The sequence below is a fragment of the Bradyrhizobium sp. Pha-3 genome, from assembly GCF_042258325.1.
In the GTDB taxonomy this organism is placed as follows: domain Bacteria; phylum Pseudomonadota; class Alphaproteobacteria; order Rhizobiales; family Xanthobacteraceae; genus Bradyrhizobium; species Bradyrhizobium elkanii.
Window position 1 is genome coordinate 3,639,525 of record NZ_CP170151.1, and the last position, 57,671, is coordinate 3,697,195.

At 64.4% G+C, this 57,671-nt stretch carries 34 protein-coding genes (2 of these 34 cut by a window edge); 21 read left to right on the forward strand and 13 right to left on the reverse strand.

Annotated elements, in window-relative coordinates; translation table 11 throughout:
• Nucleotides 1-31, forward strand: the 3' portion of a protein-coding gene (locus ACE10X_RS16850) for a LuxR C-terminal-related transcriptional regulator (protein ID WP_038382041.1). The gene continues 644 nt to the left of window position 1, outside the view; 31 of the gene's 675 nt are visible here — the last part of the coding sequence; the start codon falls outside the window, past its left edge; its stop codon occupies nt 29-31.
• A gap of 1,300 nt (nt 32-1,331) precedes the next feature.
• Here the strand turns inward: ACE10X_RS16850 and ACE10X_RS16855 are convergent.
• A complete protein-coding gene (locus tag ACE10X_RS16855) occupies nt 1,332-2,258 on the reverse strand; it encodes a D-alanyl-D-alanine carboxypeptidase family protein (RefSeq protein ID WP_244435648.1) in 927 nt (308 codons plus the stop codon).
• A 500-nt stretch (nt 2,259-2,758) separates the two neighbouring features.
• Here ACE10X_RS16855 and ACE10X_RS16860 point away from each other — a divergent pair, with 500 nt between their 5' ends.
• The 10 genes from ACE10X_RS16860 (at nt 2,759) to ACE10X_RS16905 (ending at nt 14,592) form a co-directional block, all read left to right on the forward strand.
• Nucleotides 2,759-4,336 carry a gamma-glutamyltransferase family protein gene (locus ACE10X_RS16860; protein WP_304556386.1) on the forward strand — a complete coding sequence of 526 codons (1,578 nt, stop codon included), beginning with the start codon at nt 2,759-2,761 and terminating at the stop codon, nt 4,334-4,336.
• A 417-nt stretch (nt 4,337-4,753) separates the two neighbouring features.
• Nucleotides 4,754-6,421, forward strand: a complete 1,668-nt coding sequence (locus ACE10X_RS16865) for an amidohydrolase (RefSeq protein WP_038382034.1) — start codon at nt 4,754-4,756, stop codon at nt 6,419-6,421.
• Nucleotides 6,421-7,509: a GTP-binding protein gene (locus tag ACE10X_RS16870; RefSeq protein WP_038382033.1), complete on the forward strand. Its 1,089-nt coding sequence runs from the start codon at nt 6,421-6,423 to the stop codon at nt 7,507-7,509. The genes ACE10X_RS16865 and ACE10X_RS16870 overlap by 1 nt, the downstream gene beginning before the upstream one ends.
• 45 nt (nt 7,510-7,554) lie before the next feature.
• Nucleotides 7,555-8,868, forward strand: coding sequence for an ABC transporter substrate-binding protein (locus ACE10X_RS16875; protein ID WP_375764313.1), 1,314 nt, complete (start codon nt 7,555-7,557; stop codon nt 8,866-8,868).
• A 1-nt stretch (nt 8,869) separates the two neighbouring features.
• Nucleotides 8,870-9,601 (forward strand): ABC transporter ATP-binding protein, encoded by a 732-nt coding sequence (locus ACE10X_RS16880; RefSeq protein WP_038382031.1) that lies wholly within the window; start codon nt 8,870-8,872, stop codon nt 9,599-9,601.
• Complete coding sequence (locus ACE10X_RS16885; protein ID WP_028331396.1) at nt 9,588-10,286, forward strand: ABC transporter ATP-binding protein; 699 nt, start codon at nt 9,588-9,590, stop codon at nt 10,284-10,286. The genes ACE10X_RS16880 and ACE10X_RS16885 overlap by 14 nt, the downstream gene beginning before the upstream one ends.
• Nucleotides 10,287-10,302: 16 nt before the next feature.
• Nucleotides 10,303-11,169, forward strand: coding sequence for a branched-chain amino acid ABC transporter permease (locus ACE10X_RS16890; RefSeq protein ID WP_038382030.1), 867 nt, complete (start codon nt 10,303-10,305; stop codon nt 11,167-11,169).
• Nucleotides 11,169-12,200 (forward strand): branched-chain amino acid ABC transporter permease, encoded by a 1,032-nt coding sequence (locus ACE10X_RS16895; protein ID WP_244435647.1) that lies wholly within the window; start codon nt 11,169-11,171, stop codon nt 12,198-12,200. The genes ACE10X_RS16890 and ACE10X_RS16895 overlap by 1 nt, the downstream gene beginning before the upstream one ends.
• Before the next feature lie 65 nt (nt 12,201-12,265).
• Nucleotides 12,266-14,278, forward strand: a complete 2,013-nt coding sequence (locus ACE10X_RS16900) for a hypothetical protein (RefSeq protein WP_080583190.1) — start codon at nt 12,266-12,268, stop codon at nt 14,276-14,278.
• Entirely contained in the window at nt 14,275-14,592 is a 318-nt protein-coding gene (locus ACE10X_RS16905) for a hypothetical protein (RefSeq protein ID WP_038382029.1), read from the forward strand. The genes ACE10X_RS16900 and ACE10X_RS16905 overlap by 4 nt, the downstream gene beginning before the upstream one ends.
• Here the strand turns inward: ACE10X_RS16905 and ACE10X_RS16910 are convergent.
• The 3 genes from ACE10X_RS16910 to ACE10X_RS16920 all read right to left on the reverse strand — a co-directional run bounded on the left by ACE10X_RS16910 (nt 14,578) and on the right by ACE10X_RS16920 (nt 17,974).
• Nucleotides 14,578-15,930: an aminotransferase class III-fold pyridoxal phosphate-dependent enzyme gene (locus ACE10X_RS16910; RefSeq protein WP_038382028.1), complete on the reverse strand. Its 1,353-nt coding sequence runs from the start codon at nt 15,928-15,930 to the stop codon at nt 14,578-14,580. The two genes, ACE10X_RS16905 and ACE10X_RS16910, sit on opposite strands and share 15 nt — an antisense overlap.
• Before the next feature lie 119 nt (nt 15,931-16,049).
• Nucleotides 16,050-16,715 (reverse strand): HAD family hydrolase, encoded by a 666-nt coding sequence (locus tag ACE10X_RS16915; RefSeq protein ID WP_375764314.1) that lies wholly within the window; start codon nt 16,713-16,715, stop codon nt 16,050-16,052.
• The gene (locus ACE10X_RS16920) at nt 16,712-17,974 is read right to left on the reverse strand and encodes a Tm-1-like ATP-binding domain-containing protein (protein ID WP_375764315.1); all 1,263 of its coding nucleotides are present in this window, start codon (nt 17,972-17,974) and stop codon (nt 16,712-16,714) included. Before ACE10X_RS16920 ends, ACE10X_RS16915 begins: the two co-directional genes overlap by 4 nt.
• A gap of 217 nt (nt 17,975-18,191) precedes the next feature.
• Between ACE10X_RS16920 and ACE10X_RS16925 the strand changes: the two genes are divergently transcribed.
• From ACE10X_RS16925 to ACE10X_RS16945, 5 genes are all read left to right on the forward strand, one after another.
• Nucleotides 18,192-19,676, forward strand: a complete 1,485-nt coding sequence (locus ACE10X_RS16925) for an aldehyde dehydrogenase (protein ID WP_375764316.1) — start codon at nt 18,192-18,194, stop codon at nt 19,674-19,676.
• Nucleotides 19,673-21,061: a transaminase gene (locus ACE10X_RS16930; RefSeq protein ID WP_375764317.1), complete on the forward strand. Its 1,389-nt coding sequence runs from the start codon at nt 19,673-19,675 to the stop codon at nt 21,059-21,061. Before ACE10X_RS16925 ends, ACE10X_RS16930 begins: the two co-directional genes overlap by 4 nt.
• Nucleotides 21,061-21,858 carry an SDR family NAD(P)-dependent oxidoreductase gene (locus ACE10X_RS16935; RefSeq protein ID WP_038382024.1) on the forward strand — a complete coding sequence of 266 codons (798 nt, stop codon included), beginning with the start codon at nt 21,061-21,063 and terminating at the stop codon, nt 21,856-21,858. Before ACE10X_RS16930 ends, ACE10X_RS16935 begins: the two co-directional genes overlap by 1 nt.
• 53 nt (nt 21,859-21,911) lie before the next feature.
• Entirely contained in the window at nt 21,912-22,682 is a 771-nt protein-coding gene (locus ACE10X_RS16940) for an SDR family NAD(P)-dependent oxidoreductase (RefSeq protein WP_375764318.1), read from the forward strand.
• A 97-nt stretch (nt 22,683-22,779) separates the two neighbouring features.
• Nucleotides 22,780-23,043 carry a hypothetical protein gene (locus ACE10X_RS16945; protein WP_038382022.1) on the forward strand — a complete coding sequence of 88 codons (264 nt, stop codon included), beginning with the start codon at nt 22,780-22,782 and terminating at the stop codon, nt 23,041-23,043.
• Between the two features lie 62 nt (nt 23,044-23,105).
• On the opposite strand, the gene ACE10X_RS16950 is transcribed toward ACE10X_RS16945, so the two are convergent.
• The gene (locus ACE10X_RS16950) at nt 23,106-23,480 is read right to left on the reverse strand and encodes a hypothetical protein (RefSeq protein ID WP_028345103.1); all 375 of its coding nucleotides are present in this window, start codon (nt 23,478-23,480) and stop codon (nt 23,106-23,108) included.
• A 326-nt stretch (nt 23,481-23,806) separates the two neighbouring features.
• Here ACE10X_RS16950 and ACE10X_RS16955 point away from each other — a divergent pair, with 326 nt between their 5' ends.
• The gene (locus ACE10X_RS16955; RefSeq protein ID WP_375764319.1) at nt 23,807-24,388 is read left to right on the forward strand and encodes a hypothetical protein; all 582 of its coding nucleotides are present in this window, start codon (nt 23,807-23,809) and stop codon (nt 24,386-24,388) included.
• 268 nt (nt 24,389-24,656) lie between these two features.
• Nucleotides 24,657-25,211, forward strand: a complete 555-nt coding sequence (locus ACE10X_RS16960) for a DUF3617 domain-containing protein (protein ID WP_375764320.1) — start codon at nt 24,657-24,659, stop codon at nt 25,209-25,211.
• A 51-nt stretch (nt 25,212-25,262) separates the two neighbouring features.
• Here the strand turns inward: ACE10X_RS16960 and ACE10X_RS16965 are convergent, their stop codons facing one another.
• A complete protein-coding gene (locus ACE10X_RS16965; protein WP_244435646.1) occupies nt 25,263-25,766 on the reverse strand; it encodes a hypothetical protein in 504 nt (167 codons plus the stop codon).
• A 174-nt stretch (nt 25,767-25,940) separates the two neighbouring features.
• On the opposite strand from ACE10X_RS16965, the gene ACE10X_RS16970 reads away from it, so the two are divergent.
• Nucleotides 25,941-35,636, forward strand: coding sequence for a beta strand repeat-containing protein (locus tag ACE10X_RS16970; RefSeq protein ID WP_375764321.1), 9,696 nt, complete (start codon nt 25,941-25,943; stop codon nt 35,634-35,636).
• A gap of 82 nt (nt 35,637-35,718) precedes the next feature.
• Here the strand turns inward: ACE10X_RS16970 and ACE10X_RS16975 are convergent, their stop codons facing one another.
• The 7 genes from ACE10X_RS16975 to ACE10X_RS17005 form a co-directional block, all read right to left on the reverse strand.
• Entirely contained in the window at nt 35,719-36,732 is a 1,014-nt protein-coding gene (locus ACE10X_RS16975; protein ID WP_375764322.1) for a transglutaminase-like cysteine peptidase, read from the reverse strand.
• 219 nt (nt 36,733-36,951) lie between these two features.
• The gene (locus ACE10X_RS16980; RefSeq protein ID WP_375764323.1) at nt 36,952-38,202 is read right to left on the reverse strand and encodes an HlyD family type I secretion periplasmic adaptor subunit; all 1,251 of its coding nucleotides are present in this window, start codon (nt 38,200-38,202) and stop codon (nt 36,952-36,954) included.
• A 14-nt stretch (nt 38,203-38,216) separates the two neighbouring features.
• Nucleotides 38,217-40,388 (reverse strand): type I secretion system permease/ATPase, encoded by a 2,172-nt coding sequence (locus ACE10X_RS16985; protein WP_375764585.1) that lies wholly within the window; start codon nt 40,386-40,388, stop codon nt 38,217-38,219.
• Nucleotides 40,389-40,637: 249 nt separating this feature from the next.
• A complete protein-coding gene (locus ACE10X_RS16990; RefSeq protein ID WP_375764324.1) occupies nt 40,638-42,338 on the reverse strand; it encodes a TolC family outer membrane protein in 1,701 nt (566 codons plus the stop codon).
• A gap of 266 nt (nt 42,339-42,604) precedes the next feature.
• Nucleotides 42,605-43,060, reverse strand: a complete 456-nt coding sequence (locus ACE10X_RS16995; protein ID WP_375764325.1) for a hypothetical protein — start codon at nt 43,058-43,060, stop codon at nt 42,605-42,607.
• A 125-nt stretch (nt 43,061-43,185) separates the two neighbouring features.
• Nucleotides 43,186-43,722: an NYN domain-containing protein gene (locus tag ACE10X_RS17000; protein ID WP_375764326.1), complete on the reverse strand. Its 537-nt coding sequence runs from the start codon at nt 43,720-43,722 to the stop codon at nt 43,186-43,188.
• Nucleotides 43,723-44,120: 398 nt separating this feature from the next.
• Entirely contained in the window at nt 44,121-44,372 is a 252-nt protein-coding gene (locus ACE10X_RS17005) for a hypothetical protein (protein ID WP_375764327.1), read from the reverse strand.
• Between the two features lie 361 nt (nt 44,373-44,733).
• Between ACE10X_RS17005 and ACE10X_RS17010 the strand changes: the two genes are divergently transcribed.
• The gene (locus tag ACE10X_RS17010; RefSeq protein ID WP_375764328.1) at nt 44,734-45,144 is read left to right on the forward strand and encodes a hypothetical protein; all 411 of its coding nucleotides are present in this window, start codon (nt 44,734-44,736) and stop codon (nt 45,142-45,144) included.
• A gap of 1,005 nt (nt 45,145-46,149) precedes the next feature.
• A protein-coding gene (locus ACE10X_RS17015; protein WP_375764329.1) for a VCBS domain-containing protein crosses the window boundary here: on the forward strand, nt 46,150-57,671 show its 5' portion. The gene runs 1,657 nt beyond the window's last position; 11,522 of the gene's 13,179 nt are visible here — the first part of the coding sequence; it begins with the start codon at nt 46,150-46,152; its stop codon lies beyond the right edge, outside the window.

The following is a 57,671-nucleotide window of genomic DNA, read 5'->3' on the forward strand; positions in this document are numbered from 1 at the left end:
TGTGGTGGCGATGATGTCGCGGCCGCATTGAGGCGCGGGCTGTCGATTACGAGTCCGCAGCACTTTCAGCACGTCGTCCCTGCGAAAGCAGGGACCGATACGCCGCGGCGGATGTTGTGAATGGGATTCGTCGCTCGGGCGTCACTCAACAATGACTGCCTGTGGTTATGGGTCCCTGCTTTCGCAGGGACGACGGTGAGGATGGTTCTACGCCAAGGCTTCGACGGGGTTTTTGGTCTTGGGCACGCCAGAGCTTCAGCGGAGGCGGCGAGCCGGGCGATGACACCGAAGAATATGCCAGCACACCCTCCTTCCGCGCGTCGTCCCGGCGAAGGCCGGGACCCATAACCACAGGATTGGGTTGGTGAGGAAAGCCGTGGCCCCAGCGTCGCGCAACAATTGAGATTTGGGGTAATGGGTCCTGGCTTTCGCCAGGACGACACTGAGTTTGTGGCGCCGCTTGAGTCACACATCCGCGTTCTCGCGACATGATTTGCCCGAGTCTTGCGCTTCGTTCCGCCCTCTCACTTGAAGAGGGCGCAGGGAAAGCCGGGTGCCGATCGCACCCATGGGCCCCGTGCAAAAGGTAGAAAGCACGGGGGTAGGACCACAGGTGTAACCGGAAACAACCTGGCTTTCCCTGCGCGATGGGTTACGGCTTATACGTGCTCTCCCCGGTGAGACTGGGCTTTTTTGTCACCGTCTTCGCAAAACGCGTTTGCGTCTTGCGAAGAGACACCTGCCGCTAGGGCGTCAGGCCTGCACGATTTCGCCGTCCGCTTCACGCGCATTCGTCGACTGCGCAATCGGCGTCCACCGCATCTCGACCCGCGTTCGTGACGACCGCGAAGCGCCCCTCGATCGGGTGAGACGGGTGATCTATAGCACTGAGTGGCGCTTCGGATAAAGCGAAATATTTTCACGCGCGGGGATTGACAGGTTTTTGCTGAGTTGCCCGTCGGGTTAATTTGTCGCATCCGGAATTGGGCGGGACCGTCGCTTCGTGGGCCCGAAGCGGCGATCCCTGATCGCGCGAGGTGCATGGTCGGGTGTGGGTAAATGTCGGCCAATCCGCACGACTAGGGACATAGTAAATCGACGAATGCACGCGGCAATTGCCATTCTGAGCTAGCCCCTGAGTAACAGATTTAGTGGCTACTGAATCCAGCGACGCAAAAGTGGTAGCGCGGCGCAGCAATTGCGGCTCCTGGTGGATGAGATTCAGGAGAGAGGCGTAACGCCATGGGTGGCCTCTGAAGCCGCCGTTATCTCAATTCACCCCCTGAGCTGGGGCGCGGCGGAGCGCACGAAGCGCAGGAGGGGTGTGCCAATCAGAGGCGCGAGCTGACTCTCGTCGTCGCGCCCTTCGACGCTGCCTTTGACTTTGCGCGCGTCGTCACGCCATGTCTGGAAGAAGCTGCAACTCGGGTATGTCGCTTGCCGGCCAGCCTTGTGTGCCTTGATACCGTACGATGAGCAGCATACTCCCGACCATCGACCGGTGCGAGATGCGCGGGGTCTCCATTCAAATATGGACGTCCAACTCCGAACTGCTTTTCGTGCTCATCGATCCATTTCCATAATCTCTTGGTCTCGCTTGCACGCTCCTCTTTGCTCCCGCCGTTCATGCTGACGACGTCTGCGGCGAGCCCGTGACCATAGCCTCCACGCGAGCTGCCACCGTGATAAGACTTGTCACTTGCAGCCTTCAGCCCGTTTGCAATCGATTGGCGGTAGTCATCGCGGAATCCGCTTGTGATCCCGGGTGCCAGTCCGGCCTGTTCCGCTGCATGGAGCAAATAGAACAGCTTTAGCCTGAAGGCTCGATCCATCCCTCCGATCACGTAATCCATCAGAGGCATGCGGGCTCTTTCTGCCGCCTTGGGGTCCTTCCATCCGAAGTCATTTTCGACCCGCTTCGGGAAGCTGCGTGTGACGGTGATCAGCTTGCGCTTCCGTTTGATGATCACGTCCTTTTTTTCGTACACGACGATCCAGTCGGTCTTCGGCGCGCGCATGTAAAGCGCGCCAAGGAACCGGTCGATGCACGCCTCGGCAACAAAGCATTCGTCCAGGACCAAGACTGTATCGACATTGTCCGGAGCGGCCTTGAGCGGGTCGACAATGTTGGCCGTGGATACCTGCTCAGTTTGCTTCTCGGTTGGCGTCGTCGGGAGAGCCTCGGGCGACGCTCGGTCCGCATCCGGCAATGCACTCCCGTTGGCATCGGATTGAGCCGACGGTTCGGATGCCGTCACCTGTCGGCTCGACTCCTCATTGGGCGATGCTGCGCGCACGTCATGAACGACGGCGCAGCATGACAGTGAAACCAGAGACGAGGCAATGCGTAACCAACCAGCCCCGCAACCGAACCGACTTCGCCTGGCGCCATGACGCCCTTTGAGAGATGACATCGGCATTGGCAGTCAACATGAGCGAAATTGATCAGGTAGCGTGCCATCGCGCTCTGGGCTTGGCAACCAGTTACCCACTACGAATTGCTGCCGAGCACGCAACTACTCAGATAGGCCGAAAGAACTCCTCACGCGCAGGTTTGACAGGTCTTGCCCAGTTGCCCGCCGGATCGATTCGCCGCGTCCGGGAAGCGTCCAGCGGGACAAGTCTTGTCCGCATTCACCGATCCACCGTTAGGTGGATTGCCGCTCACGGCGCGGCCAGCCGAGAGTCCACCAAGGACCGGTGTCGTATTCGACAATGTTGGCGAGCGGCTGCCGCTCGCAACATCTGAGGATTCGACATGCGCGATTTCATGGCCATCGGCCGCTCGGTGGCGGTTGCGGAGCGTGGCATGGCCGCGACCTCGCACCCGCAGGCGACGCTGGCCGCGGTCGAGATGCTGAAGGCCGGCGGCAATGCCGTCGATGCTGCGGTGGCGGCGGTCGCGGTGCAGGGCGTGGTCGAGCCGCAGATGACCGGGATCGGCGGGGACTGTTTCGCGCTGTATTCGCCCAAGGCCAGCGAGCCGATCGCGCTGAACGGCTCGGGCCGCACGCCGGCCGCAACCGATGCCGAGAAATTTGCCGCAAGCGGCACGCGCGACATTCCGCCGACCGCGCCCGAGGCGGTGACCGTGCCGGGCGCCATCGATGCGTGGTGCCGGCTGGTCGCCGATCACGGCAGCAGGTCGCTGGAGGAGATCTTCCAGCCGGCGATCTCGGCTGCCGAGCGGGGCTTTTGCGTGACGCCGCGCGTCGCGGAGGACTGGCGCCGCTTCCGGGCCCGGATCGAGATCGACGGCAATGCTGCGGCGCAGTTCCTGCCCGGCGGCAAGGCGCCTGAGATCGGCGACATCCGTACGCAACTGGCGCTCGGCCGCACCCTTCGCCGGATCGCGCAGCACGGGCGCGACGCGTTCTACGCGGGCGAGGCTGCCGACGAGATGGTGGCCATCTTGCGCGCCCTGGGCGGCGCTCACCGCAGCGACGATTTCGCCGCCCAGACCTCCGACTATGTGCGCCCGATCTCGGCGCGCTACCACGACCACGACGTGGTCGAATGTCCGCCAAACGGGCAGGGCCTGGCCGCGCTGATGATCCTGCGGACGCTTGCAGGCTTCGATGTCGGCAAGCTCGGAGAGGCCGATCGCATCCATTTGCTGGCCGAAGCCACCAAGGCCGCCTACCGCGCGCGCGACGCGTTCTTCTGCGATCCCGCCACCGGCAAGGTCGATCCGGCCGCCTTCCTTGCCGAAGACTATATCGGAAGGATTCGCGACAAGATCGACATGCGCCGCGCATCCGCGCCCGCGACCTGGGACGATATCGAGCACCGCGACACCGTCTATGTCACGGTGGTCGACCGCGACCTCAACGCCGTATCGCTGATCAACTCGCTGTTCTATCCGTTCGGCAGCGGCATCTACGCGCCGCAATCGGGCGTGCTGCTGCACAACCGCGGCTGGAGCTTTCGCGCCAGGCCCGGACATCCGAATTCGCTCGGGCCGCGCAAACGCCCGATGCACACGATCATCCCGGGCCTGCTGCGGAAGAACGACAAGACCGTGATGTCGTTCGGCGTGATGGGCGGGCATTACCAGGCCGCGGGCCATGCCAATCTGCTGTCGAACTTCTTCGACATGCAGATGGACATCCAGGCCGCGGCCGAGGCGCCGCGCTCCTGTGCCTTCGACGGCGCGCTGTCGCTGGAGACGACCATTTCTCCAGGGATACGCGACGACCTTCGCGCCCGCGGCCACGATGCCCGGTTCTCGGAGGAGCCGATCGGCGGCTGCCAGGCGATCCGCATCGACCATGCGAGGGGCGTGCTGTTCGGTGCCTCCGACCACCGCAAGGACGGTCTGGCGCTGGGCTTCTGAAGGGCGATGGGACTATATCGACTAACGGCCGCAACGGAACTGCGCTCCCTCGCCCCGTTCTTACGGGGAGAGGGTTGGGGTGAGGGACTGTCTCCGCGTATCCGGCGATAGTGCGTTTGCGGAGGCTCCCCCTCACCCGGAACGCATCTAACGATGCGTTCCGACCTCTCCCCGCAAGCGGGGCGAGGTGAAGCGGGGCCCGCCGCACGATTTGAAATGAAGTCACCGCGCTCTGGGCGCCGCGCCGCCCGCATTTGCTGGGACGCGGCGGAGCATCCACCGGACGGTGGATTGTTCCAAATGCCGACATGCCGAACGTTTGGCCATCATGCCGGCGTCGTGCGCGGTTCGGCCTTGTGCACCGCACGGTGAGAGGCTGATCGCTCCAGGCTTTCCCAATCGAGAAGTTTGATCCGTATGAACAGGACATTCGCCGACACGGTCTTCCGCAACGGCCGGATCTACACGTCGAACCGCGGGCAACCCTGGGCGACATGCGCGGCTGTCAAGGCCGGCCGGTTCATCGCCGTGGGCGAGGAGCGCGACGTCGCGGCGCTCATCGGCGAGGGGACGGCGACCGTCGATCTCGGCGGACGCATGGCGATGCCGGGGATCGTCGACATCCACAATCACATCATGATGGGCGGGCAGGCCGATCTCTACGAGCTGCGCTTCTCCAACGCCGACAGCATTCCAAGGATCGCCGAGACCTTGCACAAGGCTGCCTCAGTGGCTGCGCCGGGCGCTTGGATCGTCGGCGGGCAGTTCGGCAACAATCTCCTGAACGAGATGAACACCGCGGAATCCTGCGCGCTGCTGGACGCGGCCTGCCTCGGGCGTCCCGTCGTATTGCGCGACGACACCTATCATAATCGCTGGGCGAGCTCGGCGGCGCTGCGGCTGGCCGGTGTTGCGGCCGACACGGCTGATCCGGCCGACGGCGAGATAGGCCGCGACCTCAAGACCGGGACGCTCACCGGGATCATGATCGAGGCCGCCTCCGGCCTGGTCGAGCGGGCGCTCGCGGCCTCCGGTCACTACACGGCCGAGATGGACCGCGCGGCGGTGGCGCGCTCGATCTCGGTGCTGAATGCCTATGGCGTCACCGCCTTCATCGACGCTGCCAGCATGCAGCCGATCATGGCGGCGCTGAAGGGGCTCGACGACCGCGGCGAGCTCACCGCCTGGGCGGTCTGCGCGATGCCGGTGGTCGAGCCGGGCTTCATGTTCGGCAAGGCCGGCGAGGAGCTGTTCGCGCTGCGCGAGGATTACCGCGGCGCGCATGTGAAACCCGACTATGTGAAGGTGTTCCTCGACGGCGTGCCGGGCGCCAAGACCGCGGCCTTCCACGAGCCCTACGTCGCCGATCCCGTGCGCGGCTGCTGCTTCCGCGGCGCGACCATGCTGACCGTGCCGGACCTGATCCGCTGGCTCGGGCGCTGCGAGAAGCTCGGCCTTGCCGCGAAGATCCATTGCGCGGGCGATGCCGCGGTGACGCAGGCGCTCGACGCCATCGACGTCGTGCGCAGCTTCAACGGCCCGACCCATCTGATCCATCAGATCGCGCATGCGAGCTATATCGCACCCGACGATATCAAGCGCTTCGCCGAGCTCGGGGTCGCGGCCGATCTGTCGCCGATCATCTGGTATCCGACCATCTTCCTCGAGGCACACAAGGCGGCGATGGGCGAGGAGCGGGCGCAGCGCTTCTGGCCGAACCGCGATCTGAAAGAGGCCGGCGCACTGATGGCCGGCGGCTCAGACTGGCCGGTGATCCCGATCCCCGATCCCTGGCAGGGCATCGAGGGCATGGTGACGCGGCAAAATCCGACCGGGGATTTTCCCGGCAAGTCGCTGTGGGCGGAGCAGGCGCTCGATCTCAAGACCGTGATCGACATCTACACCATCGATGCCGCACGCGCGGCCGGGCTCGGTCAGTCGATCGGCTCGATCGAGGTGGGCAAATCGGCCGATTTGATCGTGCTCGACCAGATGATCTTCGACATCCCGCCGGATCAATTGGCCGATACGCGGGTCGAGCTGACCTTCTTCGAGGGCCGCAAGGTCTACGAGCGGGGCGCGTGATGGCAGCGGTGGATCAGATCCCGGTCACCGTGCTGACCGGCTTCCTCGGCAGCGGCAAGACCACGGTGCTGAACCATTTGCTGCGCCAGCCGGAGCTCAATGGCGTCGTCGCCATCATCAACGAGTTCGGCGAGGTGGCGCTGGATCATCTGCTGGTCGAGAGCAGCGAGGACCGCCTGGCGCTGCTCGACAATGGCTGCATCTGCTGCTCGGTGCGCGAGGATCTGATCGAGACGCTGGCCGACCTTGCGTCGCGCCGCGCTGACGGCGCGATCCCGCCATTCCACCGGGTGCTGGTCGAGACCACCGGGCTCGCCGATCCCGTGCCCGTGCTGCACACGCTGATGACGGCGTCCGATGTCGTCAGTCGCTACCGGATCGACGGCGTGGTCGCGACCGTCGATGCGGTTAATGGTGCACACACCCTTGTGGCGCATGGCGAGGCCGTCAGGCAGATCGCGGTCGCCGACCGGCTGCTGGTGACCAAGACCGACCTCGCCGTCGGTGATGCAGTGGCGCGGCTTGATGCGCAGCTCGCGGTGATCAATCCGGTCGCGTCGCGCACAAAGGTGCGAAACGGGGTCGTCGATCCCGCGAATGTCCTCGATGCCGGGCTGTTCGATCCGGCGGCGCGCTCCGCCGATGTCGTGCGCTGGTTCGATCTGGCGTCGCAGGCGGCCAACGCATCGCACGATCACGGGGATCATCACTGCGCAGGCGAGGCGTGCGGCCATCACAGCCATCACGCGCACGATGCCGGCGTGTCATCCTACAGCCTGGTCATCGACGAGCCGATCCAGCGCGAGGCGTTTGCGCGCTGGCTCGATTATGTCGCGGCACTCAAAGGCGAGGATCTGCTGCGCTTCAAGGCGATCGTGCATGTCGCCGAGCAGCCCGACGCGCCCATGGTGGTGCACGGCGTGCAGCACGTGTTCCATCCGCCGATCACGCTTGCCGGCTGGCCGTCGGCGGACCGGCGCTCGCGGCTCGTCTTCATCGTGCGCGGCATCCCGCGCCAGATCATCGAAAACACCTTGTGCAAATTCGCCGCGGTGAGCCGTGCGGCGATCCAGCGATTGGCTGCGTGAGCAGCGGTCAGGCATTTTCATCATTGGTTGTGGAGGGAGAGGGACATGACTGAGACAAAGAACAATACGGCATCCGGCCGGCTCGATCGGCGCACGCTCTTGAAAGCGGCCGGTGCCACCGGTCTCGCATCGGCGATGAACGTGCCGCTGGTCAATGTCGCGCGGGCCGCCGGCAACACCATCAAGATCGGCTGGGTCGGCTGCCTCTCCGGCGTCCGCGCGCAGTTCGCCGAGCCCGATCCCTGGATCCATGAGCGCATCAAGGCACGGCTGAAGGATGGTCTGAAGATCGGCGGCAAGACCTATCAGGTCGAGCTGGTGTTCAAGGACAATCAATCCGATCCGAATCGATCGTCGGTGATCGCTAGTGAATTGGTGCTGCGTGAAAAGTGCGACCTGATTCTGATCGAGGATGGCGACGCGCAGCCGCCGGTGCAGGAGCTCGCCGACGCCCGCGGCGTTCCCACCATCTCGACCATGGTGCCGTGGCAGGGCTGGATGTTCCCGCGCAAGTCGACGCCGGACAAGGGTTTTCCCTACAGCTACCATTTCTTCTGGGGCGCCGACGACGTCGCGAAAAATTTCTTGGGCATGTGGCAGTCGGTCGAGACCAACAAGAAGGTCGGCACGCTCTACATCGACAACCCGCCGGGCCAGGCGTTCTCCGATCCGAAGCTCGGCCTGCCGGCGAGCATCTCGGCGGCCGGCTATCAGGAGTTCTCGGCCGGCAAATTCCAGATCGCGACCGACGACTTCACCAACCAGATCGCGCTGTTCAAGAACAACGGCGTCGACATCGCCTCCGGCTTCACATTCAGCAATCACTGGGTGACGCTGTGGAACCAGGCCGCCCAGGCCGGGTTCAAGCCGCAGATCTGCACGGTGGCGGCGGCGTTCCTGTTCCCGGCCGCGGTGAATGCGCTCGGCGATCGCGGCGACGGCATGTCGACCGAAGTGTGGTGGACGCCGGCCTATCCGTTCAAGTCCTCGCTGACCGGGCAGAACGCTGGCGAGCTCGCCGCGGAGTGGGAGAAGACGACAGGCAAGCAGTGGACGCAGCCGATCGGCTACGCCCATGCGCTGTGGGAGGTCGGGCTCGCGGCGTTGCAGAACAGCGATCCCAAGGACAAGAACTCATTGCGCGATGCGATCGCGGGCCTCGACATGGAGACCGTGGTCGGTCGGGTCAAGTTCAAGGACAGCCCGATCAAGAACGTCGCGGTGACCTCGCTGTCGGGCGGGCAATGGCGCAAGGCCAAGGGTGGCAAGTCGAAATACGAGCTCCTGATCGTGCACAACGGAACGGCGCCGTTCATCCCGAAGCAGGCCGATCTCCAGCTGCTCTCCAAGCTGGCCTGAGATGGCACCGCTTCTGCGCGTCAGCGGGCTGTCCAAGCGCTTCGGCGAGATCGTGGTCGCCGACAATGTCAGCTTCGCGCTGGCGCGCGGCGAGTGCCTCGGCGTGATCGGCCCGAACGGCGCCGGCAAGAGCTCGCTGCTCAACCTGATCGTCGGCCTGCTCACGGCCGACGGCGGCTCGATCATGCTCGACGACAGGGAGATCACGGGCCTGCCGCCGCATCGCCGGGCGCGAATGGGGCTCGGGCGCGCGTTCCAGATTCCGCAGCCGTTCCCGCATCTGTCGGTCTATGAGAACGCGCTGGTCGCGACATCCTACGGCGCGGGCCTCACCGGCGAGGCGGCATCGAGCTGGACCATGGAGGTGTTGCAGCGCACCGGGCTCGACGCCAAGGCCGACAAGCTCGCCGGCGCCTTGCCGCTGATCGACCGCAAGCGGCTGGAATTCGCCAAGGCGCTGGCCTCGAAGCCGAAGCTGATCCTGCTCGACGAGATCGCCGCCGGGCTGACCGAGCCGGAGGTCGAGCGCCTTGTTGCCATCATCCAGTCGGTGAAGGCCGATCACGCCATGATCTGGATCGAGCACATTCCGCACGCGCTGCGCGCGGTATCGGATCGCATCCTGGTGCTCGATTTCGGCCGCAAGGTGCTGGAAGGACCGCCGGCCGAGGTCATGGACAGCGCGGTGGTGCGCGAGATCTACATGGGACTGAAGGCCGATGGCATTGCTTGATGTGAACGGCCTGCAGATCTTCTACGGCGATCTGCAAGCCGTGTTCGACATGAACTTCACCGTCGCGGACGGCGAGGCGGTGGCGCTGGTCGGCGCCAACGGCGCCGGCAAGTCGACGTTCCTGAAGGCGCTGGTCGGTCTGAACGAGGAGCGGCGAGGGGCGGTGCAGTTCGACGGCATCGATATCTCGCAGATGCCGGCCGAAGAGGTGTCGCGGCTCGGCCTCATCATGGTGCCCGAGGGCCGCCTGCTGTTCGACTCGCTGACGATCGAGGAGAACCTGCTGATGGGCAGCGTCAACCGGCGCAAGGGCAGCTGGACCTTGCGGCGGGTGTTCGACCTGTTCCCGATCCTCGAGGAGCGGCGGCGGATGTTTCCCGGCCAGCTCTCCGGCGGCCAGCAGCAGATGGCGGCGATCGGCCGTGCGCTGATGTCGAACCCGCGGCTTCTGCTGTGCGACGAGATCTCGCTCGGGCTCGCGCCGGTCGTGGTCGAGCAGATCTACCGCTCCTTTGCCGACATCCGCCGCGAGGGCACCGCCGTCGTGCTGGTCGAGCAGGACGTCAAGCGCGCGCTCGCGACCTCGGAGCGGATCTATTGCCTGTTGAAGGGGCGGGTGTCGCTGACCGGCCCGGCGCAAGGCTTGCAGCCGGAGCAGCTGACGCACGCCTATTTCGGTAACTAGCCAGGATTGGCACGACATGATCTGGGTTGAGACATTGATCAACGGGGCTCTGCTCGGCGGGCTCTATGGGCTGCTCGGCATCGGGCTCGCGCTGGTGTTCGGCGTGATGCGCGTCGTAAACATCGCGCATGGCGAGTTCATGGTGCTGAGCGCGTTCTGCGCCGTGCTGCTCGCCAACGTGTTTCCGCAGGTGTCGCCGCTGTTGATGTTGATCCCGGTGATCGCGCTGTCCTTTGCGGTTGGATGGCTCTATCAGGCCGCCATCGTCAACCGCGTCGTGACGTCGCCCGATCCGCTCTCGCCGCTGCTGCTGACGTTCGGCGTTTCAGTCATTCTGCGTAACCTGATGGTCGAGGTGTTCGGCGCCGACGTGCGCAGCCTCCAGGTCGGCGAGCTGTCGCGCGCCAGCCTCGAGATTGCTGGTCTCAACATCGGCATCATGCCGCTGCTGACGCTGGTGCTCGCCGCATTGCTGTTCATGGCGCTGCAACTCGTACTGCGCCATACCGAGTTCGGCCGGATCGTGCGCGCCACCGCCGACCGCCGCGATATCGTCCGGCTGTCCGGGGTCAAGCCCGACCGGATTTATAACTACGTCATGGGCCTGTCGCTCGCGCTCGGCGCGATCGGCGGCGTGCTGCTTGCGGTGCGCTCGAGCTTCACGCCGTTCTCGGGCGCCGAGCGGCTCCTGATCGCGTTCGAGGTCGTGGTGCTCGGCGGGCTCGGCTCGTTCTGGGGCGCGCTGCTCGGCGGCATCGCGCTCGGCATGGCGCAATTGATCGGGCTGAAGATCGATCCGAATGCCGGGCTGCTTTACGCGCACCTCTTGTTCTTCATCATGCTGCTGATCCGCCCGTCGGGTCTCGTGTCGAGCAGGGTGTGATGCCGATGCCGACACGGACCATTCTTGCGGCATCTGCATCTGCCATCGTGCTCGTCGCGGTGATCGCCGGCGCGCCCTTCGTGCTGAACGAGGGTTTTCTGCGGCTCGCGACCGAATGCCTGCTCTTGCTGACGATGGCGCAGATGTGGAACCTGCTGGCGGGCTATGCCGGGCTGGTGTCGCTCGGCCACCAGGTCTTCGTTGCGTTCGGCGCCTATGCGCTGTTCCTGACCTCGGGCTGGCTCGAGGTCGCGCCGATCTGGGTGCTGCCGGTCGCGCCGCTGGTGGCGGGCGCCGTTGCGGCGATCATCGCCTTTCCGCTGTTTCGTTTGCGCGACGCCTATTTCTCGATCGCGATGTGGGTGTTCGCCGAGATCATCGGCGCGTTCACGATGAAGTCGCAGGCCGTCGGCGGTACGTCGGGCGTGCCGCTCGCGACCAGCAAGCTGATCGATTTCGACTGGTTCGAGCCGACGATGTTCTGGCTCGCCGGCGGCCTGACGCTGGTGACCATCGCGGCGCTGTACAGGATGATGACGTCGAGCTTCGGGCTCGGCCTGATGAGCGTGCGCGACAATGATCTTGCCGCGATGAGCGTCGGCGTCGACGTCCGGCACAATCGTTTCGTCGCTTTCGTGCTCTCGGCGGCGGGATGCGGGCTCGCCGGCGCGCTCAGCTTCATGGGCAATCTGTTCATCGCGCCGCTGGCGGCCTTCGACGTCAACTGGTCCGTCTACATGATGTTCATCGTGATCATCGGCGGTATCGGAACCCTGGAAGGCCCGATCCTCGGCGTCATCATCTTCTTCGGCCTGCGCGAATTGATGACCGGACCGCTCGGGCTGTCCGGCGGCTGGTATCTGGTCGGGCTCGGCATCATCGCCGTCGTGGTGATGATCGTGGCGCCGCGCGGCATCTGGCCGGCCTTGCGCGATCGCATCGGCGTACGGCTGCTCGATGTCCACCGCGCCGCGCCACGCCCGGCCGCGGCCGCGATCCTGCCGGCGGCGTCGGAACAGGTTATCGGATGAGGCGGGCCTTCACGTCGCCACCGTTGCTTGTATTCTGACAGTTCTGGCTTTGAGTGGAGGGCGGAATGGCTCTGATATCCCGGCATGGCGTATGGGCAGTCGCCGGTCTGTTTGTCGCAACATTGGCGGCGCCGCTGCCTGCGCAGGCCGAGCGACGGATGTGGCCGCAGGCGGCCGCGACGCACCCGATGGACGGGCTCACCACCGACGAAATCCGTTCGGTCTCCGATACCCTTCGCGGCGCCGGCAAGCTCGACGATTCGGCGCGGGTCGTCTCGATGTCGGTCGAGGAGGATCCCAAGGACGAGGTGCGGGCGTGGAAGCCCGGACAGCCATTCACGCGCCGGGCCAGCGCCACGTTGCTGAGCGGCCGGCATCTCTACGAGGCGCATATCGATCTCGCCGCGCGGAGCCTGCTCGGCTGGCAGGAAGTCAGGGATCATGAGGCCGCGCTGACCATCGACGAGCTGATCTCCGCCGGCGACCTGCCGAAGCAGGACCCGCGCTGGATCGCCGCGATGGCCAAGCGCGGCATCACCGACTTCCGCAACGTCATGTGTCTGCCGCTGACGGTCGGTCCGGTGAGCGACCCGGCCTTGAAAGGCCGCCGCCTGCTCAACGTTCCCTGTGTTGACACCACGGGCGCCGCCAACAATCTCTGGGGCAAGCCGATCGAGAACCTGTTCGCCCAGGTCGATCTCAAGAGCAAGACGGTGCTGTCGGTGACCGATCTCGGCGTGGTGCCGCCACCGCCGCAGACGCCGTCGCACGCCTATGCCGACTCCGGAACATATCGCAAGCCGCCGAAGCCGATCGAGATCACCGCGCCCGAGGGCAGCAATGTGAAGGTGGAGGGCGGCCAGGTCCGCTGGGACAACTGGTCGTTCCATGTTCGTCTCGAGCCGCGCGTCGGCGCCGTGCTGTCGCTGATCCGCTACGATGACCACGGCACGCTCCGCGACATCGCCTATCAGATCTCGGCGAGCGAGATGTTCGTGCCCTATATGGACCCGGCGCCGACCTGGTCGTTCCGCGCCTATATGGATATCGGCGAGTACGGCTTTGGCGTGCTCTCCAGCGAATTGCAGCGCGGCGTGGATTGTCCCGAAGGCGCGCATTATCTCGACCTGACGATCTCGGATACCAAGGGCGCACCGGTCGTGTCCAGGGGCGCGGTCTGCATCTTCGAGCGCCCGACCGGCGATCCGATCTGGCGCCACAGCGAGCTGATCAACAACACCGCCGAGGTGCGGCCGAACAACGAGCTGGTGGTGCGGATGGCGCCGGTGGTCGGCAACTACGACTATCTGGTGGACTACGTGTTCGACCGTGCCGGCAATATCGATGTGCGCCTCGGCGCCTACGGCATCGATGCGACCAAGGGCGTCGCGAGCAAGACACTGAGCGACCCGACGGCTGCGCAGGATACCGCCTTTGGGACGCTGGTCGACGAACGGCTGCTCGCGGTCAATCACGATCACTACATGACGTTCCGGATCGACATGGACGTCGACGGCACCGCGAACCGGCTGGTCGAGGATCGCTTCAATGTCCGCCGGCTGGAGCAGGGTCAGCGCAAGAGCCTCTGGCAGGTCGACACCAGGCCGGTCGCGACCGAAGGGCCGATCACGATGCCGCTGAACGCGGCGCAGTTCAGGATCGAGAGCACGGGCAAGACCAACAGCCGCGGCTATCGCACCAGCTATCAGCTGATGCCCGGCCACTCCGACGTCTCGCTGCTCGCCAAGGACGATCCGATCCAGCTGCGCGCGGGTTTCAGCGCCTACACGCTGTGGACCTCGGCCTACGCCAAGGACGAGCGCTATGCTGCGGGCATGTATCCGAACGGAAACCCCGAGGTCGACGGTCTGCCGAAATGGACCGCGGCGAAGCGGCCGATCGAGGACCGCGACCTCGTGCTGTGGTACACGGTCGGCTTCCGCCACGTGCCGCGCGCCGAGGATTGGCCGGTCATGCCGGGCCTGTGGCATGGCTTCCGGCTGCGTCCGTTCAACTTCTTCGATCGCAATCCCGCGCTCGACGTGCCGCCGATGGTGAATGCCAAGGACACGAAATGAGCGGCCGCGCGCATCGCATCGGAGCGGCTGCCGGCGCGCTGCTGGCGCTACTGGCGACCGGCCCAGCCGCGCGTGGCGCGGCGGCCGAGAGCATCGCCGACGATGCGTCCTTGCTCTATCTGAGCACCAGCGACTGGGAGAGGCAACCGGCGCCGCGCAAGATCGCGCTCGCGGCCGACTTCATGCGCATCTTCTGCACCGACCAGCGGATGTCGGCCATATCGCTGGCCGAGTGCCTCGACCGCGACAAGGCGGACGGCGCGCTGTTCGAGCGCGCCATGGTTTGTGTGAGTGCGCTATCAGGAAGCCGCTGAGAGCCCGGCGTCGATTCCTTCGGCGATCCGCCTCACGTCGGCCGACGTCAGGATCAGGGGCGGCGACAGGATCAGGTTGTTGCCGGAGACGCGGAGCATCACGCCGGCCTCGTAGGCGGCGTCGGCAACCTTCGCCATCGTCTTCTTGTCGGCGGGCTTCTTGCTGTCGCGATCGGCGACCAGTTCGAGCGCGGCCATCAAACCCTTGCCCCTGACGTCGCCGACCAGCGCATGCCTCGCCTTGAGCGCGGCCAGCGCCCGCGCAAGGTCCTCGCCGCGCGCGGCGGCATTCTCGTCAAGCTTGAGGCGGCGGGTCTCGGCGAGCGCCGCAAGGCCCGCGGCGCAGCCGACCGGATGGCCGGAATAGGTGTAGCCGTGGCCGATCGAGCCGAACGTGGTCGTGTCGGTCTCGAAGGCCTCCGCGATCCGCTCGCCGATCAGCGTCGCGCCGAGCGGGAAATAGCCTGACGTGATCGCCTTGGCCATCGTCATCATGTCGGGCTTCACGCCCCAGAGCCGCGAACCCGACCACGCGCCGGTGCGCCCGAAACCGGTGACGACCTCGTCCGCGATCATCAGGATGCCGTGACGGTCGCAGATCTCGCGCGCCAGCTTCATGAAGCTGTCCGGCGGCACGATCACGCCGCCGGCCCCTAACACCGGCTCCATGATGAAGGCGGCGAAGGTGTCGGCGCCCTGGAACGCGATCTCCTCCTCCATCGCCGCCGCGCACAGCTGCGCGAGCTTTGCGGGATCGGTCTCGTTGAAGGGATTGCGATAGGTCGATGGCGCGGGGATATGGAACACGCCGGGCAGCATCGGCTCATAGTTGCGGCGGAAATTGGCATTGCCGTTGACGGAAGCGCCGCCGAAATGCGTGCCGTGGTAGCCCTTCTTCAGCGCCAGGAACTTGGTGCGGTCAGCCTGGCCCTTGATCTTCCAGTATTGCCGGGCGAGCCGCAGCGCGGTCTCGACCGAGTCCGACCCGCCCGAGGTGAAGAAAGCGCGCACCATGCCTTCCGGTTTGAACCATTCGGTGAGCTCGTAGGCGAGCTCGATCGAGGGACCGGATGAGGTGCCACGGAAGCCCGAATAATACGGCAGCGCGCTGAGCTGGTCCGCGATCGCCTGTTTGATCGGATCGCAGCTGTAGCCGAGATTGACATTCCACAATCCGCCGACCGCATCGATCACGGTCTTGCCGTCGATATCGGTGACTTCAACGCCTTCGCCCTTCATCACGATCCGCGGCGGCTGCGCCCGCATCTCGGCGGGATGGGCCATCGGGTGCCAGATCGGCTTGGCGTTGTTCTCAACCAGGAAGTTTCTGTCGCGCATGATCGTTCCCTGTCCGGCTGGAGCCTTTTCCGTTCCGATGGAATCGGGACGGGGCTCCAGATTCTAGTCTTGATGCGCTTTCTTCACGCGAACCGGTACCCGCTTCGCTCGAAAGCGCCTTAGTCGAATTGCAGCCCGAAATGCCGCAGCGCCTCGCCGTAGGACGTGGCCGGATTGCGCACATCGAACAGCACCGTGCGCATGTTGCATGCGGCGGCGCCTGCGATGTTGCGGCGCTGGTCGTCGACGAAGACGCAATTGTCTGCCTCCAGCGCCAGTTCGTCCAGCACGCTTTGATAGGCGCGAGGGTCGGGTTTCAGGATCCCGGTATGCGTGGCATCGACGATGGTGTCGAAGCGCTTGAGGATAGAAAGACGACTGCGGAAATCGGCACCGTAGAACAGGTCGAGCTCGTTCGAGAGAATGGCGAGGCGGAACCCGGCATCGGCGGCGAGGGTGATCGCGCGCGCTGCCTCGGGGCGGATCACGGTGTCGAGATCGGCGCCGCGCGCGCGTTTCACGAAGGTCTCCATGTCGCGCCAGTCCTCGCCGACCAGGCGCCCGACCTCGCGGCTGCGGGTCAGCCAGTAGTCGCGCTCAGAAATTTCGCTACGCTGCATCGAAGTCCAGAGCGGATCGCTGTCGGGCGCGAACGGTCCGAGCCATTTCAGTGTGCACGGGGCGAGCCCGAGCGTACGCTCGGTCAGGTCGTGGGTCTCGAACAATGTCTTCGAGATCACCCCCCCGAAGTCGAGCACCAGCGCCTGGGCAAGCGGCCTCCTCATGCGGCAGCCGTGGTGCGGCCGCGAGGGACAATGCCGGCAGCGACCCATCGGTCGAAGATATCGAGCACAGTTTCGTTGAATGCGGCGCTGTTGATGTGATCCTTGATCTCGTGCAGCTCGACCGGCGCCTCGATCGCCGACCGCATGGCGTCGACGAAGGCGGCGAGGGCGTCGGGATCGTGCAAGGCTTCGCCTTCGCGATCCCATTGCTGGATGCCGCCAGCAGGCAGCACGAAAGCAACGGGAGCGTTGGCCTGGGACAGTTTCCCGGCAATCGCGCGGGCGATCCGTTGGCGATCAGTGGATCCCGACGTTGCCGACGCAAGCAGCCGGTTATGCGCGTGGAATGGACGATCCGACAGCTCGTTCGGAACCCCAAGCCATGCCGGGAAGTCGACCATGTCGATCGCCCCGGGTGCGACGATCTGTGGAATGCCGGCTCTGCCCGCATTCTCCAGCCTGTCAGCGCCGGAATTGACCACCGAGCCGGTGAGCTGGTTGGCGACCTCCTGCAGGCTGAGGTCCAGCACCGCGGCAAAGCCACCTTGCGCGGCGATCGATTCCATCGCGCGGCCGCCCATGCCGGTGGTGTGGAAGACGACCACCTCGTAGCCGCGCCGTTCGAGCTGCGGCTTGAGCTCGACCATGTAGCGCAGGCAGCTCTTGCCGAGCGAGGTGATCGCAACGACCGGCCGGTCCTTGCGCGGCCTGATTGCGCTTCTGGCGGCGCCGACGATCGCGCCGCAGGCTTGCGACAGCACGGCGGTGCAGGTGCCGTTGAGGCCGTAGAGGCCGCCGGCCCACAGGATCATCATCAGATCGGCGGCGACGCGCTCGGGCGGGATCAGATGCGAGAAGGCGACGGTCGAGACGATCAGCTTCGGCAGGCCGAGCGGCAGCACCTGCGCGACGTCGAGCGCAAGGTCGGTGCCCATCGTGCCGCCGATCGCGATCACGCCGTCGATGGCATCGCGCTCCGCGAGCGCGCGCGCCAGATTGGCGGCGCCGACCGCCATCAGCGACATCGCGGAATTCTCGTCGCCGCTCGATGCGATCGCCTCGATCGTGGTCTGTGCGGCGGCCGCCACCGCGTGCTTGTCATGTGCCGCCTGGTACGGCGGGTCGCCGAGCACGCTGATGTCCATCATGATGGTTCGGCCACCGGCGCGCGCGATGCACTCGCTCATGAACAGCAGTTCGTCGGCCTTGGTGTCTCCCGTTCCGATCAGGAGAATGCGGGGCTGCGTCATCTCAGGCATGACCTTCGGCTCGCCGGCAGGCGTAAGGGATGGTGACAACCGGTTTGCATAACGCAGGCGGAACGCTCGGCCATCGTGCAATCACGCTATGGGGACGGGCCATGCCGTGACATCCACCTATCGGTTGATTGCTGCCAAAGCCTTGATTTGGCGAAGATTGCGCCATGCCAGCGGTCTTGCTCGGAAGCCGCTTTTGTCATCGTCATAATTGTCTCGCATGCGGCAAGCCCAGATCGATCGACTAAGCGCGGCCGTCATTCCGGCCCAGCAGCTCTTCATCGGCGGCCGGCCGGCGCCGGCGATCAGCGAGGCACGGCTTGACGTCGTGTCGCCGATCGACGGCCAGGTATTGACCAGCATAGCTGACGGCGACGTGGCCGATGTCGACGCCGCGGTCAGACACGCGCGGCAGGCCTTCGAGCAGGGCAGCTGGTCGCGCGCGGCGCCGGCGCAGCGCAAGGAGGTGTTGCTGCGGTTCGCCGACCTCATCGAGCAGCACGCGCTCGAGATTGCGGTGCTCGGCGTGCGCGACAACGGCACCGAGATCGGCATGGCTTACAAAGCCGAACCGCTCTCGGCCGCCGGCACCATCCGTTACTACGCCGAGGCGATCGACAAGGTCTATGGCGAGATCGCGCCGACCTCAGGCGATGTGCTCGGGCTCGTGCATCGCGAGCCGCTTGGTGTCGTCGGCGTGATCGTGCCGTGGAATTTCCCGCTGATGATCGGAGCGTGGAAGATCGGCCCGGCGCTCGCCGCCGGAAATTCGGTCGTGGTCAAGCCGCCGGAGCTTGCATCGCTGACGCTGCTGCGGCTTGCCGAGCTCGCGACCGAGGCGGGGTTACCCGATGGCGTGTTCAACGTCGTCACCGGCCGCGGCGCATCCGCCGGCGAGGCGCTTGCGCTGCATATGGATGTCGATGTGCTCGCCTTCACCGGCTCGGGCGCGGTGGGCCGGCGTCTCCTGGAATGCTCGGCGCGATCGAACCTGAAGCGCGTCCATCTCGAGCTTGGCGGCAAGTCGCCCAACATCGTGTTCGCCGATGCGCCCGACATCAGGCATGCCGCCAAGGTCTCGGCGACTGGGATCTTCCGAAACTCCGGCCAGGTCTGCGTGGCCGGATCGCGGCTGCTGGTGCAGTCCTCGATCTATGATCGCTTCATGGCTGAGCTGCTCGACGCCACCGCCAAGCTGCGCGTCGGCGATCCCCTCGAATTGACCTCGGATATCGGCGCCATCGCGAGCAAACCGCAGTTGCGCAAGAATCTGGATGCCGTTGCCGGCGCGGAAGCGCAGGGCGCGACGCGGCTGGTTGGCGGCGAGCAAATCCACGTCGAGAGCGGCGGCAACTTCATGGCGCCTACGATCCTCACCGAGGTGACGCCGTCGATGCAGGTCTGGCGCGAGGAGGTGTTCGGCCCGGTGCTGGCAGTGACGCGGTTCGAGGGCGAGGAAGATGCCACAGCGCTCGCCAATGCGACTCCCTATGGACTTGCGTCGGCGGTGTGGACCGCAAGCCTGTCGACGGCGCATCGCATGGTGCGCGCCATCAAGGCCGGCGTCGTGCACGTCAACGCCTATGGCGGCGCCGACATCACGGTGCCGCTCGGCGGCTTCAAGCAATCCGGCTTCGGACGCGACAAGTCGCTGCACGCCCTCGATGCCTATACCGACCTCAAGACCGCCTGGATCGCGCTATGACAGCTGCAACCGCCGAACGCACGGGCGTTCTGAACCGACTGCTCGATGCCGAGCAGGAGCGTTTTCGCGCGCTGCACCCGCGATCGGCCGCGGCCTGGCAGGAGGGACGGCAGCACTACCTGTACGGCGGCCCGTCGCACTGGATGCGGCGCTGGGCCGGCGGCTTCCCTGTTTATGCCGAGGAGGCGCATGGCGCGCATATCAGGGACATCGACGGACGCGACTACATCGATTTCTGCCTTGGCGACACCGGCGGCATGTGCGGCCACGCGCCCGAGGCGGTGACCGAGGCTGCGCTCGCTCAGCTCAAGCGTGGCGCGACCATGATGCTGCCGACGGAAGACAGCCTTTGGGTCGGCGCCGAACTGTCCCGCCGCTTCGGCCCGAAATACTGGTCGCTGACGACGTCGGCGACCGATGCCAACCGCGCGGCGATCCGCATCTCGCGCATGATCACCGGCCGGCGCAAGGTGCTGGTGTTCTCCGGTTGCTATCATGGCGGCGTCGAGGAGGCGCATGTCGAGATCCGCGAAGGCCGGGTCGGCCTGCGCAACATGATTCATCCCAACGGCATCGATCATGATGCGGTGAGCCGGGTCGTTGAATTCAACGATGTCGCGGGGCTGGAGGCGGCACTTGCGCATGGCGACGTCGCCTGCGTGCTGACCGAGCCACTGATGACGAATTTCGGCATGATCCCGGTCGATCCCGGTTTTCACCGGGCGTTGCGTGACCTGACCCGCCGCGCCGGCACCGTCCTCATCATCGACGAGACCCACACGCTGTCCTGCGGCCCGGGCGGCTATACGGAGAGCCATGGGCTCGAGCCCGACATTTTCGTCGCGGGCAAGGCGATCGCGGGTGGCATCCCCGCCGGCGTGTTTGGTCTCAGCCACGAGATCGCGGAGCGGCTATGGAAGATCGTCCCCCTCGTCAATCCGCGCGAACGGCAGTCGGCGCATCTTGGATTCGGCGGCACGCTTGCCGGTAACGCGCTGACGGTCGCGACCATGCGCGCGGTGCTGGAGAAGGTGCTGACCTCTGCGAATTACGAGCGGATGATCGGAACCGCGACCTGGCTCGCGCAGGAAGCCCGCAGGCTGATCGCGGCGGCTGGTCTGCCCTGGCACGTGACGCAGATCGGCGCGCGTGCCGAGATCATGTTCATGCCGCAGCCGCCACGCAGCGGCGCCGACGTCATTGCCGGCCGGCAACCCGATCTCGAGACCTTGCTGCACGCGTTCTACATCAACGAGGGCATTCTGGTGACCCCGTTCCACACCATGCTGCTGATGTGTCCGGCGACGTCCGCGCGCGACGTCGACACACACACCGCGGTGTTGGCGCGGTTCATCGACTTGCTGCGAGGGGCGGGAGCGATCTGATGCAGGCGCCTCCGTTCAATCTTGACGGCCGCATCGCCATCGTCACCGGCGGGGGCAGGGGGGTCGGCGCGGCCATCGTGAGACGGCTCGCGGAGGCCGGCGCGACCGTGGTGATCGCCAACCGGACGCTTGATGTGGCCGAGGCGTTGGCGCGCGAATTGACGGCCGATGGACGGGCGGCGCATTGCGTCCCGTTCGACCGGCTGGACCGCAGTAGCTTGCGCGCGATGGTCGATCGCGTCGCTGCTCAATATGGCCGGCTCGATATCGTCGTGCACAATGCTGGCGGCTGTCCGTGGTCATCGCTTGAAGAGCTCGATGAAGCGAAGCTTGAGGACACGCTGGCGCTGAACCTCAACGCCAGCATCTGGCTCGCGCAGGCCTCCATTTCGCACATGCGTGCCGTCAGGTTCGGGCGCATCCTCGTGACATCTTCGGTTTCTGCGCGTGTCGCGATGGGCGGCGGCGCGCATTACTCGGCGGCGAAAGCCGGCGTGAACGCGTTTATCCGCGGTGCTGCCTTCGAGCTCGCGCGCGATGGCATCACGGTCAACGGCGTCGAGGCCGGCTTCATCGAGAAGCCGGGCCGCGGCACCATGAGCGCGCCGGAGAACAAGGCGAAGCTCGAGCGCTTTATCCCGATGGGGCACATGGGCAGCGCCGACGACATCGCCTGCGCGATGCTCTATCTCGCCTCCACCGAGGCCAAATACGTCACCGGGCAGACCATCGTCGTCGACGGCGGCTCGACGCTGCCGGAGACCGGGTTTGCCGTCGAACGGCAATGGGGAGTCTAGATGAGCATGATCTTTTCGGAAAACCGGTTTCCACCTTTCCGGATCATGCTCTGATGCCGCGGCTCGACGGAAAGACCGCGCTGGTGACGGGCGCCGCCACGGGGATCGGCCGGGCCACGGCTTCACTGCTGGCATTGAGCGGCGCGCGCGTCGTGCTGTTCGGGCTCGGTGAGGCAGAGCTCCAGGCCGCCGCGGCGGAGTGCGGAGGGCAGGCGGTCCATGGCGACGTCACGCGTCCGGACGACATCGCCAGGGCCGTCGCCGCCTGCGGGGCGTGGCTCGACATCGTGGTCAACGCCGCAGGCCTGATCGTGCCGGATCAGCCCGCCAGCGTCTCCGACGAGGTCTGGGCCAGGACGCTCGATGTCAACCTCACGGGGACCATGCGGGTCTGCCGGGCATCGCTGCCGCTGCTTCGGCAGCGCGGCGGAGCGATCGTGAACGTCGCCTCGGTTGCCGCGTTCAATGCCAGCCCGGATAGCGCAAGCTACGCCGCGAGCAAGGCGGCCGTCGTTGCCTATACGCGTTCGCTCGCCTATGCCCACGGCGGCGACGGCATCCGCGCCAATGCGGTGGCGCCAGGCTGGGTGCGCACGCCGATGAGCGCCCATGAAATGCAGCTGCTTGCGGACCAGAACGACACCACTGTCGATGCCGAGATTCGCGGCGTCGAACGACGCATTGCCCTGGGACGGATGGCCGAGCCCGCCGAGATCGCTGCGTGCTGCCTGTTCCTGGCCTCCGACGAGGCGTCCTTCGTGACCGGCGCGGTGCTGGTCGCCGATGGCGGCGGCCGCGCACCGACGCAGAATCGCGCGGTGTAGAACAGTCGGCGAGCCGGTCACGAGGCAGGCGGCACCTTGATAACGACCGGCGGATTTGGCACTCTCGCGCCGTCACGTCATTCGATCGAGGGGCGTTATGAACAAGTCATTTTCCGTGATCATTGCCGCCGCCGCTTCCATCGTCGTTCTGTCTTCGACGGCGGCGCGATGCGGGGACTACTATCCGTTTGGCGATCCGCCGTACCGGCTGGACTACGTGCAAGAGCCCCAGATCGTATCGGGCTGCTGGAAATGGAATTGGCAGCTATACCAGTGGCAGGACCGCTGCCCGGTCTACGTCAATCCGAAGGCTTATATGTTCTCGCGCTCGTCGCGCGCCGTGCTCCGCACCAAGGGGTGAGGAGAGTTCGGCTGCTTGAGGTGCTCTGCGTCACGCCCATTGGAGCGACGCAGAGCGCGCACTCATGAATGCGCGATGGTGCACGCCACCTGGTGACGCTTGCCGAAGTTGAGCAGCGCGTTTTCCCGAAAGCCGTCCAGCCAGACGCCGCGGCCCGCATAGCGATAGCCGACGCCCATCGGAACGTGCCGCACATGGATGCCGCCACGGCCGGTGAGCAGGGAGGCCGTGACCACTTCGCCCTCGACCGACACAGCGCGCGGGCACAGCGGATATTGATGGCCGTTCTCGCAGGTGAAGACGATCTCGGTGCAGGTGCCGACCGGTGCTTTTGTGACCAGGCCAAGGTCCGCTGCCGCCGCGGGCCCGGAGTTGCCGAACAGCGTTGTGCCCAAGGCCAAAATGCCTGCGACCGTGTAGCCAAACCGAATACGCATCTGTGCCCCCTCGTCCAGCGATAGGCTAAGTAATTGAGGAAAATATCTCGCGCTAAATGAGCAAAAAAAACTTCGCAGGTCAAACCTCTGCCCAGTGCGGTGCGGGGAGATCGGCCGGCGTCAATGCGAATGGCGTGTCAGGTGTTGCAAGTTTGCTGCAGTAAGTCCGAATTCGGCTGCAAGCTGCCCGGTAGCGTTAATGCACCTTTACTGGCCACAATTCGCCCTGCAAGTGGTGAGATGTGTTGAGTCGTGTTCCGGAGATTGCTTCAATGAGCTGACCGGATCGCATCACGAACGCATTCGGACGGACATCGGGGGTGGGAATGGACTTCCGTAGTGGCATTGTACGTTCGCTACTGACCCTGATGATTGTCTCATTGCCTGCGCTGGCAGCTCATGCGGAGACTCAAGCTCAACCGGCGAACGGTCGGGCAGCGGCGGCAGCGCCGGCTCAGGGAGATCAAGCCTTTTCTGGCCCGAGCTTCCGCAAAGGTCTGTGGCGCTTCGTGCGAACGCTCGATGTGGTCAGGACCGCCAACAAGAACTTCAAGTATCGGGTGGTCAACGCGGAGACGACGCGCTGCGTCGACCCGACCTACGCCATGAAGGCGACCTTTGCCTCGGGATCGATCGGAAGCTGCGTCTCGGACAAGCCCGAAAAGGTCGGTAATCAATACACGTTCGGACGCCGCTGCGATTACATGGGGACGGTCAGCACCGTCATCACCGTGCGCAGCGACGAGGCCTATACCGAGCTGAACGAGATCAGCACCGGAGAGCATCCCCGGACCGACACGGTCGTCGCGACAAGGATTGGCGACTGCGACGACGGTAGCGCGGCCAAGATTGAGGCCAAGTCAGAGGCCAAGACTGACAAGTCCGCTGCGGCGGCTTTGCAGCACTAGCTGGCAATCCAGACGGCAGGTGGCGGCGGACGAGGCGTCCATTCCTCCCCAACGGGGTAGACGCTGCGCTTCCTTTGTCGCCGAAGCTGCCCCGGCCTGAAGCAACCCGGCATTCACCGTGTTTGGCGCAAGAGCCCGTGAGGGCTTCGAGCAAAGGCCAAGCATTTACGAGGTCTTAACGCGAAATGCTCCTGAATGATGTGAGGTTGGACCTGCTTCAAGCGAAGTCACGCGATCCGCGTCAATCGGCCGGTTAGGGATTCAATAAATGACATCGCGTGAGGGCTTCGCCCCGTCGAAGATCTTCGCATCCGCGCTTGGCGTCGTGACCGCGCTTTCCGTGATCGTGCTCGCCGCCTCGAGCGCCGTGGCGGAGGAGGGATTCAGCGGGCCGACCTTCCGAAAAGGAATGTGGCGCTTCGTGCGGACGCTGGAAATCGCCACGTCCTCGAACGTCCGGCAAACGCTGCTCGAGCGCGAAATGACGCGCTGTGTCGATCCGACCCAGGCGATGAAGGCGACCTTCGCATCCCCGTCCGTTGGAAATTGCCACTCTTCGCGGCCGGAGAAGATCAACAACAAATACGTCTTCTCCAACCGCTGCGACTATCTCGGGCCGGTCAGCACCGTCATCACGGTTCTCAGCGACGAGGCCTATACCGAGGTCAACAAGACCAATGTTGGTCAGGCGCCGCGGACCGACCGGGTGGTCGCCCGCCGAATCAGCGATTGCCACGAGGATAGAGCTTCGCTCAACCAGCCGGCCTCCGCACCGAGCGAGGTGCCGCTGCAGCAGGACGAAGCCGAGGGCGAGCCGCTCTAAGGCGACCGGTCTGCGCGAGCATTAAGGGAAATCCGCTTTCGAGCCGCCCGGTCAGATCTTTTGCTGGCCTCCCGGGCCGCTGACCTTGACGGTGATCTTCTGAATTTCGGTTCGACCGCCCTGGTACTTGACCTCGATGGTCAGGGCGTCATCGCCGAGAAATTCCGGCGGCGCCTTATAGAAGGCGACATAGGCCGGCACCTCGAGCGCCAGGCAGGCCTTGTAATTGGTGGCCTTCGCCTTCGCCGACTTCACCACCACCTTTCCGGCAGCCGGCGCAGTGACCAGGCGGATGGTCGGCAGCGGCCCCGACGTGCAATCCGGTAACACGTTGAGGTAGAGGCCAATCTGGGTGTCGCGGTTGGCCAGGGCGCGAACCTGGCGCTCCACCGTGGTCTCCTGCGGGACGGGTTGTGCAGGGGCTTGCGCGGCCGCCGCGCCGAAACAGCCCCAAATCAAGACAGCGGCACACGCCTGAAGAATCACCCGCATCGACTGCTGCTCCAAATCGCCGGGAAGGACGAACGGGGCCGGGGAAATACTGCTTTCGGCCAAGTTAATCCGGCTAAGCCGTTGTTCTTTCAGCTTCGACCTGTCCGATCTTTACCACACTTCCACGGAAAGCATTGATTAACCAAATACATTTCTTGACCGCGGGGAGGGTTAACAATAGCCTAAAACTAAATTTTTCTACAATTTTTCCTCTAATCGCATTTTGCGGAGTTGATAATGCAGGGTTCGTTTCAGGTCGCTCAGGCAACCGGCACCGGCAATTCCACCAATTCGGCTCCCGTACGAATTTACAAGCTGACCAAGCCGCTGACCGATCAGGCGGTGGTCGTCAATCTTGGATACGACCAGAAGGTGAAGGTCGACTTTTCGTCGATCGCCAATGAAAAGATCACGCTGGTTCACGTCGGCGAAAAGCTGATCATCCTGTTCGACAACCAGTCGACCGTCACGGTTGAGCCGTTCTTCGACTCTCGTGCGGATGGGCAGAAGAATGTCACGATCGAGATGGCGCCGGGGCGCGAGGTCTCGGTCCAGGAATTCGCGACTCTTTTTCCGATCAGCACGGACGCCTCCGTGTTGCCGGCGGCCGACAATGGCGGCAACTCGAACGGCAACGCGCAGGCGAGCGGCGCGAATTTCAGTCCGTTCGCGATCGATCCGCTAGCTCCCGTGCCGACCAACGTGTTGGCGCCGCAGGAAGAGTTGCCGAACCTCGTGACCCCGCCGCCGCCGACCGGCTTCGTGCTGGGCGTTGCTCCGCCTCCGATCATTTCCGGCAATCCCCTGTCGGCGCTGATCGTCGACGAGAGCTTCCTGACCGCGGCCACCAACCATGGTGTCGCCGGTTCGGGGCTTGGACCCGCAGGGGCAACGGTCGCGTCTGTGCAGGTGTCGTTCAACGTCACGGTACCTGGCGGCCAGCAGTCGCTGACCTATGCGCTGTCGGTCACGACACCGAACGAAGATTCCGGTCTGATCGATTCGGCGACCGGTCAGCACGTTCTGCTGACGGTCAACGCGGCCGGCGTCGTGGAAGGGCGCACGGCGATCAGTGGCGATCTGGTCCTCACGGTCTCGGTTGACGGTGCGGGTCATGTGACGCTGACCGATCTGCGCGCGGTTCATGAGGCAACACCGGGCAACTTCAATGAAGGGATCACGCTGGCGTCGGGTCTGATCACGCTGACCGCCACCGTGACTGACAACAACAATCAGTCGGCAAGTGCGAGCGTCGATGTCGGCTCGCATCTGACGATCCTTGACGATGGTCCGGTGGCGGGCACGGTGACCGGCGCGACCGACACGCTGGTGCTGGATGAGACGCGTCCTGTCGGCAGCGACACCGCAGGCGGCACGACGCCGACCGGCCTCGCCAGCGTGACGGCGGACTTCTCCAACAATTTCACCGGCGGCAGCTACGGCGCCGACGGTGCCGGCAGCACTGCCTACACGCTGCATCTCACCGGCACGAACGTCGCCTCCGGCCTCTATGCGCTGGATCCGACCGACACCAACCCGGCCCATTTCGGGCAGGGTGCGCAGATCGTGCTGAACCAGTCCGGTGACACCATCACCGGCTCGGCGAACGGTACGACCTACTTCACGATCACGATCAACGAGACGACCGGGATCGTGACCTTCACCCAGGTCAACAACATCTGGCATGCCGATCCGACCAACCCGGATGACGCGGCGACGTTGACCCTCTCCAGCGCCAGCCTGCTGCAGGTGGTGCAGACCATCACTGACGTGGACGGCGACAGCGTGACAACGCCGATCAACCTTGGTGGCGGCGTGTTCACAATTCAGGACAGCGGTCCGACGGCCGGCACGGTGATCCAGAAGGAAGGGCCGGCGGAAACGCTGGTGCTGGACGAGTCGCGGCCGGTCGGCAGCGACACGCCGGGCGGCTTTGCGCCGAGCGGGCTTGCCAGCGTGACGGCGGACTTCTCCCACGACTTCACGTCCGGCAGCTACGGCAGCGACGGACCCGGCCATACGGCCTACACGCTGAAGCTCACCGGCTCGAACGTGGCCTCGGGTCTCTACGCGCTGGATCCGACCGACACGACCACCGCTGACGGCGACGGCATCGGACAGGGCGCGCAGATCGTCCTCAACCAGTCCGGCAACACGATCACCGGCTCGGCCGGCGGGACGACGTATTTCACCATCACGATTGATCCGTCGACCGGTATCGTCACCTTCACGCAGTCGAACAACATCTGGCATTCTGACCCGAAGAATCCGGACGATCCGGCAACGCTGACGCTGTCGAGCCCGAGCCTGCTGCAGGTGGTGCAGACCATCACCGACGCGGACGGCGACAGCGTGTCGACGCCGCTCGATGTCGGCACCCGTGTGTTCACGATCCAGGACAGCGGCCCGACCGCCGGCACGGTGACCGGTGCAACTGACACGCTGGTGCTCGACGAGACCAGTCCGGTCGGCACGGACACCGCGGGCGGCACAGCGCCGACCGGCCTTGATTCCGTGACGGCAGACTTCTCCAACAACTTCACGCCCGGCAGCTATGGCAGCGACGGCCCGGGCCACACGACCTACACGTTGAACCTCGCCGGCGCGAATGTGGCGTCCGGTCTCTACGCCCTTGATGCGACCGATACGACCACCGCCGACGGCGACGGCATCGGGCAGGGCGCGCAGATTCTGCTGAACCAGGTCGGCAACACGATCACCGGCTCGGCTGGCGGCACCAATTACTTCACGATCACGATCGATCCCTCGACCGGCATCGTGACATTCACCCAGCTCAACAATATCTGGCACTCCGACCCGACCAATCCGGACGATGCGGCGACGCTGACGCTGTCTGGCGCCAATCTGCTGCAGGTGGTTCAGACCATCGTCGATGCCGACGGCGACAGCGTGACGACGCCGCTCGATGTCGGCACCGGCGTGTTCACGATCCAGGACAGCGGGCCGACCGCCGGCACGGTGATCGCGGCGGCGGATACGTTGGTGCTGGACGAGACCCGTCCCGTCGGCACCGACACGGCGGGCGGCACGGCGCCGACCGGCCTCGACACCGTCACGGCGGACTTCTCGAACAACTTCTCGGCCGGCAGCTACGGCAGCGACGGCCCGGGCAACACGGCCTACACGCTGAAGCTGACCGGCGCGAACGTGGCCTCCGGCCTCTATGCGCTCGATCCGAGCGACACCGACCCGACCCATTTCGGGCAGGGCGCGCAGATCGTGCTGAACCAGTCCGGTGACACCATCACCGGTTCGGTCGGCGCGACCACCTACTTCACGATCACGATCGACGAGACGACCGGGATCGTGACGTTCACCCAGCTCAACAACATCTGGCACGCCGATCCGACCAATCCGGATGACACGGCGACGCTGACGCTCTCGAGCGCCAACCTGTTGCAGGTGGTGCAGACCATCACCGACGCGGACGGCGACAGCGTGTCGACGCCGCTCGATCTCGGCACCGGTGTGTTCACGATCCAGGACAGCGGCCCGACGGCGGGCACGGTGGCCGGCCCGACCGACACCCTTGTGCTGGACGAGACGCGGCCTGTCGGCACCGACACTGCGGGCGGCACCGCGCCGACCGGCCTCGACACCGTCACGGCGGACTTCTCCAACAACTTCACCGGCGGCAATTATGGCAGCGACGGCGCGGGCAACACGGCCTACACGCTGAAGCTCACCGGCGCCAACGTCGCCTCCGGTCTCTATGCGCTGGATCCGACCGACACCGACCCAACCCATTTCGGGCAGGGGACGCAGATCGTGCTCAACCAGGTCGGTGACACCATCACCGGCTCGGCGAACGGCACGACCTACTTCACGATCACGATCGACGAGACGACCGGGATCGTGACCTTCACCCAGGTCAACAACATCTGGCACTCCGATCCGACCAATCCGGACGATGCCGCGACGCTGACGCTGTCGGCTGCCAATCTGCTGCAGGTGGTGCAGACCATCACCGACGCGGACGGCGACCACGTGTCGACGCCGCTCGACCTCGGCACCGGTGTGTTCACCATCCAGGACAGCGGCCCGACGGCGAGCACGCTGTCCGGCGCAACGGACACGCTTGTGCTCGACGAGACGCGTCCTGTCGGCAGCGACACCGCGGGCGGCACGGCGCCGACCGGCCTCGACACCGTGACGGCGGATTTTTCGAACGGCTTCGCCGGCGGCAGCTATGGCAGCGATGGCCCGGGCAATTCGGCGTACACGCTGAAGCTCACCGGCGCCAACGTGGCGTCCGGCCTGTACGCCCTTGATGCGACCGACACGACCACCGGCGATGGCGATGGCATCGGGCAGGGTGCGCAGATCCTGCTGAACCAGGTCGGCAACACCATCACCGGCTCGGCCGGCGGCACCGATTACTTCACGATCACGATCGATCCCTCGACCGGCATCGTGACTTTCACCCAGCTCAACAACATCTGGCACTCGGATCCGACCAACCCGGATGACGCCGCGACGCTGACGCTGACGCGCCCCGAACTGCTGCAGCTCGTGCAGACCATCACGGACGCCGACGGCGACAGCGTGACGACGTCGCTCAACCTCGGCACCGGTGTGTTCACGATCCAGGATAGCGGTCCGACCGCGGGCACGGTGATCGCGGCGGCGGATACGTTGGTTCTGGACGAGACCCGTCCCGTCGGCACGGACACGGCGGGCGGCACGGCGCCGACCGGCCTCGACACCGTGACGGCAGACTTCTCCAACAACTTCTCGGCCGGCAGCTACGGCAGCGACGGTGCGGGCAACACGACCTACACGCTGAAGCTCACCGGCGCCAACGTGGCGTCCGGCCTCTTTGCGCTCGATGCGACCGACACGACCACCGCCGACGGCGATGGCATCGGACAGGGCGCGCAGATCCTGCTGAACCAGGTCGGCAACACCATCACCGGCTCGGCTGGCGGCACCAATTACTTCACGATCACGATCGATCCCTCGACGGGGATCGTCACCTTTACCCAGCTCAACAACATCTGGCATTCCGATCCGACCAATCCGGACGATTCTGCGACGCTGACCCTGTCGGCCGCGAACCTGCTGCAGGTGGTGCAGACCATCACCGATGCGGATGGCGACAGCGTGACGACGCCGCTCGATGTCGGCACCGGCGTGTTCACGATCCAGGACAGCGGCCCGACCGCCGGCACGGTGACCGGTCCGACCGACACCTTGGTGCTGGACGAGACCCGTCCGGTTGGCAGCGACACCGCAGGCGGCACGGCGCCGACCGGGCTCGACACCGTGACGGCGGACTTCTCCAACAACTTCACTGCCGGCAGCTACGGCAGCGACGGCCCGGGCAACACGGCCTACACGCTGAAGCTGACCGGTGTGAATGTGGCCTCCGGTCTCTATGCGCTGGATCCGACCGACACCGACCCGACTCATTTCGGGCAGGGTACGCAGATCGTGCTCAACCAGGTCGGTGACACGATCACCGGTTTGGCGAACGGCACGACCTACTTCACGATCACGATCAATGAGACGACCGGGATCGTGACCTTTATCCAGGTCAACAACATCTGGCACTCCGATCCGACCAATCCGGACGATGCGGCGACGCTGACCCTGTCGGCCGCCAACCTGCTGCAGGTGGTGCAGACCATCACGGACGCCGATGGTGATAGCGTGACGACGCCGCTCAACGTCGGCACCGGCGTGTTCACGATCCAGGACAGCGGCCCGACCGCCGGCACGGTGACCGGCCCGACCGACACCTTGGTGCTGGACGAGACCCGTCCCACAGGAACGGATACCGCCGGCGGCACGGCGCCGACCGGGCTCGACACCGTGACGGCGGACTTCTCCAACAACTTCACCGCCGGCAGCTACGGCAGCGATGGTGCTGGGTCGACGACCTACGCGCTGAAGCTGACCGGTGCGAACATCGCCTCCGGTCTGTACGCCCTCGATCCAACCGACAAGACCGCCGGCGACGGCGATGGCATCGGCCAAGGTACGCAGATCGTGCTCAACCAGGTCGGTGACACCATCACCGGCTCGGCGAACGGCACGACCTACTTCACGATCACGATCAACGAGACGACCGGGATCGCGACCTTCACGCAGGTCAACAACATCTGGCACTCCGATCCGACCAACCCGGACGATGCCGCGACGCTGACCCTGTCGGCCGCGAACCTGCTTCAGGTGGTGCAGACCATCACCGATGCGGATGGCGACAGCGTTGCGACGCCGCTCGACGTCGGCACCGGTGTGTTCACGATCCAGGACAGCGGCCCGACCGCGGGCACGGTGACCGGCCCGACCGACACCTTGGTGCTGGACGAGACCCGTCCCACAGGAACGGATACTGCCGGCGGCACGGCGCCGACCGGGCTCGACACCGTGACGGCGGACTTCTCCAACAACTTCACTGCCGGCAGCTACGGCAGCGATGGTGCTGGGTCGACGACCTACACGCTGAAGCTGACAGGTGCGAACGTCGCCTCCGGCCTCTATGCGCTCGATCCGACCGACAAGACCGCCGGCGACGGCGATGGCATCGGCCAAGGTACGCAGATCGTGCTCAACCAGGTCGGTGACACCATCACCGGCTCGGCGAACGGCACGACCTACTTCACGATCACGATCAACGAGACAACCGGGATCGTGACCTTTACCCAGGTCAACAACATCTGGCATTCCGATCCGACCAACCCGGACGATGCGGCGACGCTGACGCTGACGCGCCCTGAGTTGCTGCAGGTGGTGCAGACCATCACGGATGCCGATGGTGATAGCGTGACGACGCCGCTCAACCTCGGCACGGGCGTGTTCACGATCCAGGACAGCGGCCCGACCGCGGGCACGGTGACTGGCCCGACCGACACCCTCGTGCTGGACGAGACCCGTCCTGTTGGCAGCGACACCGCCGGCGGCACGGCGCCGACCGGGCTCGACACCGTGACGGCGGACTTTTCCAACAACTTCACCGGCGGCAGCTACGGCAGCGACGGTGCTGGCAGCACGACGTACACGCTGAAGCTCACCGGTGCGAATGTGGCCTCCGGCCTCTATGCGCTCGATCCGACCGACAAGACCGCCGGCGACGGCGATGGTATCGGACAGGGTGCGCAGATTTTGCTGAACCAGGTCGGCAACACCATCACCGGCTCGGTCGGCGGCACCAACTACTTCACGATCACGATCGATCCTTCGACCGGCATCGTGACCTTCACCCAGCTTAACAATATCTGGCACTCCGATCCGACCAACCCGGACGATTCTGCGACGCTGACGCTGTCGGCTGCCAATCTGTTGCAGGTGGTGCAGACCATCACCGATGCGGACGGCGACAGCGTGACGACGCCGCTGAACCTCGGCACCGGCGTGTTCACGATCCAGGACAGCGGTCCGACCGCCGGCACGGTGACCGGCCCGACCGACACGCTCGTGCTGGACGAGACCCGTCCTGTTGGCACCGACGCCGCGGGCGGCACGGCGCCGAACGGACTTGTTTCCGTGACGGCGAACTTCTCCGACAACTTCACCGGCGGCAGCTACGGCAGCGACGGTGCGGGTTCGACGACCTACACGCTGAAGCTGACGGGCTCGAACGTGGCCTCCGGCCTCTATGCGCTCGATGCGACCGACAAGACTGCCGGCGACGGCGATGGTATCGGACAGGGTGCACAGATTCTGCTGAACCAGTCCGGCAACACCATCACCGGTTCGGTTGGCGCGACGACCTACTTCACGATCACCGTTGATCCCGCGACCGGGATCGTGACGTTCACGCAGGTCAACAACATCTGGCACTCCGATCCGAACAATCCGGACGATGCGGCCACGCTGACGTTGACTAGCGCCAATCTGCTGCAGGTGGTGCAGACCATCGTCGATGCCGACGGCGACAGCGTGTCGACGCCGCTCGACCTCGGCACCGGCGTGTTCACGATCCAGGACAGCGGCCCGACGGCGCCGACGGCGACTGTGAGCGCAGCTACGATCGGCGTGGACGAGACGCCCGGCGTGCAGACCATCGGCGGCGCGAGCGACGTGCTCGGCTCCACTGCGATCACGTTCAACGGTGCCGCCAGCACTGTCGCTGCGCTGTTCAGCACGGTTGCGAACAAGGGCGTCGACACCGATGTGTCGGCAGCGTCGCTTGACAACGGTGCGCTCAGCTTTGCCTCGACGGGCGCGAGCAGCATCCTGACGGTGGCCGGCGGCAGCTTCGGCTCTGACGGCGCGGGGTCTACGACCTACGCGTTGAGCGTCCTCAGCGCTGCGTCAGGCCTGACATTGACGGATGGCACGGGGATCGCGCTGTCGCTGGATGCCAGTGGCCGGATCATCGGTACTGTGGGCAACGATGTCGCCAACCCCAGCCTGACGGGCCAAACGGCCTTCGCGATCGCCATCGATCCGATCACCGGTCAGCTCTATGTGGCGGACTATCTCTCGCTCCACCACAACAGCACCGCCAGTCCGAACGATCTGCTGACGATGACGGCCGGCAAGATCGGCGCGACGGTCACGTTGACGGACGCCGATGGCGATCATGTGACGGCCACCGCCGACATCAGCACGCATATCAGCTTCCTCGACGACGGCCCGAGTTTCGGCACGATCGAGCATGGAATCATTGCCGATTACGCGGGAATGTCCGTGGTCGGTAACCTGCCCGTGTTCTCCGGCGCCGATGGTTTCGGCGCATACGACTTCACCTTGACTGGAAACACGGCGCCGGCCGGCCTGACGTTCAATGGCCAGGCCGTGCACTATTCCATCGACGCACTTGGACAGAATTTGACGGCCTATATCGGTGCGGCCCCGTCGGCGGCGAACAATATCTTCACGCTGAATCTGGATGACACAACCGGTCACTACCTATTTACATTGCTTCAGCCATTCACGGAGACAACGATCCAGAATGTCGGCAGTTCATCCTCCTTCGGCTCGGGACCATCGGAAGAGCAGGTTCTTTCCTCGAACACCGATCAGCTGGCGGTTGTTTCGGGCACGGCTTCCGGCGGCGGCCAAGGCGGTGTGAACGGATCAACCAGCGGTTGGGGCGTCGACAACAATAACTTCGACCCCAATGAAAAGCTGCTGTTCGATTTCACGAGCGGCGCAATCGCCAGTCCGGTCGGCAACGCCGCGTTCCATCCGCCGGCAAACGAATCGGTCGCGAACTACACGTTCTCGCACTACTCCGGCGGCGACAAAATCCACTATGTCGTCTCCTATTGGGACGGAGTGCACGCCGCCTCCATCACATCGGTATCCGGTGATTTCGATCCTTCCACCCACACCACGGTCGCCACCGAATGGTCGACGCCCACAGCGCCGGCCGGCCTGCAGCTCTACACTGTCCAGTTCACGGACGTGACAGGCAGCGGCAAGGTCGACCTGGTTGGTGTCGGAGTTTCGTCGACCACGAACGTCTCCGAGGATCTGAGCTTCAACGTGTCGACGATTGACGGTGACGGCGACACGGCGTCGAGCACCATCAATATCAACATCAATGGCACCACGACCCTGCTGGGCACGGCCGGCAATGATGTCATTGTCGCCGGACCAACCAACGAGACGCTCACTGGCAATGGTGGGGACGACAAGTTTGTTCTCAATCTCAGCGCCCACGAAATCATCAGTGATTTCAACAGCGGTGATACGCTCCTTCTCGACGTGGCCGGTCTGAGCCTGCCGACGGGCGCTTCAAACGCCCTTACGGCTGGTCAGTTCACGTCATCGGCAGTCAGCGGCCAGACCGAGAACAACGCCAGCGCCTGGAGCGAAAGTGCAAGCACGAACAAGTTCTTTTTCAACAATACCACTCAAGAGCTCTGGTACTCGGCAAATGGCACAGGCTCCGACAAAGTGGACCTCGCACATGTGAGCACCGGCGTGCCGGCGGCTACGAACGTTCATATTTTCTAGGTCAGGCTTGCAGCAAAATCAGAAATCCGCGGAGACCTCTCCGCGGATTTTTCTTGATTGATTGTCGTCTACTCGCGGGCAATCACATCAGCACGGGCAGGAAGCCGGTGAGGGGGCTCGCCGCATCAGGGGGCTCCACCCCCATCCATTCCGTCTCCGCGGCATTGGCGGCCGCCGGCACCGCGTCGAGCTCGTCGCCGAGCGGGAGCCGCTTGGCGTAAGGTGCCGCAAACAGCTGCACGCCGCGGTCGTTGATCGCGAACATCGGTGTGAAGTTGCCGAGCTCACCGTCATCAATCAATTCGGAGCGGCGGCTGTCCAGGATCAGCCAATGGCCATCCAGGCGCGCCGCCAGCACGGCATGATCCTGGCGGATGGCGCGATCGCGGCCCAGCACCAGGCGCAGATTCTCGCGCGGGAAGCCTGCTTCGCTGAGCGCGATGTATTTTGCGATCGCATAGTCCTCGCAGTCGCCCTTGCCGGTCGCGAAGGTGGCGAGCGGGGCAGTCCACCGGTCGGCCTCGCCGTGCTGGGCGAAGTCGCTGACATAGCGGATCGCCTGGTTGACGGCGCGGTTGGCCTCATCCAGCCGGTCGCGTCCGGATTTGGACTTGACCGCGCCGATCAGGCGAAGGAATTGCGCGGCTTGCGACGGGCAGCCGGCGGCGCTCTCCCGGCATTGCTCGAGAACGCTCTGCTCCTTTGCGAGATCGGATTCGAGGCCGCGCCATTTGCGCCACAGGCCGTTTTCCGGTGCGCGGAAGGTGAACAGGCCAAACGGCTCGGCGCCGACAGGCGGAAGCGGCTGTGCCGCGGGCACCGCGTCGGTCGCGGTATTTGGCGGCGTGAGCGAGGCGGTGCGAATGGCGTTCGGACCACGGCCGCGCTGCCGGTCGAGCTTGGCCAGGACGTCGGCGATGGTGAAGAAGGTGGCAGGCGGGCGGTTCGACGCGGCGTCCGCGGCGGGCGCGAGCTCGCCGGCGGGTTTTCCGAGAGAGAGCTCGTCCGCGGCAAACGCTGATGGCGCTGCGCAAAGACCTATGGTCAGTGCAGCCGCGGCCATGACCGCCGACGAAGCAAACTTCAGCGACTTCATATGACGTCCCCAATGTCGGGGACCGTCAACGTCTGTGCGTCGATCTGCGTCCCCGCTGTTATCGGGGTGCAGACTGGCGCCTTGGCCGCTTAAGCGGAGTTAAGTGGAGGGGCCGCCGCCTCGAATGTCGAAAAGGCGGTCAATCCGGGGTTTGCCGGTTCGTTCGAAATTGAGCGAAACGAGGTCACGATCGGTTAACCACGGAATCCGTGGTCGCGATCAGCGTTCGCGCAGGGCCTCGTCACGCAGCAGCCGCGCGGGCTTCACGATATAGTCCAGCACGGATTTCTCGCCGGTCAGGACCTCGACCGTGGTCACCATGCCCGGAATGATCGGCAGCGGATGCTGCTCGCTGCCGAGATGGTTCTTATCGGTACGCACCATGACCCGGTAGAAGGTCTCCTGGCGTTCGGTCTTTTCCGCCTTGTCGTCGACGATGGTGTCGGCGCTGATGCGTTCGACCTTGCCCTTCAGCGATCCGTAGACCGAGGAATCATAGGCGCTGATCTTCACCACCGCGTCCTGGTCGGGACGGATAAACGCGATGTCCTGGGGACGAATCCGGCCTTCCACCAGCAGCGTGTCGTCCAGCGGCACGATGTCCATCAGGTTGGCGCCCGGCTGCACGACGGCACCGATGGTACTGATGTTCAGTTTGTTGACGATGCCGTGCACCGGCGCCTTCAGATCCGTGCGGCGCACCCGGTCCTGGGCGGACTTGATATTCTCGTCGAGCACGGCGAGGTCGGCACGCGATTTGGCCAGGTCCTCGTCGGCCTGCGAACGGAACGATGCGGTGATGTTCGCGATCTTCGATTGCGCTTCGGCCAGCTGTCCCTTCATCTCGGTTGCCTGCCGATCAAGCCGCAGCATCTCGATCTCCGGCACGACCTTCTGCTCATACAGCCTGCGCGTCAGGGTCTGCTCGCGCTCCAGGAGCTTGAGGGAGCCGGTGAGGCGAGTGACCTGCTGGTTGAGGACGTCGATGTCCTGCGCGACCTTCTGACCCCGCATCTTGAACACGCTGGCCTCGGTCGCGACGGCGGCGGGGACCATCTTGTCGAGATCATCCGGGAAGGTGATCTCGGCTCGGCCGCGCGCCTCGGCGTCGAGGCGGGCCACCCGCGCCGCCATCGCCGCGCGCCGCTCGCGGATTTCGCCGAACTCGGAAGCAAATTTCGTATCATCGATGCGCATCAGGGACTGGCCCTGCTGAACGATGTCGCCTTCCCGGATCAGGATGTCGCCGACGATCCCGCCTTCGAGCGATTGAACCACCTGCATCTGCCGCGACGGCACGACGCGGCCGCTGCCGCGCTTGACCTCGTCCAGCACGGCAAAATGGGCCCAGATCAGGAACGTCGCAAGCAGCGCGCAAGAGGTCCACAGCAGCATGCGGGAGGTGCGCGGCGTGCGCAGCAGCGCCGCGGACCGGATATCATTTGCAAATGTGAAATCGGAAGACGCCATAATGTATTTGCTCGTTATGCGGATTTCGGCTGGATCGTATTCTCCGGCGACGGGGCCGCGGACGCCGGCCGGCCCTGGAGCAGGGCGAGCACCTTGTCGCGCGGGCCGTCGGCAACCAGGCGGCCATTGTCGAACAGCAGCAAGCGATCGACCATGTTCAGCAATGACAGGCGATGGGTCGAAATGATGATGGTCATGCGATCATCATTGAGGCCCTTGAGCCGCTCAAGGAATTCCTGTTCGCTGCGAATATCGAAGTGCGCCGTCGGCTCGTCGAGAAAGAGCACGCGAGGCTTGCGGATCAAAACGCGCGCGAGCCCGATGGCCTGCTTCTGGCCGCCCGACAGGCTGCGGCCGCCTTCCGAGATGGGCATGTCATAGCCCATCGGGTGGCCGGCGATGAAGCTTTCGACGCCGGAGAGCCGCGCGGCAAGCAGGACTTCCTCGTCGGTCGCTTCCGGTTTGCCAAGGGCGATGTTGTCGCGCAGCTTGCCGAAGAACAGATCGGTATCCTGCATCGCAAAGCCGATGCCGGCGCGCAGGTCCGAGGGATCGTATTGGCGCGAGTCGACGCCATCGACCAGGATGCGGCCTTCCTTCGGCTCGTAAAATCCGAGCAGCAACCTGCCGACCGTGGTCTTGCCAGATCCCACCCTGCCGATGATGCCGACCCTCTCACCGCCCTCGATCTTGAAGCTGACCTTTTCGAGCGCGTTACCCGGCGCGTTGGGGTAGGCGAATGACACGTTCTCGAAGGCGACCTTGCCGTCTTCGATTCGCCTTGTGACATAGGACCGGGTCGGCGACCGTTCCCGCTCGATCGACATGATGCGGTCGATCGCCTTGAGGGCCGTGATCGTCTGCGTGCCCTTGGTGATCACCGAGGCGATCCCGGCGATCGGCGCCAGAACGCGCCCGGCGAGCATGTTTGCGGCGACCAGCGCGCCGACGCTCAGCTTGCCGTCGAGGATCAGGAAAATGCCGACGATGACGAGGAGCAGGCTCGTGATCTGCTGGGCCGTGCTCGCGCTCGTCAGCGACATCGACGACCAGAAGTGAACGTCCTCGCCGGATCGGGCGGTCGCGGCAACCGAGCGTTCCCACAAGGTCTGCATGCGGGCCTCGGCGCCGGTCGCACGGACGGTTTCGAGGCCGGACAGCGACTCGACCAGCACACCGTGCCGGGCGGCGGATTCGGCCTGCAGGCGCTTGATGGCGCGATCGAGCGGGCGCTGCAGCAGGAAGCCGATCAGCATGACCAGCGGCAGCATGATCAGCGGGATCCAGGCCAGCGGTCCGGCGATGAGGAACAGCACCCCAACGAAGAGAATGGCGAACAGCAGGTCGGTCGCCGAAACCACGCTACCGGAGGTGAAGAACTCGCGCACCGAGTCGAAGTCCCGGAGCTGATTGGCCAGGATGCCAACCGACGTCGGCCGCTGCGCCATCTTCACCGACATCACATGCTCGAAGATGTTCGCGGCCAGCACGACGTCGATGGTCTTGCCGGTCACGTCGATCATGCGGCTGCGGACCATGCGGAAGATGAAATCGAAGACGATGCCGAGCCCCATGCCGATCGAGAGCGCGATCAGGGAGGGGATCGCCCCGTTGGGGATGACGCGGTCATAGACGCTCATCGTGAACAGCGGCGTCGCCAGCGCGAGGATGTTGGTCAGAAAGGCCGCGACCGCGATGTGCCCGTAGCTGCGCCAATGCGTCTTCACCACCGACCAGAACCAGTGGCTCTTGGGGATGTCGCCTGCGGCGACGGCGCGCGCATCGGCCTGCGGCGCGCTTCTCACCAGGAACGCATAGCCGGTATAGTCCGTGGCGAGCGAGGCGATGTCGGCGACGCGCGGGCTGTTCGGCGTCGCCGGATCAACGACCTTGATCGACTTGTTCGCCGGGTCCACACCCAGAAGGATCAGCGCGGAGCCGTTCTTCATGACGAGGACGGCCGGCAGGACCAGCGCGGGAATGTCTGAAATGTCGCGCTTGACGGCCTCGGTCTCCAGACCGGCGCGCCTTGCCGCGCGGTCGTAGAGCGAAACGGACAAGCGTCCGTCCGTGATCGGAAGTCCGCCGAGGAGAGCTTCGCGGCTGACCGCGCGGCCGTGATGGGCGGCAAGATAGGTCAACGATGCGGTGAGGGGATCGTCGCCCAGCGCGCGTGGCCCATTGATCGCGACAGGCTTTGAGGTTGAGTCATCCGGCGAGGGGCGGACGGCGTCGGCCGCCGCGCTGGGGGTTCGAAACAACAACTGAAACCTCGACAAGCAAAATGGAAATGCAGCAATCGCATTAGATTTCGGGCAGACTACAACAAACAGCGAACAAATTCAGCGAAACTTATCTTAACGATTAATAAGGAATCGAAAGGGCCCCGACTTGGGGCCCTTCCGGCAGTCCTATCCTGAGCTTGTTGGCGGTCGCTATCGCGCAGAACTCGGGAAGGCCGACAGTAGCCAGTGGGGCTTGGTCGACGCATAGGAGCTCGCGTTCGCCGTGACCGACGGATCCGCGTAAATGACGTTCGGGCCGTCCGCAGCGGTCTTTTGCTGCTGCATCCATTCCGCTGAACCGGGCACCGCTGCGGTCGTCGTCGCGCCGGTGAAGCGGTCCGCAAAGCCAACATCCTTCGGCTGGGCTGCCGCATAGGTCTTGGCAGGACGGGCGACAGGCGCCGGAACGGCGACGCGCAGCGGCTCGGACCCGGTTTGCGGGAGGTTCACGCGAAGCGTCGGGAACGAGTAGCGGGGCAGGCCAATCGAAAGCATGTCCGTCGGCGCAGCATCGACCGGGGGCGGAGCCTTCAGGTACTCGATCAAGGTGCCCATCGCGGCCAGCAGCTGATAGTCGGCGAAAACCACGACGCCGCGGGCTGAGGTGAGCGAGACCGACGCGTTGAAGAACTGGTTCTGCGCGTTCAAGAGATCGATCAGCGAACGCTGGCCGAGTTCGTATTCCTTCTGGAACGCCACGATGGTCTTGCGGTCCGCTTCCAGCTGACGCGTCAAAGCGGCGATGCGCGTGACCGTAATCGTACGGGCATTCCACGCCTTGTCGATCGACTCATACGCGTCACGCTGCAAGCGCGCGTGGCGCATGGTGGCTTCGGTAAACCGCTCGGCCTTCTCCGACCTGTTCCAGGCATCCTGGCCGCCGCGGAAGATGTCCCACGACATCACAACCTTGCCGCTGTAGTCCTCATGCGTAATGGAGGGAGTGCCTGGGGTCGCGACGTAAGGGTAGGAGTTGTCGTAATGGGTTGCCCGTCCCTCGAGATAGAATTTCGGGCCGAATGTGCCGTCCGTGGCCTTGAACGCATGCTTGGCGGCGTCGGCGTCGGACTGTGCCGCCGCGATCGTCGAATTGAACCGGAGGGTGGTCGCCAGCGCTTCGTCGCGGCTGTGCGGCAATCCCGCGAGAGGGGCAGGGAAGCGAACATTGATCGGCTCCAGGCCAACCGTCTTGCGGTACTTCGCCCTGGCGTCATCCAGGCTGCGCTGGAATTCGGCGAGTGCCGCGCGGGCGGCCTCGACGCGCTCCCGGGCTTGCTCCAGATCGCCTTCGCCGGCCCGGCCGCCCGAGAAGCGGGAGTTCACGTTTGAAAAGATCTTCTCGTGATTGGCGACGTTTTGCTGGGCAAGGCCGACCAGCCGCATGTAGCGCGTGACGTCGATGTAGCCTTCGGCGGCGTCGAGGGCCAAGAGCTCGGTTCTCTCCTTGACGCGGGAGGCAGCTGCATTGACGCGCGCGGTCTGGCGCCAGACGTCATAGATCGACGAAAAACCGTCCCACAGCAGCTGGCGCACCACGACTGATTCCTGGCTGCCATTGCGCCATGGGCCTGACCCCACGGTCGGCGCTGCCTGAATGTTCGGGCTGATGAAGCCCGGCGATTGATCGAATTTTTCCGGGCCGTAGCTGGCGTCAATGCGCACCTGCGGCAGCAGTGTGCTTTGGGTTTGCCGCAGCTCGCTTTCCGTCGCCCGCCGGTTCGCCGAAGCCTCGCCGATACCCGGGTTGGTCTGCATGGCCTGGCGTAGAGCATCATTAATAGAAAAAACCTCGGCACATGCTGGCGTTGCCGCCAGGCATAGGCACGCAATGACCGTGTATGCCGACTTCATAATCTCCGCCCCCAACTCACAAAAATATACGTAGAATCCTCCGAAGGGTAACAAAGGACAGTTCCGCGACCTATGACATTTGAGCCACACAGTGGCTCTAAGTGGGGGCATGTCATGGCGGGCGGGTGAGCAGAATCTCAAGATTTTTATTAAATTTCAATATTTTAGTTGTATTTGCTTGGGCTCGGGATGGTTGCCAAGGAGCAACACCGAAAACCCGGAACAGCAGGTCAGTTAAGTTTGTCCTAATGGCCGGCCAGCCGAGGCTACTGTTCGTGGCAGGTCGCGAGGTAGGTCGCGACGAGGGGCGGGGCCTTTGGGTCTGACGAGGGGCCGTCCAGCCGGCTGGTCAGTTTGTAAAGTGACCTGCTGGCAAAATAGAACCGGAAGATCTCTGCAGTGGACTCGTCCACGCGGGTCGCAACGATCGACGCAGCGGTGCGTTGGGCGGCGGCGAAAACATAGGTCATGACCTTGGTTCCCCTGCCTTCAATCGCGACCGACGTTCCCCACGTGACCGTGAAGGTCTGGCCATCGATCACAACAGCGGGCCGGACCGCGTCCAGATCGTCATCGATCCATCGAACGTCACTGCCTTTGCCTGAGGTGCCAGGCTCGATCCGCTTGCCGCGCGGCGTGTCGCAGGTGAACTTTGAAGATTCAGCTGCCGCAGCGCTCGTCGCCGCCAAGAACAACAACAGGCAGCCGACCGACCTCCACATGGGTGTTACCCTCTGTTTCGTTGTTTGGGGGATAGTGATGTCAGCGCCCGGCTCGCGCAACTCGGTGATTTACGGACAAGCAAAGCCGCCCTTTTACTCCCTCGCCGGAAGAGGCGCCCGCGATTTCACTCGGGCGCGATCGGGTGCGCTGGACGTTCGATCGATGCCCTGAGGTTTTCGAGCTCGAGGAAGACATCAGCTTGCCTGCGAAGCTCGTCGGCGATCATGGGAGGCTTGGTTCGGATGCTGGAAACGACTGTCACGCGGACACCAGCCCGCCTGACAGCTTCGACGACGGCGCGCAGATCACCGTCGCCAGAGAACAGGTACGCGTGGTCGATGCGGTGCGCGATTTCCAATGCGTCGACCGCGAGCTCGATGCCGATGCTGCGCTTCATTCGCCGCCGGCCTTCGCCGTCATCGTGGGTTTTGGCTAACTTTCTCCTGACCGCATATCCGTTGTAATCGAGCCAATCCACCAGCGGCCGAAGGCTGCTGAACTCGTCGTCGTCTCTCACGACCGTGTAGAAGTAGGCGCGGACGATCTGTCCATACTTGCCGAACTCCGAGAGCAGTCGCCTGAAATCGATTTCAAAACCGAGGTTCTTGACGGTGGTGTGAAGATTCGCGCCGTCGATGAAAAGTGCGATACGATCGGCCATCTCAAATCCCCATGACGCCCGGATCTGTGCTGTACGCTTTGGTTCCGAAAATTCCTCGAGCGCATTGTGGGTGAGCGCCAAAACTGAAATGACTGATCCTAGAGCAAGGACTCGGCCTGGAAGAAGCGAAAATTTCGCCAACGCGGCTGCCATACGAATCGTGCGCCTGTTGATAAGAGGCGCATTCGCCAGCGCAGAACAATTGGCTGCCATGGCGATTCGATGGCATCGATGGTTTAAGCGCGCAACGCCGATCCTGATCTCCGTAGCACAGAAATGAATGCGGCCGTGGACGCCAAGCAATGGTGCAGCGCGGCGGTGCCGCCGCGCCGCTACTCACAAGGCGACTGTTGCGTCATCGACAAAACTACATCTAAAGTCAATCTAGTGTAGCGGCATCATTTCGTGCCGGCGCGATATTTCGAGATACCACTTTTTTGCAGATGCAAGGTTTTTATCCATACGAACTTCGCCGCCGGGAAAAAGGCGGCTTTGCCTCTCCTTCGTGCATAGACCGCTTGTTGTTGCCAGCGGGCAGCTTGTCTATCGCGTCGCCTCAACAAGTCTTCTCGCGCCTCCTCGATAACAGCCGACCCCGATCGACCTACTGCCCAATACCGCGGTGCTTGGCTTAGCAGGATTTTGGCCATGTCAGTTTACAGACGTCATTGACGGGGATCGCCGGATCATTTGCTTGGGCCGAACGGAATCAGGAGGTACAGACGGCGCAGCGTTCATTCGCGCTGGCCGTTCGACAAGCGAGGAGGCGAGTGGGCTCGTGATGGCAGGCTTGCCGTGATCAATGAGACAAACGGACCCCCCGTCGAGGAGCCGGGCGTCAGGGCTTGGCCGAAGCGCGCGCGATGCCTGGTCGTTGTCGCGCTCTGCATCCTGCTGACCTGCTGCGGGGCCGCTCGCCAGGCCATCGAAAAGGAGGCGGAGCCGGGAGCGGAGCCGCCAACCACGGAGACGGCAACAGCGCCCACTGAGCCGGCACCAGCGGCGACAACGATGCCGGAGGCGACACCGGTACCGACGGCGGCAACGGTCAACCTGAGCGGAGCGCTCGCGGAATGCCGGAGCGCGTTTCCGGATCAGATCGCGCAAGCCGTGGCGCGGGCGTCCTGCGTGATCAAGGCGACCGACCTCGTCCGGCCGCTGCTGCCGTTTCCCGAACTGCTCGACCGCGAGAATGCGCTGCGCAAGGCGCTGGCCGAGCAGGTTCAGACAAGAACGATGTCGCTGCTCGAGCGCAACATCCAGATCCAGAAGCTTCATTCGCAGCTCCTCGAAGAGGAGCGCAGCAGGCTATCGGCCGCGCCGGCGGACGCGAGCAAGCCGCCGCTGGCGGTCACGCAGTGGCGGCAATCCAACGGGGAGAGTTGCGGCCGGCTCGGAGGGGACTCCGGGACGTGTTATTGAGAGGGGCCAGGTCCGCGAAGGGAGCGGTCAGATCTAGATCGCCATCATCGTCGTACTAGCCCCATGCCGGTAGGACGTTGGAAGAGGTCAGTCATTCAACACAAACAGCGCGGTGTCGAGCCGTTCTTCACCGATGGAGCGAGCGGACCGTGACTTCATGGGCGCGCGTGGGACCGCCGCGTGTCGCGGCTTCCCCGTAGAGTCCCGGATACCAGCGCATGATGCAAAGGAACCCTTTGCCGGTTCGACATTAATGTTAAAGGCGGAGATTTCGCTTGGTGCTAGACGGCGGCGCAAATTTGCGGCAAATTGCATCTAAATTAGCTTCTAGGGATGCTTGCTCGCATTTTTGCGGACACAGACGGCAAGCCTTCCCACGAAGAAACAGTTTAAAGACAGAAATTTTAAGGGCGTGCGGAGTTCAGAGCCGCACCGTATCGGGCAGGGTAGTGCGTTCGAAGTCTTTCACAGCGCGGCAGACGAGCAAATAATCGAGAAGGCGTGGCAATTGCTTGTCGGTCGAAGCGCTCGCAGATTTTTTTAAGCGAGCGTTTGGGTAGTTTGATGAATTGATTTTCGACTGCAATCACACCTGCTCTGCGTCGGCAGAGTTTTTAGGAGTGTGTATTGAGTCGCGTGAATTTCATTGGGAGGGCCGAACCGCCAATCCTCTGGTCCGAAGTTGAATCGCGCCTCCACGGAAATTTATCTTCCTCATTGTCAGGCGATCTTTCGATCGAGCACTTGGTTATCCCGGCTAATGATCCGCACACATTAATTGATCGGCCGGCGTGCTCAATTGATGCACTTTTGGAAGCGCCGCCGTTGAGCGCCGCGCACGATCCATTCCACACGCTGTCCTGGCCGAGCGAAGCCGCGGTTTCGCTTGTCAGCCCAAACCGTCGTCCAGGAATTCGAGCCAGTTAGTCCAACATCCATTTGATCAATTAGCTGAATCTGTAGTTGCGCGCGAATTTGTACGAAAAGAATATTGGAGCATCTCTAATGGCAAGCGCCAGCGGCACCACCATCCTCACGGGCACGAGCGGCAGTGACAATCTTGTCGGGGGCTCGGGCGACGACACGCTGTCCGGCGGTGCCGGCAATGATCGTCTCAACGGTGGTTCCGGAGACGACACCCTCAATGGCGGCAGCGGCTTTGACACCGTCCTAGGCGGATCAGGGTCGGATATCTTGATCTACAAGGCATACGAAAATCAGTACATCTTGGGATCGACCGGCTTCACTGCCACCAACCAGCAAATCAGCGGCGGGATTATTTATTCTGGAACCGATCAGACGAGTCTCGGGATTGTTGGCGCGTCTACGATCGTCTCGGGTACAACGTTCCAGGGCTACGACTCCTACGACGGCGGAAATGGCGCCGTACAGCTCGGCAAGGCGGGCGCAACGCCGGACGCTGATACGCTCCAGATCTGGCTGAGCGCCGCGCAGTTAGCCGATGCAGATATTCAGGCCGAGATCTCGTACTATAAGAATATTTGGGTCCCTGCGCACATCAGTGCGCAGACCGGACAGGCGGACGGCACGATTTATACCTTCAAGACGCTCAACTTGCAGGTTTCGGCGATCGAGAAAGTTGAAGTACGTGACGCCTCGGGCAATCTTACTATCGCAGCCATTGCCGATACAGCATCGGCGACAGAAGCGGGCGGTGTTAATAACGGCACTGCTGGCGTCAATCCGACCGGCAACGTCCTAACGAACGATTTCGATTTCAGCGCTGCTTCCAAAACGGTTGCCGGCGTTGCGGCGGGCACCACCAGTGGCTCGTTGAGTTCCGGCGCCGGCACCGATGTGGTTGGTGCGCATGGTACCCTGCATCTCAATGCCGATGGCTCCTATACCTACACCGTGAACAACGGCCAGGGCGCGGTAGAAGCGCTACGCACGTTTAGTGACACGCTGACGGATACGTTCTCCTATACGGTGAAGGATAGCACGGGGGCGACGGCTACCACGACGCTGACGGTGACGATCCACGGCACCGACGACGCGCCGGTTGCGGTGGCCGACATTGCCTCTGCAACGGAGGCAGGCGGTGTTGGCAACGGCACGGCCGGGGCCAATCCGACCGGCAACGTGCTGACCAACGATACCGACGTCGATGCGGGCGACACCAAGACGGTCGCAGGCGTTGCGGCAGGCACGATCAGTACCTCGTTGAGTTCCGGGGCTGGCACCGATGTGGTTGGTGCGCACGGCACCCTGCATCTCAATGCCGATGGCTCCTATACCTACACCGTGAACAACGGCCAGGGCGCGGTGGAGGCGCTGCGCACCTCGAGCGACACGCTGACCGATACGTTCAGCTATACGGTGAAGGACACCGCCGGGCAGACCTCGACGACGACTCTGACCATCACGATCCACGGCACCGACGACGCGCCGGTCGCGGTGGCCGACGTGGCCTCGGCGACCGAGGCGGGCGGGGTGAATAACGGCACGGCCGGGGTCAATCCGACCGGCAACGTGCTAACCAACGATACCGACGTCGATGCGGGCGACACCAAGACGGTCGCAGGCGTTGCGGCAGGCACCATCAGTACCTCGTTGAGTTCCGGGGCGGGCACCGATGTGGTTGGTGCGCACGGCACCCTGCATCTCAATGCCGATGGCTCCTATACCTACACCGTGAACAACGGCCAGGGCGCGGTGGAGGCGCTGCGCACCTCGAGCGACACGCTGACCGATACGTTCAGCTATACGGTGAAGGACACCGCCGGGCAGACCTCGACGACGACTCTGACCATCACGATCCACGGCACCGACGACGCGCCGGTCGCGGTTGCGGACACCGGTTCTGCGAACGAGGGCGGCATCACGCCGGCGACGGCGGCGAGCGGAAACGTTCTGACCAACGACACCGACGTCGACAACGTGCATAGCGACCTGGTCGTTAGCGCGGTGGCGGGCGGGACGGTTGGTGCGGGTCTGGCCGGGGCCTATGGCACGGTTACGATCAATGCCGACGGCAGCTACAGCTACGTCATTGACGATGCGAACCCGACGGTTGACGCGCTCAATGTTGGCGGCACGCTGACAGACACGTTCACCTACACGGTGAGCGACGGCCAGGGCGGCACCAGCAGCACGACTCTGACCATCACGATCCACGGCACCGACGACGCGCCGGTCGCGGTTGCGGACACCGGTTCTGCGAACGAGGGCGGCATCACGCCGGCGACGGCGGCGAGCGGAAACGTTCTGACCAACGACACCGACGTCGACAACGTGCATAGCGACCTGGTCGTTAGCGCGGTGGCGGGCGGGACGGTTGGTGCGGGTCTGGCCGGGGCCTATGGCACGGTTACGATCAATGCCGACGGCAGCTACAGCTACGTCATTGACGATGCGAACCCGACGGTTGACGCGCTCAATGTTGGCGGCACGCTGACAGACACGTTCACCTACACGGTGAGCGACGGCCAGGGCGGCACCAGCAGCACGACTCTGACCATCACGATCCACGGCACCGACGACGCGCCGGTCGCGGTTGCGGACACCGGTTCTGCGAACGAGGGCGGCATCACGCCGGCGACGGCGGCGAGCGGAAACGTTCTGACCAACGACACCGACGTCGACAACGTGCATAGCGACCTGGTCGTTAGCGCGGTGGCGGGCGGGACGGTTGGTGCGGGTCTGGCCGGGGCCTATGGCACGGTTACGATCAATGCCGACGGCAGCTACAGCTACGTCATTGACGATGCGAACCCGACGGTTGACGCGCTCAATGTTGGCGGCACGCTGACAGACACGTTCACCTACACGGTGAGCGACGGCCAGGGCGGCACCAGCAGCACGACTCTGACCATCACGATCCACGGCACCGACGACGCGCCGGTCGCGGTTGCGGACACCGGTTCTGCGAACGAGGGCGGCATCACGCCGGCGACGGCGGCGAGCGGAAACGTTCTGACCAACGACACCGACGTCGACAACGTGCATAGCGACCTGGTCGTTAGCGCGGTGGCGGGCGGGACGGTTGGTGCGGGTCTGGCCGGGGCCTATGGCACGGTTACGATCAATGCCGACGGCAGCTACAGCTACGTCATTGACGATGCGAACCCGACGGTTGACGCGCTCAATGTTGGCGGCACGCTGACAGACACGTTCACCTACACGGTGAGCGACGGCCAGGGCGGCACCAGCAGCACGACTCTGACCATCACGATCCACGGCACCGACGACGCGCCGGTCGCGGTTGCGGACACCGGTTCTGCGAACGAGGGCGGCATCACGCCGGCGACGGCGGCGAGCGGAAACGTTCTGACCAACGACACCGACGTCGACAACGTGCATAGCGACCTGGTCGTTAGCGCGGTGGCGGGCGGGACGGTTGGTGCGGGTCTGGCCGGGGCCTATGGCACGGTTACGATCAATGCCGACGGCAGCTACAGCTACGTCATTGACGATGCGAACCCGACGGTTGACGCGCTCAATGTTGGCGGCACGCTGACAGACACGTTCACCTACACGGTGAGCGACGGCCAGGGCGGCACCAGCAGCACGACTCTGACCATCACGATCCACGGCACCGACGACGCGCCGGTCGCGGTTGCGGACACCGGTTCTGCGAACGAGGGCGGCATCACGCCGGCGACGGCGGCGAGCGGAAACGTTCTGACCAACGACACCGACGTCGACAACGTGCATAGCGACCTGGTCGTTAGCGCGGTGGCGGGCGGGACGGTTGGTGCGGGTCTGGCCGGGGCCTATGGCACGGTTACGATCAATGCCGACGGCAGCTACAGCTACGTCATTGACGATGCGAACCCGACGGTTGACGCGCTCAATGTTGGCGGCACGCTGACAGACACGTTCACCTACACGGTGAGCGACGGCCAGGGCGGCACCAGCAGCACGACTCTGACCATCACGATCCACGGCACCGACGACGCGCCGGTCGCGGTTGCGGACACCGGTTCTGCGAACGAGGGCGGCATCACGCCGGCGACGGCGGCGAGCGGAAACGTTCTGACCAACGACACCGACGTCGACAACGTGCATAGCGACCTGGTCGTTAGCGCGGTGGCGGGCGGGACGGTTGGTGCGGGTCTGGCCGGGGCCTATGGCACGGTTACGATCAATGCCGACGGCAGCTACAGCTACGTCATTGACGATGCGAACCCGACGGTTGACGCGCTCAATGTTGGCGGCACGCTGACAGACACGTTCACCTACACGGTGAGCGACGGCCAGGGCGGCACCAGCAGCACGACTCTGACCATCACGATCCACGGCACCGACGACGCGCCGGTCGCGGTTGCGGACACCGGTTCTGCGAACGAGGGCGGCATCACGCCGGCGACGGCGGCGAGCGGAAACGTTCTGACCAACGACACCGACGTCGACAACGTGCATAGCGACCTGGTCGTTAGCGCGGTGGCGGGCGGGACGGTTGGTGCGGGTCTGGCCGGGGCCTATGGCACGGTTACGATCAATGCCGACGGCAGCTACAGCTACGTCATTGACGATGCGAACCCGACGGTTGACGCGCTCAATGTTGGCGGCACGCTGACAGACACGTTCACCTACACGGTGAGCGACGGCCAGGGCGGCACCAGCAGCACGACTCTGACCATCACGATCCACGGCACCGACGACGCGCCGGTCGCGGTTGCGGACACCGGTTCTGCGAACGAGGGCGGCATCACGCCGGCGACGGCGGCGAGCGGAAACGTTCTGACCAACGACACCGACGTCGACAACGTGCATAGCGACCTGGTCGTTAGCGCGGTGGCGGGCGGGACGGTTGGTGCGGGTCTGGCCGGGGCCTATGGCACGGTTACGATCAATGCCGACGGCAGCTACAGCTACGTCATTGACGATGCGAACCCGACGGTTGACGCGCTCAATGTTGGCGGCACGCTGACAGACACGTTCACCTACACGGTGAGCGACGGCCAGGGCGGCACCAGCAGCACGACTCTGACCATCACGATCCACGGCACCGACGACGCGCCGGTCGCGGTTGCGGACACCGGTTCTGCGAACGAGGGCGGCATCACGCCGGCGACGGCGGCGAGCGGAAACGTTCTGACCAACGACACCGACGTCGACAACGTGCATAGCGACCTGGTCGTTAGCGCGGTGGCGGGCGGGACGGTTGGTGCGGGTCTGGCCGGGGCCTATGGCACGGTTACGATCAATGCCGACGGCAGCTACAGCTACGTCATTGACGATGCGAACCCGACGGTTGACGCGCTCAATGTTGGCGGCACGCTGACAGACACGTTCACCTACACGGTGAGCGACGGCCAGGGCGGCACCAGCAGCACGACTCTGACCATCACGATCCACGGCACCGACGACGCGCCGGTCGCGGTTGCGGACACCGGTTCTGCGAACGAGGGCGGCATCACGCCGGCGACGGCGGCGAGCGGAAACGTTCTGACCAACGACACCGACGTCGACAACGTGCATAGCGACCTGGTCGTTAGCGCGGTGGCGGGCGGGACGGTTGGTGCGGGTCTGGCCGGGGCCTATGGCACGGTTACGATCAATGCCGACGGCAGCTACAGCTACGTCATTGACGATGCGAACCCGACGGTTGACGCGCTCAATGTTGGCGGCACGCTGACAGACACGTTCACCTACACGGTGAGCGACGGCCAGGGCGGCACCAGCAGCACGACTCTGACCATCACGATCCACGGCACCGACGACGCGCCGGTCGCGGTTGCGGACACCGGTTCTGCGAACGAGGGCGGCATCACGCCGGCGACGGCGGCGAGCGGAAACGTTCTGACCAACGACACCGACGTCGACAACGTGCATAGCGACCTGGTCGTTAGCGCGGTGGCGGGCGGGACGGTTGGTGCGGGTCTGGCCGGGGCCTATGGCACGGTTACGATCAATGCCGACGGCAGCTACAGCTACGTCATTGACGATGCGAACCCGACGGTTGACGCGCTCAATGTTGGCGGCACGCTGACAGACACGTTCACCTACACGGTGAGCGACGGCCAGGGCGGCACCAGCAGCACGACTCTGACCATCACGATCCACGGCACCGACGACGCGCCGGTCGCGGTTGCGGACACCGGTTCTGCGAACGAGGGCGGCATCACGCCGGCGACGGCGGCGAGCGGAAACGTTCTGACCAACGACACCGACGTCGACAACGTGCATAGCGACCTGGTCGTTAGCGCGGTGGCGGGCGGGACGGTTGGTGCGGGTCTGGCCGGGGCCTATGGCACGGTTACGATCAATGCCGACGGCAGCTACAGCTACGTCATTGACGATGCGAACCCGACGGTTGACGCGCTCAATGTTGGCGGCACGCTGACAGACACGTTCACCTACACGGTGAGCGACGGCCAGGGCGGCACCAGCAGCACGACTCTGACCATCACGATCCACGGCACCGACGACGCGCCGGTCGCGGTTGCGGACACCGGTTCTGCGAACGAGGGCGGCATCACGCCGGCGACGGCGGCGAGCGGAAACGTTCTGACCAACGACACCGACGTCGACAACGTGCATAGCGACCTGGTCGTTAGCGCGGTGGCGGGCGGGACGGTTGGTGCGGGTCTGGCCGGGGCCTATGGCACGGTTACGATCAATGCCGACGGCAGCTACAGCTACGTCATTGACGATGCGAACCCGACGGTTGACGCGCTCAATGTTGGCGGCACGCTGACAGACACGTTCACCTACACGGTGAGCGACGGCCAGGGCGGCACCAGCAGCACGACTCTGACCATCACGATCCACGGCACCGACGACGCGCCGGTCGCGGTTGCGGACACCGGTTCTGCGAACGAGGGCGGCATCACGCCGGCGACGGCGGCGAGCGGAAACGTTCTGACCAACGACACCGACGTCGACAACGTGCATAGCGACCTGGTCGTTAGCGCGGTGGCGGGCGGGACGGTTGGTGCGGGTCTGGCCGGGGCCTATGGCACGGTTACGATCAATGCCGACGGCAGCTACAGCTACGTCATTGACGATGCGAACCCGACGGTTGACGCGCTCAATGTTGGCGGCACGCTGACAGACACGTTCACCTACACGGTGAGCGACGGCCAGGGCGGCACCAGCAGCACGACTCTGACCATCACGATCCACGGCACCGACGACGCGCCGGTCGCGGTTGCGGACACCGGTTCTGCGAACGAGGGCGGCATCACGCCGGCGACGGCGGCGAGCGGAAACGTTCTGACCAACGACACCGACGTCGACAACGTGCATAGCGACCTGGTCGTTAGCGCGGTGGCGGGCGGGACGGTTGGTGCGGGTCTGGCCGGGGCCTATGGCACGGTTACGATCAATGCCGACGGCAGCTACAGCTACGTCATTGACGATGCGAACCCGACGGTTGACGCGCTCAATGTTGGCGGCACGCTGACAGACACGTTCACCTACACGGTGAGCGACGGCCAGGGCGGCACCAGCAGCACGACTCTGACCATCACGATCCACGGCACCGACGACGCGCCGGTCGCGGTTGCGGACACCGGTTCTGCGAACGAGGGCGGCATCACGCCGGCGACGGCGGCGAGCGGAAACGTTCTGACCAACGACACCGACGTCGACAACGTGCATAGCGACCTGGTCGTTAGCGCGGTGGCGGGCGGGACGGTTGGTGCGGGTCTGGCCGGGGCCTATGGCACGGTTACGATCAATGCCGACGGCAGCTACAGCTACGTCATTGACGATGCGAACCCGACGGTTGACGCGCTCAATGTTGGCGGCACGCTGACAGACACGTTCACCTACACGGTGAGCGACGGCCAGGGCGGCACCAGCAGCACGACTCTGACCATCACGATCCACGGCACCGACGACGCGCCGGTCGCGGTTGCGGACACCGGTTCTGCGAACGAGGGCGGCATCACGCCGGCGACGGCGGCGAGCGGAAACGTTCTGACCAACGACACCGACGTCGACAACGTGCATAGCGACCTGGTCGTTAGCGCGGTGGCGGGCGGGACGGTTGGTGCGGGTCTGGCCGGGGCCTATGGCACGGTTACGATCAATGCCGACGGCAGCTACAGCTACGTCATTGACGATGCGAACCCGACGGTTGACGCGCTCAATGTTGGCGGCACGCTGACAGACACGTTCACCTACACGGTGAGCGACGGCCAGGGCGGCACCAGCAGCACGACTCTGACCATCACGATCCACGGCACCGACGACGCGCCGGTCGCGGTTGCGGACACCGGTTCTGCGAACGAGGGCGGCATCACGCCGGCGACGGCGGCGAGCGGAAACGTTCTGACCAACGACACCGACGTCGACAACGTGCATAGCGACCTGGTCGTTAGCGCGGTGGCGGGCGGGACGGTTGGTGCGGGTCTGGCCGGGGCCTATGGCACGGTTACGATCAATGCCGACGGCAGCTACAGCTACGTCATTGACGATGCGAACCCGACGGTTGACGCGCTCAATGTTGGCGGCACGCTGACAGACACGTTCACCTACACGGTGAGCGACGGCCAGGGCGGCACCAGCAGCACGACTCTGACCATCACGATCCACGGCACCGACGACGCGCCGGTCGCGGTTGCGGACACCGGTTCTGCGAACGAGGGCGGCATCACGCCGGCGACGGCGGCGAGCGGAAACGTTCTGACCAACGACACCGACGTCGACAACGTGCATAGCGACCTGGTCGTTAGCGCGGTGGCGGGCGGGACGGTTGGTGCGGGTCTGGCCGGGGCCTATGGCACGGTTACGATCAATGCCGACGGCAGCTACAGCTACGTCATTGACGATGCGAACCCGACGGTTGACGCGCTCAATGTTGGCGGCACGCTGACAGACACGTTCACCTACACGGTGAGCGACGGCCAGGGCGGCACCAGCAGCACGACTCTGACCATCACGATCCACGGCACCGACGACGCGCCGGTCGCGGTTGCGGACACCGGTTCTGCGAACGAGGGCGGCATCACGCCGGCGACGGCGGCGAGCGGAAACGTTCTGACCAACGACACCGACGTCGACAACGTGCATAGCGACCTGGTCGTTAGCGCGGTGGCGGGCGGGACGGTTGGTGCGGGTCTGGCCGGGGCCTATGGCACGGTTACGATCAATGCCGACGGCAGCTACAGCTACGTCATTGACGATGCGAACCCGACGGTTGACGCGCTCAATGTTGGCGGCACGCTGACAGACACGTTCACCTACACGGTGAGCGACGGCCAGGGCGGCACCAGCAGCACGACTCTGACCATCACGATCCACGGCACCGACGACGCGCCGGTCGCGGTTGCGGACACCGGTTCTGCGAACGAGGGCGGCATCACGCCGGCGACGGCGGCGAGCGGAAACGTTCTGACCAACGACACCGACGTCGACAACGTGCATAGCGACCTGGTCGTTAGCGCGGTGGCGGGCGGGACGGTTGGTGCGGGTCTGGCCGGGGCCTATGGCACGGTTACGATCAATGCCGACGGCAGCTACAGCTACGTCATTGACGATGCGAACCCGACGGTTGACGCGCTCAATGTTGGCGGCACGCTGACAGACACGTTCACCTACACGGTGAGCGACGGCCAGGGCGGCACCAGCAGCACGACTCTGACCATCACGATCCACGGCACCGACGACGCGCCGGTCGCGGTTGCGGACACCGGTTCTGCGAACGAGGGCGGCATCACGCCGGCGACGGCGGCGAGCGGAAACGTTCTGACCAACGACACCGACGTCGACAACGTGCATAGCGACCTGGTCGTTAGCGCGGTGGCGGGCGGGACGGTTGGTGCGGGTCTGGCCGGGGCCTATGGCACGGTTACGATCAATGCCGACGGCAGCTACAGCTACGTCATTGACGATGCGAACCCGACGGTTGACGCGCTCAATGTTGGCGGCACGCTGACAGACACGTTCACCTACACGGTGAGCGACGGCCAGGGCGGCACCAGCAGCACGACTCTGACCATCACGATCCACGGCACCGACGACGCGCCGGTCGCGGTTGACGATAGCGGCTCGGCCACCGAGGCGGGCGGCACCGGCAACAGCACCGCAGGCTCGAACGCGACCGGCAACGTGCTGACCAACGACACCGACGTCGACAACACCACTGCATCGCTGGTGGTCTCGGCGATCCGCACCGGAGCAGTCGAAGGCTCCGGCTCGGCCGGGACCCTGGGCTCCGGCTTGGTGGGCGCGCATGGCACGCTAACGCTCAATACCAATGGCTCGTACACCTATGTGGTGAACAACAACGACGCGGCGGTGCAGGCGCTCAACACCGGCGGCACACTGACCGACAGCTTCAACTACACGGTCAAGGACCCCGGCAATCTCACCGACACGGCGGTGCTCACGATCACCATCAACGGCGCCAACGACGCGCCAGTGGGTGTGGATGACACCGGCTCGGCGACCGAGGCCGGCGGGGTCAGCAATGGAACGCCGGGCTCGAACGCGACCGGCAACGTGCTGACCAACGACACCGACGTCGACAACACCACTGCATCGCTGGTGGTCTCGGCGATCCGCACCGGAGCAGTCGAAGGCTCCGGCTCGGCCGGGACCCTGGGCTCCGGCTTGGTGGGCGCGCATGGCACGCTAACGCTCAATACCAATGGCTCGTACACCTATGTGGTGAACAACAACGACGCGGCGGTGCAGGCGCTCAACACCGGCGGCACACTGACCGACAGCTTCAACTACACGGTCAAGGACCCCGGCAATCTCACCGACACGGCGGTGCTCACGATCACCATCAACGGCGCCAACGACGCGCCAGTGGGTGTGGATGACACCGGCTCGGCGACCGAGGCCGGCGGGGTCAGCAATGGAACGCCGGGCTCGAACGCGACCGGCAACGTGCTGACCAACGACACCGACGTCGACAACACCACTGCATCGCTGGTGGTCTCGGCGATCCGCACCGGCACGGAAGCCGGCTCGGGTACCTCCGGCACGGTTGGCTCGGCGCTGACCGGCGCGCACGGCTCGCTGACACTCAATGCCGACGGCAGCTACAGCTACGCCGTCAACAATGGCGACACGGCGGTGCAGGCGCTCAACAGCGGCGGCACGCTGACCGACACCTTTACCTACACGGTCAAAGACCCTGGCAACCTCACTGACACGGCGCAGCTGGTCGTCACCATCAACGGCACTAACGATGCGGCGGTGATATCGGGCACGAAAACTGGAATCGTTATCGAAGCCGCACAAAGCAACGGATCTGGTACACCAACTGCGACCGGCACGTTAACAGATACCGATGTGGACAATCCTCCCAATACGTTTACGGCCTCGTCAGGTACGACAAGCCATGGCAGCTATACGATGACTGCCGGAGGCGTGTGGACCTACACATTGAACAACTTCGATCCCACAGTGAACGCACTCAATACAGGTCAAACCCTGCCAGACTCGTTCACCGTCACGACGGTTGATGGAACGCAGCAAGCTATCAACATTACCATTCAGGGTACCACCGACTCGCAGCTCATCAGCGCGGTGATCAATTCCAAACAGTCGAATGCTAACAATCCGAGCGAGGTGACGATAACGTTCGCCTCCGCGCCCGG

Excerpts from the sequence above, each read along its gene's own strand:
- ACE10X_RS16935 (WP_038382024.1), top strand. The coding sequence starts at position 21,061 with ATGCAGGCGCCTCCGTTCAATCTTGACGGCCGCATCGCCATCGTCACC.
- ACE10X_RS17005 (WP_375764327.1), bottom strand. The coding sequence starts at position 44,372 with ATGGCCAAAATCCTGCTAAGCCAAGCACCGCGGTATTGGGCAGTAGGT.
- ACE10X_RS16905 (WP_038382029.1), top strand. The coding sequence starts at position 14,275 with ATGAGCGGCCGCGCGCATCGCATCGGAGCGGCTGCCGGCGCGCTGCTG.
- ACE10X_RS16925 (WP_375764316.1), top strand. The coding sequence starts at position 18,192 with ATGCGGCAAGCCCAGATCGATCGACTAAGCGCGGCCGTCATTCCGGCC.
- ACE10X_RS17000 (WP_375764326.1), bottom strand. The coding sequence starts at position 43,722 with ATGGCCGATCGTATCGCACTTTTCATCGACGGCGCGAATCTTCACACC.
- ACE10X_RS16960 (WP_375764320.1), top strand. The coding sequence starts at position 24,657 with ATGACATCGCGTGAGGGCTTCGCCCCGTCGAAGATCTTCGCATCCGCG.
- ACE10X_RS16950 (WP_028345103.1), bottom strand. The coding sequence starts at position 23,480 with ATGCGTATTCGGTTTGGCTACACGGTCGCAGGCATTTTGGCCTTGGGC.
- ACE10X_RS16880 (WP_038382031.1), top strand. The coding sequence starts at position 8,870 with ATGGCACCGCTTCTGCGCGTCAGCGGGCTGTCCAAGCGCTTCGGCGAG.
- ACE10X_RS16915 (WP_375764314.1), bottom strand. The coding sequence starts at position 16,715 with ATGAGGAGGCCGCTTGCCCAGGCGCTGGTGCTCGACTTCGGGGGGGTG.
- ACE10X_RS16900 (WP_080583190.1), top strand. The coding sequence starts at position 12,266 with ATGGCTCTGATATCCCGGCATGGCGTATGGGCAGTCGCCGGTCTGTTT.
- ACE10X_RS16930 (WP_375764317.1), top strand. The coding sequence starts at position 19,673 with ATGACAGCTGCAACCGCCGAACGCACGGGCGTTCTGAACCGACTGCTC.
- ACE10X_RS16885 (WP_028331396.1), top strand. The coding sequence starts at position 9,588 with ATGGCATTGCTTGATGTGAACGGCCTGCAGATCTTCTACGGCGATCTG.
- ACE10X_RS16975 (WP_375764322.1), bottom strand. The coding sequence starts at position 36,732 with ATGAAGTCGCTGAAGTTTGCTTCGTCGGCGGTCATGGCCGCGGCTGCA.
- ACE10X_RS16890 (WP_038382030.1), top strand. The coding sequence starts at position 10,303 with ATGATCTGGGTTGAGACATTGATCAACGGGGCTCTGCTCGGCGGGCTC.
- ACE10X_RS16860 (WP_304556386.1), top strand. The coding sequence starts at position 2,759 with ATGCGCGATTTCATGGCCATCGGCCGCTCGGTGGCGGTTGCGGAGCGT.
- ACE10X_RS16990 (WP_375764324.1), bottom strand. The coding sequence starts at position 42,338 with ATGAAGTCGGCATACACGGTCATTGCGTGCCTATGCCTGGCGGCAACG.
- ACE10X_RS16980 (WP_375764323.1), bottom strand. The coding sequence starts at position 38,202 with ATGGCGTCTTCCGATTTCACATTTGCAAATGATATCCGGTCCGCGGCG.
- ACE10X_RS16870 (WP_038382033.1), top strand. The coding sequence starts at position 6,421 with ATGGCAGCGGTGGATCAGATCCCGGTCACCGTGCTGACCGGCTTCCTC.
- ACE10X_RS16955 (WP_375764319.1), top strand. The coding sequence starts at position 23,807 with ATGGACTTCCGTAGTGGCATTGTACGTTCGCTACTGACCCTGATGATT.
- ACE10X_RS16895 (WP_244435647.1), top strand. The coding sequence starts at position 11,169 with ATGCCGATGCCGACACGGACCATTCTTGCGGCATCTGCATCTGCCATC.
- ACE10X_RS16910 (WP_038382028.1), bottom strand. The coding sequence starts at position 15,930 with ATGCGCGACAGAAACTTCCTGGTTGAGAACAACGCCAAGCCGATCTGG.
- ACE10X_RS17010 (WP_375764328.1), top strand. The coding sequence starts at position 44,734 with ATGCCGGAGGCGACACCGGTACCGACGGCGGCAACGGTCAACCTGAGC.
- ACE10X_RS16995 (WP_375764325.1), bottom strand. The coding sequence starts at position 43,060 with ATGTGGAGGTCGGTCGGCTGCCTGTTGTTGTTCTTGGCGGCGACGAGC.
- ACE10X_RS16865 (WP_038382034.1), top strand. The coding sequence starts at position 4,754 with ATGAACAGGACATTCGCCGACACGGTCTTCCGCAACGGCCGGATCTAC.
- ACE10X_RS16945 (WP_038382022.1), top strand. The coding sequence starts at position 22,780 with ATGAACAAGTCATTTTCCGTGATCATTGCCGCCGCCGCTTCCATCGTC.
- ACE10X_RS16970 (WP_375764321.1), top strand. The coding sequence starts at position 25,941 with ATGCAGGGTTCGTTTCAGGTCGCTCAGGCAACCGGCACCGGCAATTCC.
- ACE10X_RS16940 (WP_375764318.1), top strand. The coding sequence starts at position 21,912 with ATGCCGCGGCTCGACGGAAAGACCGCGCTGGTGACGGGCGCCGCCACG.
- ACE10X_RS16875 (WP_375764313.1), top strand. The coding sequence starts at position 7,555 with ATGACTGAGACAAAGAACAATACGGCATCCGGCCGGCTCGATCGGCGC.
- ACE10X_RS16920 (WP_375764315.1), bottom strand. The coding sequence starts at position 17,974 with ATGCCTGAGATGACGCAGCCCCGCATTCTCCTGATCGGAACGGGAGAC.